49 protein-coding genes and 5 tRNA genes (2 of these 54 running past the window's edge) are annotated in these 57671 nt (G+C 53.5%); 38 read left to right on the top strand and 16 right to left on the bottom strand.

What is annotated here, in order from left to right; all coding sequences use genetic code 11:
- A protein-coding gene (locus P8N76_02485; GenBank protein MDG2380518.1) for a hypothetical protein crosses the window boundary here: on the top strand, positions 1–460 show its final stretch. The gene continues 761 nt to the left of window position 1, outside the view; 460 of the gene's 1221 nt are visible here — the last part of the coding sequence; the start codon falls outside the window, past its left edge; it ends in the stop codon at positions 458–460.
- Between the two features lie 21 nt (positions 461–481).
- On the opposite strand, the gene P8N76_02490 is transcribed toward P8N76_02485, so the two are convergent.
- Positions 482–1252 (bottom strand): hypothetical protein, encoded by a 771-nt coding sequence (locus tag P8N76_02490; GenBank protein ID MDG2380519.1) that lies wholly within the window; start codon positions 1250–1252, stop codon positions 482–484.
- A gap of 785 nt (positions 1253–2037) precedes the next feature.
- Here P8N76_02490 and P8N76_02495 point away from each other — a divergent pair.
- The 4 genes from P8N76_02495 (at position 2038) to P8N76_02510 (ending at position 8444) form a co-directional block, all read left to right on the top strand.
- Positions 2038–4659 carry a sodium-translocating pyrophosphatase gene (locus P8N76_02495; protein ID MDG2380520.1) on the top strand — a complete coding sequence of 874 codons (2622 nt, stop codon included), beginning with the start codon at positions 2038–2040 and terminating at the stop codon, positions 4657–4659.
- Positions 4660–4900: 241 nt separating this feature from the next.
- Positions 4901–5314, top strand: coding sequence for a ribosome silencing factor (rsfS, locus tag P8N76_02500; GenBank protein ID MDG2380521.1), 414 nt, complete (start codon positions 4901–4903; stop codon positions 5312–5314).
- Between the two features lie 225 nt (positions 5315–5539).
- Positions 5540–7510, top strand: coding sequence for an arginine--tRNA ligase (argS, locus tag P8N76_02505; GenBank protein ID MDG2380522.1), 1971 nt, complete (start codon positions 5540–5542; stop codon positions 7508–7510).
- Positions 7511–7553: 43 nt separating this feature from the next.
- Positions 7554–8444 (top strand): site-specific DNA-methyltransferase, encoded by an 891-nt coding sequence (locus tag P8N76_02510; protein MDG2380523.1) that lies wholly within the window; start codon positions 7554–7556, stop codon positions 8442–8444.
- 12 nt (positions 8445–8456) lie between these two features.
- Here the strand turns inward: P8N76_02510 and P8N76_02515 are convergent, their stop codons facing one another.
- The 6 genes from P8N76_02515 to P8N76_02540 form a co-directional block, all read right to left on the bottom strand.
- Positions 8457–9044: a hypothetical protein gene (locus P8N76_02515; GenBank protein MDG2380524.1), complete on the bottom strand. Its 588-nt coding sequence runs from the start codon at positions 9042–9044 to the stop codon at positions 8457–8459.
- A gap of 83 nt (positions 9045–9127) precedes the next feature.
- Positions 9128–9940, bottom strand: coding sequence for a TylF/MycF/NovP-related O-methyltransferase (locus tag P8N76_02520; protein ID MDG2380525.1), 813 nt, complete (start codon positions 9938–9940; stop codon positions 9128–9130).
- Between the two features lie 37 nt (positions 9941–9977).
- A complete protein-coding gene (locus P8N76_02525) occupies positions 9978–11216 on the bottom strand; it encodes an acylneuraminate cytidylyltransferase (GenBank protein ID MDG2380526.1) in 1239 nt (412 codons plus the stop codon).
- Positions 11217–11365: 149 nt separating this feature from the next.
- Positions 11366–12823 carry a hypothetical protein gene (locus P8N76_02530; protein ID MDG2380527.1) on the bottom strand — a complete coding sequence of 486 codons (1458 nt, stop codon included), beginning with the start codon at positions 12821–12823 and terminating at the stop codon, positions 11366–11368.
- 20 nt (positions 12824–12843) lie between these two features.
- Positions 12844–13824: a glycosyltransferase family 2 protein gene (locus P8N76_02535; GenBank protein ID MDG2380528.1), complete on the bottom strand. Its 981-nt coding sequence runs from the start codon at positions 13822–13824 to the stop codon at positions 12844–12846.
- An 18-nt stretch (positions 13825–13842) separates the two neighbouring features.
- Positions 13843–15306 (bottom strand): hypothetical protein, encoded by a 1464-nt coding sequence (locus tag P8N76_02540; protein ID MDG2380529.1) that lies wholly within the window; start codon positions 15304–15306, stop codon positions 13843–13845.
- Positions 15307–15560: 254 nt separating this feature from the next.
- On the opposite strand from P8N76_02540, the gene P8N76_02545 reads away from it, so the two are divergent.
- Positions 15561–17552: an ABC transporter ATP-binding protein gene (locus P8N76_02545; protein ID MDG2380530.1), complete on the top strand. Its 1992-nt coding sequence runs from the start codon at positions 15561–15563 to the stop codon at positions 17550–17552.
- 39 nt (positions 17553–17591) lie between these two features.
- Here the strand turns inward: P8N76_02545 and P8N76_02550 are convergent, their stop codons facing one another.
- Positions 17592–18857, bottom strand: a complete 1266-nt coding sequence (locus P8N76_02550) for a PQQ-like beta-propeller repeat protein (GenBank protein MDG2380531.1) — start codon at positions 18855–18857, stop codon at positions 17592–17594.
- Between the two features lie 653 nt (positions 18858–19510).
- Here P8N76_02550 and P8N76_02555 point away from each other — a divergent pair.
- Positions 19511–20257, top strand: coding sequence for an ABC transporter ATP-binding protein (locus P8N76_02555; GenBank protein MDG2380532.1), 747 nt, complete (start codon positions 19511–19513; stop codon positions 20255–20257).
- A 29-nt stretch (positions 20258–20286) separates the two neighbouring features.
- Positions 20287–21972, top strand: coding sequence for a hypothetical protein (locus P8N76_02560; protein ID MDG2380533.1), 1686 nt, complete (start codon positions 20287–20289; stop codon positions 21970–21972).
- Between the two features lie 238 nt (positions 21973–22210).
- Here the strand turns inward: P8N76_02560 and P8N76_02565 are convergent, their stop codons facing one another.
- From P8N76_02565 to P8N76_02600, 8 genes are all read right to left on the bottom strand, one after another.
- Complete coding sequence (locus P8N76_02565) at positions 22211–24454, bottom strand: hypothetical protein (GenBank protein ID MDG2380534.1); 2244 nt, start codon at positions 24452–24454, stop codon at positions 22211–22213.
- 329 nt (positions 24455–24783) lie between these two features.
- Positions 24784–25932 (bottom strand): GTP-binding protein, encoded by a 1149-nt coding sequence (locus tag P8N76_02570; GenBank protein MDG2380535.1) that lies wholly within the window; start codon positions 25930–25932, stop codon positions 24784–24786.
- Positions 25929–26723: a type III pantothenate kinase gene (locus P8N76_02575; GenBank protein ID MDG2380536.1), complete on the bottom strand. Its 795-nt coding sequence runs from the start codon at positions 26721–26723 to the stop codon at positions 25929–25931. Before P8N76_02575 ends, P8N76_02570 begins: the two co-directional genes overlap by 4 nt.
- Before the next feature lie 33 nt (positions 26724–26756).
- Positions 26757–27770 (bottom strand): GTPase ObgE, encoded by a 1014-nt coding sequence (gene obgE, locus P8N76_02580; protein ID MDG2380537.1) that lies wholly within the window; start codon positions 27768–27770, stop codon positions 26757–26759.
- Between the two features lie 125 nt (positions 27771–27895).
- The gene (rpmA, locus tag P8N76_02585; GenBank protein MDG2380538.1) at positions 27896–28144 is read right to left on the bottom strand and encodes a 50S ribosomal protein L27; all 249 of its coding nucleotides are present in this window, start codon (positions 28142–28144) and stop codon (positions 27896–27898) included.
- A 41-nt stretch (positions 28145–28185) separates the two neighbouring features.
- The gene (locus P8N76_02590; protein MDG2380539.1) at positions 28186–29196 is read right to left on the bottom strand and encodes a hypothetical protein; all 1011 of its coding nucleotides are present in this window, start codon (positions 29194–29196) and stop codon (positions 28186–28188) included.
- 132 nt (positions 29197–29328) lie between these two features.
- On the bottom strand, positions 29329–30084 hold the full coding sequence (locus P8N76_02595) for a DUF3891 family protein (protein MDG2380540.1): 756 nt from the start codon (positions 30082–30084) through the stop codon (positions 29329–29331).
- Positions 30085–30195: 111 nt separating this feature from the next.
- Complete coding sequence (locus P8N76_02600; protein ID MDG2380541.1) at positions 30196–31446, bottom strand: hypothetical protein; 1251 nt, start codon at positions 31444–31446, stop codon at positions 30196–30198.
- Between the two features lie 676 nt (positions 31447–32122).
- On the opposite strand from P8N76_02600, the gene P8N76_02605 reads away from it, so the two are divergent.
- From P8N76_02605 to rplN, 30 genes are all read left to right on the top strand, one after another.
- Complete coding sequence (locus tag P8N76_02605) at positions 32123–33787, top strand: sigma-70 family RNA polymerase sigma factor (GenBank protein ID MDG2380542.1); 1665 nt, start codon at positions 32123–32125, stop codon at positions 33785–33787.
- Positions 33788–34101: 314 nt separating this feature from the next.
- A tRNA-Thr gene (locus tag P8N76_02610) sits at positions 34102–34174 on the top strand.
- 95 nt (positions 34175–34269) lie between these two features.
- A tRNA-Tyr gene (locus P8N76_02615) sits at positions 34270–34351 on the top strand.
- An 82-nt stretch (positions 34352–34433) separates the two neighbouring features.
- Positions 34434–34504 (top strand) — tRNA-Gly (locus P8N76_02620).
- Between the two features lie 161 nt (positions 34505–34665).
- Positions 34666–34738: transfer RNA gene (locus tag P8N76_02625), tRNA-Thr, on the top strand.
- An 81-nt stretch (positions 34739–34819) separates the two neighbouring features.
- Positions 34820–36016 (top strand): elongation factor Tu, encoded by a 1197-nt coding sequence (gene tuf, locus P8N76_02630; GenBank protein MDG2380543.1) that lies wholly within the window; start codon positions 34820–34822, stop codon positions 36014–36016.
- A 15-nt stretch (positions 36017–36031) separates the two neighbouring features.
- Positions 36032–36107 (top strand) — tRNA-Trp (locus P8N76_02635).
- A gap of 187 nt (positions 36108–36294) precedes the next feature.
- Entirely contained in the window at positions 36295–36747 is a 453-nt protein-coding gene (gene secE, locus P8N76_02640) for a preprotein translocase subunit SecE (GenBank protein ID MDG2380544.1), read from the top strand.
- A gap of 71 nt (positions 36748–36818) precedes the next feature.
- Entirely contained in the window at positions 36819–37598 is a 780-nt protein-coding gene (gene nusG, locus P8N76_02645) for a transcription termination/antitermination protein NusG (GenBank protein MDG2380545.1), read from the top strand.
- Between the two features lie 55 nt (positions 37599–37653).
- A complete protein-coding gene (gene rplK, locus P8N76_02650; GenBank protein MDG2380546.1) occupies positions 37654–38082 on the top strand; it encodes a 50S ribosomal protein L11 in 429 nt (142 codons plus the stop codon).
- A 21-nt stretch (positions 38083–38103) separates the two neighbouring features.
- Complete coding sequence (rplA, locus tag P8N76_02655) at positions 38104–38784, top strand: 50S ribosomal protein L1 (GenBank protein MDG2380547.1); 681 nt, start codon at positions 38104–38106, stop codon at positions 38782–38784.
- Positions 38785–38804: 20 nt separating this feature from the next.
- A complete protein-coding gene (gene rplJ, locus P8N76_02660) occupies positions 38805–39329 on the top strand; it encodes a 50S ribosomal protein L10 (GenBank protein ID MDG2380548.1) in 525 nt (174 codons plus the stop codon).
- A 137-nt stretch (positions 39330–39466) separates the two neighbouring features.
- On the top strand, positions 39467–39880 hold the full coding sequence (gene rplL, locus P8N76_02665) for a 50S ribosomal protein L7/L12 (GenBank protein MDG2380549.1): 414 nt from the start codon (positions 39467–39469) through the stop codon (positions 39878–39880).
- Positions 39881–40170: 290 nt separating this feature from the next.
- Positions 40171–43890 carry a DNA-directed RNA polymerase subunit beta gene (rpoB, locus tag P8N76_02670; protein ID MDG2380550.1) on the top strand — a complete coding sequence of 1240 codons (3720 nt, stop codon included), beginning with the start codon at positions 40171–40173 and terminating at the stop codon, positions 43888–43890.
- Between the two features lie 109 nt (positions 43891–43999).
- Positions 44000–48493 (top strand): DNA-directed RNA polymerase subunit beta', encoded by a 4494-nt coding sequence (gene rpoC, locus P8N76_02675; protein ID MDG2380551.1) that lies wholly within the window; start codon positions 44000–44002, stop codon positions 48491–48493.
- 142 nt (positions 48494–48635) lie between these two features.
- Positions 48636–49004, top strand: a complete 369-nt coding sequence (gene rpsL / locus P8N76_02680) for a 30S ribosomal protein S12 (GenBank protein MDG2380552.1) — start codon at positions 48636–48638, stop codon at positions 49002–49004.
- A gap of 24 nt (positions 49005–49028) precedes the next feature.
- Positions 49029–49499 (top strand): 30S ribosomal protein S7, encoded by a 471-nt coding sequence (gene rpsG, locus P8N76_02685; protein ID MDG2380553.1) that lies wholly within the window; start codon positions 49029–49031, stop codon positions 49497–49499.
- A 91-nt stretch (positions 49500–49590) separates the two neighbouring features.
- Positions 49591–51669: an elongation factor G gene (fusA, locus tag P8N76_02690; GenBank protein MDG2380554.1), complete on the top strand. Its 2079-nt coding sequence runs from the start codon at positions 49591–49593 to the stop codon at positions 51667–51669.
- 325 nt (positions 51670–51994) lie between these two features.
- Entirely contained in the window at positions 51995–52321 is a 327-nt protein-coding gene (rpsJ, locus tag P8N76_02695; GenBank protein ID MDG2380555.1) for a 30S ribosomal protein S10, read from the top strand.
- A gap of 146 nt (positions 52322–52467) precedes the next feature.
- Positions 52468–53124: a 50S ribosomal protein L3 gene (gene rplC / locus P8N76_02700; GenBank protein ID MDG2380556.1), complete on the top strand. Its 657-nt coding sequence runs from the start codon at positions 52468–52470 to the stop codon at positions 53122–53124.
- A gap of 34 nt (positions 53125–53158) precedes the next feature.
- Positions 53159–53809 carry a 50S ribosomal protein L4 gene (gene rplD, locus P8N76_02705; protein MDG2380557.1) on the top strand — a complete coding sequence of 217 codons (651 nt, stop codon included), beginning with the start codon at positions 53159–53161 and terminating at the stop codon, positions 53807–53809.
- A 48-nt stretch (positions 53810–53857) separates the two neighbouring features.
- On the top strand, positions 53858–54181 hold the full coding sequence (gene rplW, locus P8N76_02710; protein MDG2380558.1) for a 50S ribosomal protein L23: 324 nt from the start codon (positions 53858–53860) through the stop codon (positions 54179–54181).
- 38 nt (positions 54182–54219) lie between these two features.
- Positions 54220–55074 carry a 50S ribosomal protein L2 gene (gene rplB / locus P8N76_02715; GenBank protein ID MDG2380559.1) on the top strand — a complete coding sequence of 285 codons (855 nt, stop codon included), beginning with the start codon at positions 54220–54222 and terminating at the stop codon, positions 55072–55074.
- 19 nt (positions 55075–55093) lie between these two features.
- Complete coding sequence (gene rpsS, locus P8N76_02720; GenBank protein ID MDG2380560.1) at positions 55094–55363, top strand: 30S ribosomal protein S19; 270 nt, start codon at positions 55094–55096, stop codon at positions 55361–55363.
- A gap of 48 nt (positions 55364–55411) precedes the next feature.
- A complete protein-coding gene (gene rplV / locus P8N76_02725) occupies positions 55412–55765 on the top strand; it encodes a 50S ribosomal protein L22 (GenBank protein ID MDG2380561.1) in 354 nt (117 codons plus the stop codon).
- A 54-nt stretch (positions 55766–55819) separates the two neighbouring features.
- Positions 55820–56533, top strand: a complete 714-nt coding sequence (gene rpsC / locus P8N76_02730) for a 30S ribosomal protein S3 (protein ID MDG2380562.1) — start codon at positions 55820–55822, stop codon at positions 56531–56533.
- On the top strand, positions 56478–56888 hold the full coding sequence (rplP, locus tag P8N76_02735) for a 50S ribosomal protein L16 (protein ID MDG2380563.1): 411 nt from the start codon (positions 56478–56480) through the stop codon (positions 56886–56888). The genes rpsC and rplP overlap by 56 nt, the downstream gene beginning before the upstream one ends.
- A gap of 68 nt (positions 56889–56956) precedes the next feature.
- The gene (rpmC, locus tag P8N76_02740) at positions 56957–57169 is read left to right on the top strand and encodes a 50S ribosomal protein L29 (protein ID MDG2380564.1); all 213 of its coding nucleotides are present in this window, start codon (positions 56957–56959) and stop codon (positions 57167–57169) included.
- A gap of 90 nt (positions 57170–57259) precedes the next feature.
- Positions 57260–57553 carry a 30S ribosomal protein S17 gene (rpsQ, locus tag P8N76_02745; GenBank protein ID MDG2380565.1) on the top strand — a complete coding sequence of 98 codons (294 nt, stop codon included), beginning with the start codon at positions 57260–57262 and terminating at the stop codon, positions 57551–57553.
- Positions 57554–57602: 49 nt separating this feature from the next.
- Positions 57603–57671, top strand: the start of a protein-coding gene (gene rplN / locus P8N76_02750; protein MDG2380566.1) for a 50S ribosomal protein L14. It continues 300 nt past the right edge of the window; 69 of the gene's 369 nt are visible here — the first part of the coding sequence; it begins with the start codon at positions 57603–57605; its stop codon lies off the right edge, out of view.

Genomic DNA, 57671 nt, shown 5'->3' on the forward strand with positions numbered 1-57671 from the left:
ACTCTACGAACAAGTAACCCAGTTACACCGCGAAGCCTTAGAACTGCAGCTATCGACCGAGTCCCTTTGGACGGAACTCCATGCAGATCACCCGGGTGCAGAAGACCTCTCTCAACAACTGGCTGAGACTCGAGCGCGTTTGACCGACCACTATCGCTTGACCAATGAAACGTTAGCCGAGCGAAAGGACGAGCTTCATTCGCTGCGAGAAGACTTGAATTCCCAAGAAACTCGCCTGCGGCAGCAACGCCGCGAGCTACAGATGTGGGCAGATCGGCGGTATGACGAGATCGAAACTCGTACAGCTCACCTCATCCGACGCGAACGAGAACTCGATCAGATGGAAGCTGAATTCGCCAGACAATCGCTCCAGTGGCAGCAACAGCGCGAAGATTACCGGCAAGAAATCGAACGGCTCTCATGGGAATTGCGAAGCGGCTCCGCCGTGGCCACCTCCTGAGAAGTGGCCAGTCAGCACGAGCTATCGCTGGCTGATCGTTAGCTCACCGGGGCTTGTTGGCTCCGACTCCTCGGAGACTCGAGCACGACGATTCGCTTCCTGCACAGCCTGCACCGCCAAGTTCAGATTGGCCGCATTGAAATAAAGCTGCTGGTAGCCGCTGAGATGCTTGATCTTGACCTTACCCGCCAGTTCCTGCCAACTCAAACCATCACTCAGGTGCCATGCAGCTGCCTGGGCGGAAGCTTGATCAAGCTGGTTGTATCCAAGCATCTTACAAACCTCGATCAGGGGAGCTTTGTCAGTGAAGCTTTCAATCGGTTTGAGTTCATAAGCCATCCGAGGATTGGGATCTTTCTTTCCATGCTCGAGGCAAACGGTAACGACCTTTATTTTGCCGACGCGCCCGGGGCCGATGTTAAACATGCCACCGCCCATGCCACCCATGCCCATGCCGCCCATGCCGCCACCCATGCCTTGACCGCCGCCCATGCCGCCACCACCCATGCCGCCCATGCCACCCATGCCACCCATTTGAGCGAGGACCGGTAGGCCGACAAAAGCTTCAGGCATTTTGATCGAAAGAGGCCGATTCGTCTTGTTCTTCACAATGACGGTTGCCTGCTCAGAGTTTTTTGGAATCAATTTCACGTCGACCTGTTCGGCCTTCATAGCAGCAAAGAGTTCGACTTGATCGCCAGTATTTCGGGCTACACGATCAGCCGCGCAGACATTGGACGCAACGGCCGAAAGGCAGATGAGCCCCAGTACGGCGAGACAGCGACACGACATGGTTTAATCTCCGTTCCCGTGGAATAAAAAAGGAGGCAGGATCGCGTAGGGGTACCAGATCGGCCGCCTGCGAGGTTTGCCTAGACTACAGAATAATCGCCCCAATGCGGATTTCCAAGTGTTTTTCAATTTGAACACGGAGCTAAGCGTCGGCAGAATCCGCACAATCTGAGCGGTTCGACCCGATTAAACCAGCACCCCATCTTCGTTCTGTCGATCAACCGGCCCGAACGAAGAGCTTCCCGCGATCCCTCTCCAAATCCAAAATTCTGTTTCCCACCAGAACAAAAGTGCGTTTTTTCACCGATTATCGGGCTAAATCGGAACGCTCGAGGATCTGGCGATGATCACCCCACTTGGTTGAATCTCGCCTCAAACGGCCAGCGATCCGCATATCCTGCCAGTTCAACCCGTTTAGCGCATGCTATGTTATTGACAGATTTCCTGCGGATTAATTACACTCCGAAGCCTCACCTATTACCTGCCCATGAAACTGGATTTTCAATGCCTTCCGAGCCTGAAAAGGTTGGGCGGCGCAAGTTCCCCCGGCAGGGGTGACCAAGGACTTCTCACAGAAGATCGGTAAAAGGAGTGCCTTCGGGACGAACCGAAGTGACCGACTTGAATCATTTGCCTCCGATGTTTTTGACTGTTCATCCCATTGCGCGTGGATGGCGAAGGGAATCGACACACGGCCCAGGAACAAGCTCGAGCGAAAGTCATACCTTTGACAACCTCATTTGCTCGCCCAACAAAATCCAGTCGAAGAAGTAAAAAGGAAACTAATGTTTAGGCTCATGTCACGAAGCTGGAAAGCCCTACAGAGCGCGTCGGCGGCAACCGCCGTCGTGCTGATTACTGCCTCAACTCTTTGGGGACAAGCCCCCGAAACAACGGGAGAAACGCCCGAGGCGGCCGCGAGCAGTTTTAACGCCACGGAAGCTACGATTTGGACCATCGCCTTTGTCGGCTCGATCGTTGCCCTTGTCTTTGCCTATCGTTTCTTTAAACAAATGATGGCTGCCGACGAAGGAAACGATCGGATGATTGAAATCGCGGGTCACGTCCGCGAGGGTGCCAACGCTTATCTGCGTCAGCAATACTTTGTGGTCTCGATCTTTTTTGTGCTGATCGTGATCGTGTTGGCCATCTTTGCTTTTGTGCTCGATGTTCAAAGCAAATGGGTTCCCTTCGCGTTCTTAACGGGTGGTTTCTTTTCTGGACTCGCCGGTTGGTGCGGCATGAAGACGGCCACTTGGGCCAGCAGCCGAACGGCGGCCGGAGCTCAAAAATCACTCAATCAGGGGTTACAGGTCGCGTTTCGATCGGGGGCCGTGATGGGTCTGACCGTAGTCGGTCTGGGCTTATTAGACATCACTATTTGGTTCGCGCTGCTCAAATGGATCGTGGGAATGCCGCTGGCAGAAATCACGGTGACCATGTTGTGCTTTGGTATGGGAGCAAGTGCTCAAGCGTTGTTCGCCCGAGTCGGCGGTGGAATTTTCACAAAAGCCGCGGACGTTGGTGCCGACCTGGTGGGCAAAGTTGAACAAGGCATTCCGGAAGATGACCCGCGGAATCCTGCCACCATTGCCGACAACGTCGGTGACAATGTGGGTGACGTCGCGGGCATGGGCGCTGACCTTTACGAATCCTACTGCGGATCGATTCTTGCCACCGCAGCCTTAGGCGTAGCCGCTTTCTCGGGTTCCGGTATTCAGGCAATCGGGTTGACGCCCGATCAGGCTCAATTACAAGCTTTGCTGCTGCCGATGGCGATCGCGGCCGTTGGTATCTTCCTCTCCATCCTGGGCATCTTTTTGGTGCGTACGGGTGAAGACGCTACACAGAAGAATTTGCTCAAGGCTCTGGGTCGCGGAATCAACGCATCGACGGTCTTGGTTGCGATTGCTGCCGTGCTGCTCGCTTGGTGGCTGATGCCACACAACGAGGAGACTTTGATTTCGTCCGGCATCCCAATCCCTGGCGTAGCTGTCAGTATTGTTGTCGGTCTATTAGCCGGCTGGTTAATCGGAAAATGGACGGAATATTCCACGAGTGATGAATACAGTCCCACGAAAAAACTCGCCGAACAAGCTGAGACTGGCCCAGCCACGCTCATCATCGGCGGTGTGGCCGACGGGATGATGAGCGTTTGGTTCCCTGTGATCGTTATCTGCGTCGCTACCCTGACCGCCTTTGGCTTTGCCAGCGGGTGGAACTTCGCCGACATCAGCTACTTTTCAATTGGCCTGTATGGAGTAGGCATTGCAGCAGTCGGCATGCTCAGCACACTGGGTATCACATTGGCGACCGACGCCTACGGCCCAATCGCTGACAACGCAGGCGGTAATGCCGAGATGGCAGGTTTGGAGCCGATTGTTCGCGAACGCACCGATGCACTGGATAGTCTCGGAAACACAACCGCTGCGACAGGCAAAGGATTCGCAATCGGCTCGGCAGCTCTCACCGCTCTCGCGCTACTGGCAGCCTACGTCGAGGAAGTCCGAATTGGTTTTGACCGTTGGGGCGAGGCCGCCGTGGAACAAATCGAAGCTGAAACGGGCTACTTCAAGCTGTCCAACGGCTTCATTCTGCACAAACATGGCGATCACGCACATCATTTTTTGGCACTTCCGGCTGAATTGCGCAAGCCTGAAATCACCGATAAATGGGGCGACTTGGATTTCCGATCCGGCCCGGTGCAAATCCCGGACGAGATGTTCAAAAGCATGGAACACGGCGAGCTTGCTTTCGCTGATACGGGAGGCAAACTGATCGCCGTCGACAAGGCCACCCTGGTCGATTTTGCCACCTACTATGACGCCTCACTCATGAATCCCAAAGTACTGGTTGGAGTCTTTCTCGGAGCCATGGCGACATTCGTCTTCTGTGCCATGACCATGAAAGCGGTGGGTCGAGCTGCCAAGGGAATGGTCGAGGAAGTTCGACGTCAGTTCCGCGAAAAACCGGGAATCATGGAAGGCTCGGAACAACCGGATTACGCTGCCCCGGTGGCGATCAGTACCAAGGCAGCCCAAGTCGAAATGGTGCTGCCTTCGCTACTCGGTCTTGCCACGCCCGTTGTGGTCGGCATTTTGCTCGGCGTAGGTGGCGTGCTGGGATTGCTCGTCGGTACCCTCACGACCGGCTTCTGTCTGGCGATCTTCATGGCCAATGCGGGTGGTGCCTGGGACAATGCCAAGAAATATATCGAAGCCGGCCACCATGGAGGCAAGGGATCGGAAGCTCACAAAGCGGGAGTCGTCGGCGACACGGTCGGCGATCCGTTTAAAGACACGAGCGGTCCGAGCCTCAATATCTTGATCAAGCTGATGAGCATGGTCAGTGTGGTGGTCGCCGGTTTCGTCGTCCGCTACAGCCTCATGGCACTTGGAATCTTTTAGCAAATCAGTCTAGGTGTCATGCTCGCTACAGCTTGACACCCAGGTTAAGCTTTTTAACAAAGGGCATACCAAACGGTGATTGGTATGCCCTTTCGCTTTGATTTCAGCCACTTTTCTTGACGCTGTGCCATAAATGGCCAGTTTTGACTTGAAAACGTAACAGGGCTGAACCTTTTCGACAGCTGCCGGTCTGGTTACCATACAAGCAGACAAGAGCAACCCAGTTCGAAAAGGAGACTACGTGCCTGAATCCAAAATGGTCCAGCCAGCCAACAACTCAGTCGACAAAGCGGCACGTGCTCTACAACTTGCCGTGGCCGCTGCTCAAACCGCGGATGAGAACCGGGGGCAAAACATTGCGGTCCTCGACGTGCGACAACTGACCTGCATGTTTGATTACTTCGTGATCGCAACCGGCGCAAGCCGTCGTCAATTGCACGCAATGAGCGAGGAGATCGACCACAAGCTGGAAGATGATCTTAACGATCAACGAATGGGGATCGAGGGTTACTCAGAAAGTCGATGGATTCTGCTCGACTACGGCAGCGTGGTGATTCACTTGTTCGATCAAGAGACGCGAGATTTTTTTGCGATCGAAGAGATGTGGGCGGAAGCACCCCGCATCGCGTGGGAGCGAGAAAGCTCGCAGTCCTAACGGCGAAGCCTATTTCACCGCAAGGGTCGATCGCTTTTCCCTCCGATCGACCCCGCGGCCAACTCTGCTCAGAGGCGGCAATTTCTCAGCTTGGCCCTCTTGCCTCCGATAAACTGCCGCGCGACCGCTGTCGATCTCTTCTCGCTTTCGTCTTTGCGGGTTAAAGTGTGCCATCTGAATTCAGACTGGTCATCTTCACTCCGCCTGGCCCGCAACCAACAAACCATGAACATATTGCACGAATTACGGGACCGCTTCCGAACAACTCTCGAGCGTCTCATCACCGATCCATCCGCCGAATTGGACATGATTCGGCCTGCTCAGGATGCTCGCTTTGGTGACTACCAGGCAAATTGCGCGATGCCGCTGGGAAAGAAGCTCGGCAAGCCTCCACGGGAAGTAGCCCAACAAATCACAGCTTCCCTTCAAATCGATGACTTTTGCCACCCGGCTGAAATCGCTGGCCCGGGTTTCATTAATTTGCAAGTGCAAGATACTTGGATTGCGGAGCAGCTCCATGTGGCCACCGAAGACGAAAGACTTGGCATCAAGGCGATCCCCCAACCCAAAACATATGTCATTGATTTTTCATCGCCGAATGTCGCCAAGCCGATGCACGTTGGACACATTCGATCAACCGTCATCGGTGATTCGCTCTGTCGAATCCTGCGGTTCCTGGGTAACACGGTGGTTTCGGATAATCATCTGGGCGATTGGGGCACCCAATTCGGAATGATCATCTACGGTTACCGCAACTTTGCAAATCCGACTGCCTATCAGCAAGCACCGGTGCAAGAGCTAGGTCGGGTTTATCGTGTTGTCCGTCGACTGGTGGATTACCACGAGGCAGTTGCACAACAACCTGTCGTCGCGGATCGGATCACAGAACTGGAAACGGAGCTAGAAACGGCGGAACAACAGTCGGCCGATGACAAAGCGGCGCAGAAAAAACAAAAAAAGATCATCAAGAAACTGAAGTCTCAACTCTCCGATACGCGAGCGAGCCTTGCGAGCCTTGCGGAAAAGCTATCCGCTGCTCAAAACGACACGGCCTTCGCGGCACGGATCGCTGAACATGCGACAATCGGTCAAGACGTTTTACAAGAAACCGCAAAACTGCACGCGGGGGATCCTGACAACGCCAAGTTGTGGGAGGATTTTCTTCCCAAGTGTCGCGCTGAAATCGAACGTGTTTACGGTCGCCTCGGCGTCACGTTTGACGAAGAACTGGGTGAAAGTTTCTACCACGATCGTTTGGGTACCGTCGTCGATGACTTGGTGCAACGTGGTTTAGCGAGCGAAAGCGAAGGGGCAACTTGTGTCTTTCTAGATGGCTTTGAAGCACCCATGATCATCCGCAAGAAGGATGGTGCTTTCCTGTACGCGACAACCGACTTGGCCACGATCCAGTATCGCAGGGAGCGTTGGTCGCCGGATGCCATTCTATATGTTGTCGATTTTCGACAGGCAGACCATTTCGATAAACTATTCGCCGCTGCGAAAAAGTGGGGCATCCAAGACGTCGAACTTAAACACATCGAATTTGGCACGGTACTCGGCGATGATGGCAAGCCCTTTAAAACACGCTCGGGAGACACCGTCGGCTTAGAGTCATTACTGGACGCAGCCGTTGAACACGCAGCGGCGGTCGTGAATGCAAACGACGACGGCAAACCGAACGGCCCGGAACTTTCGTCCGAACAACGCACCCAAATCGCCAACATCGTTGGGCATGCAGCGATCAAATACGCGGACTTGTCGCAAAACAGGGCCAGCGATTACGTTTACAATGAAGACAAAATGGTGGCGCTTCGAGGCAATACGGCCACCTATCTGCAGTACTCCTACGCTCGTGTGAAAAGCATCTTCGCTCGCGGTGGAATTGACATCGAAAGCTTGCGACAATCCGGCATGAGGATTTCGCTCGAACACGAAAAGGAACGAGCCCTGGGCTTGCAGATCCTGAGATTTTCAGAAGCGTTGGAGGAAGTAAGCACCGATTACCGCCCCAATCACTTAACCAATTATTTGTACGAGCTGGCCACTTCCTTTTCGGGATTCTTTGAAGCGTGCCCCGTCATCAAGGCGGAATCCACGGAGTTGCGTGACAGCCGAGCTCTGCTATGTGATTTGACAGCTCGCACCTTGCAAACCGGCTTGTCGTTACTTGGGATCCAGGTTGTGGAGAAAATGTAACGATCTCCTAGCAGCCGCGCGGTGCAGCATTTGAGGTAACAGGATGGCCAAACTCATACCGCCAAAACTTAACACGATCTATTGCGGGGATGCCAAAGTCCAACTTGGCCGTCTCGAACCTGGCTTTGCGGATACGATCGTCACAAGTCCGCCTTATTTCCGGCAAAGAAATTACGCGAATGCGAATCAGGTCGGACAGGAGCGGACCCCCGAAGAATACATCGAGCGACTAGTCGCTCTCTTTCGGGCTGCCAGGCAATCATTGCACGACCACGGCACATTGTGGCTTGTGTTGGGCGACAAATACCAGGCCAAACGACTGTTAGGCATGCCCTGGCGTGTCGCGTTGGCATTACAAGAAGACGGCTGGTACCTTCGCAGCGATATCATCTGGCAAAAGCCCAACGCCATGCCGTCAGCCGTCAAGAACCGTCCCACGACCGACCACGAATATGTCTTTCTGTTGAGCAAGGGCGAGTCGTATTACTACGATATCGACGCGATCCGCGAACCTCACGTCACCTTCTCTGAAAACAGTCGTATGAAAGGCGGACGGAATCACTTTTTCAAACGAGACAGCACGCCCGAAAACGGCAAGAACGGGGGCCATCCCAATCTGCACAATGGTCGTTGGGACCAAGCCTTTCATCCCAAAGGACGAAACAAACGCACCGTTTGGTCAATTCCCCTCTCAAAAGTTCGAGAAGCTCATTTTGCGGTGTTCCCGGAATCACTCGTCGAAACGTGCGTTTTAGCCGGTTGTCCCGATCAGGGAGTTGTTCTTGATCCGTTCATGGGGAGTGGCACCACCGCGATTGTTTCCCAACGTTTGAATCGAAACTTCGTCGGCATCGAATGCGTGCAGGACTATTGCAAGATGGCACGAAAACGCATCAAAAGAGCGAAGCAAGACGAATCGTCGAAGCCAAACTAAAGCGATGAAAGGTCAGCCTTCTTGGACCGGTGGATCGACGGGAGGCACCTGATCCAACAAACTGGCTTTCTCTCGCTCCAGTGAAGCAATCGTCGCTTCGTGTTCACCTAACAGAAGGCGAAGCTGCTCCAGATCCAGCGTGGATCTCGCACGCACCGCCTCTAGTTCAGTCGAAAGCTCTCGCACTTGAATTTGGTGTTCATCCAAGCTGATCTGCATCGCGACTTGCTCACGATGCAATTGAGCCAATTGCCATTGCTCCGTCCCGCCTACGATCGGCTCTTCTGAGACCGCTTCGCTCACCGGGACGGAAACTTGCCTCGCCTCGACTAATTCCTGTTCGAGCGCTGCACAACGTTCGCAGGCCTCCGCGGGCGTCTCCCGACTCACGGGAGCGATTCCCACGGGACTGGCCGCTTCAGAAGTTGCGGCCGCGGAGAATGGAATCGTGGCAACTTCGCCGCGGTAGTTTTCGCCTCGTAAGTTTGCCAACTGCCGTTGAACAATCTCATATTGTGCCTTGTATCGATACGTCACCAAGTAGCCAATTGCAACACCGATACCAAGTCCGATCAGCGCGGCCACAATCGGGGCAATCATAGTTTCACCTTACAACAGCTACAGTCTTCGTGAATACAGCTACAGTCTTCGTGAATTGTGCGGAGGTGTCCCAGTCGCTGGTTTTACACCTGGATCCCCATTCGTTGAATGGCGGGTAACCAAACGGGAATCAGTCCAGACGGACGACAGAGTTCATCAACGGCTTTTCCCACTCCTGGCCAGCGTTCGGTTTCGTGCAACTCGTCGAATACGATCCACGATCCACTTTCCATCCTGGGTAGGCATGCTTGCAAACAGTCTCGTGTCGATTCATAGAGATCTGCATCAAGATGCAAAAAGCAAATACGATCCGGCAAATTTGCTTCCAAAGTCCGATCGAAATAGCCGGGAATGAGTTGCAACCGGTCCAGATCGTTCGGGGTGCAGAACGCCGCCCCACGTGCGAGCGTCTCGATGGTGTCACGTACCGTTTGCAACGTCGAATCGGCCCAACCGTCAATCTCTCCAACCTTCTCAACCCGATCACCAATGTCGTGCTCACTCGCGGGCGGAAAGCCCGTAAACGAGTCAAATCCAATCACCTTTCGATTCAGCGAATAATAGGCGTTTGCGAAGAGAAAGACACTCAGAAATTGTCCCCGCCCCACACCGCACTCGACAATCTCGCCAGGCACCTCTTTGAGCTGTGAAAATAAATCGAAAAAGCCGTGGACCCGCAGATCAAATTCGGCCGTCGCAGTCGGCATTTTCTTGAGAAATCGATACCAAATTCGCTTTCGTAAACGGTAGGCCTCTTCACACGGAGCATCGCTGACTTCATGCTCTAGTTGGTTCAATAGAAAATTACGCCTGGTACCGGCACTCCGCGTCGAGAGTAACGCCTGCAACAGTTTGGTATAGATAAAACTCGATGGCTCTCGCTGGGTCGATTTCATCGATCTCTCTTCTTCAAGACATCGCCTGGGACAACGATCAACGGCACTTATCGATGCGACTGCCAGAACGGGAAACGGAATGATCCTCTGTGAATCGATGGAGAAGTAATTCACAAATTTCGCGAACCGCACCCTGCCCTGCTGAAGCGGTAAGCACCACGCTGGCTGCCGCCTTGGCATCCGGTAAAGCGTCCGCCGCGGCCAAACCACAACCGACTCGAGTCAAGCTGTCCAGATCGTCCTGGCCATTTCCAAAATAGGCCGCTTGTTCGGGCAAAATGTCGTTCTGCGACAACCATTCCAACAATGTGGGCGAGTTAACTTTCGATTTATCAATGACGTCTAACCCAAGATCCCTGCACCATGCCGAGACGACCGGGTTCATCTCCGGCAACAATACCAGCAATTCCAGACCGAGCGAGCGAAGTTGCTTCACATCAAGCCCGTTCAATAGATCAGTATTCACGGTCTCATGCGAAAGACTCGAGAGACTATCATTCGTCAATAGTCGATCACCATCAAAAGCGATCGCTTTCAAATTTTCGGGAATTAGTTCGCGCTTGTGCTCATGCGGTTGCTCATGCGGTTGCTCATGCGGTTGCAGTTGCTTGGCCAACATGACTTGCGCTACTTCCAAATCAACCAACTCGTTGACGTCCAAATGACGATTTCGCGGAACGACAAACATGGACGTGCGACCAAAAAAACGATGGCGATGGGTTCGAAACCCATCTGTCTTCATAACGTAGACCGATCCACATTCAACATAAGTCGGATCCAACTGCTGTCTCATGAGTCGTTTCGACTTATCGTGGTTGACACCAACCCCGTCGCCATTTTGTTGCTTCCAGACAAATTCATGAAAATGGGTCACGGCCAGCGCGCTATCAGATTCTTCTAACAGCAGCGAATGGACCACATCGTCGATGTCCCCACCTGTCGTCAACGGAGCCGTGCATTGCAAGAACACTGTCAAATCAGGCTGATAGTTCTCGGACGCGTCCAGCGTCTCCAGCACGTGCAACAAGGCCAACTCTGACGAATCAAAATCGCCGCTTAATGCGGCCGGTCGCCAAACCACCTCTGCTCCATGCTCCTCGGCAACTTGACCGATGTCGGCGTCGTCCGTACTGACCACCACACGATCGATATGACAACTGGATTTGGCCGCTTCAATCATCCAAACGATCAGCGGTCTGCCACATAAGGGCGCAAGATTCTTGCGTGGAATGGCCTTCGAACCACCGCGTGCAGGAATGATGGCAAGCACTTCCATGTGTTACCTCCGGGTTGTTTGGCATCGGACCTTCGCCGACGCAAGCGTCCATGGTGATAATCCATGGTCTGATTTGCGGTCAACAGCGATTGGTGCTAGCGTCGCGGAATTTACGAACAATTGCCGGGGTCAAATGGCATCTCAGATCGCTAAGCAGAGATTTTCCGCGACCACGCGGGCGACTTGGGCAGCATTTGGGAAGGCCAGACCTTGGCAAGACGAGACCGCATCCAGGTCTTCAGACCCGGCTGAAGACCGCCCCCATTGAACCGTCCCTGATAGTCGGCGGCTGGCTGGTAGTAGCGATAGGGCTCTCCGAAGGTGGCCTGATAGTAGCCATATTGGAGTGCCGGCAGGATATCTTGAGGCGCCAAACGGCGCGACAGCAAGGCGATCAATTGATCATGACTGCCGGGATTGAAGGTCGCATTTAACTCTCGGTAGAGTGCAATCCCAGCCAAGACCGACGGTTTCCGCCAATAGGCCGCTTCGATACCGACAGTCGATCCGAAAGTCAGCACCGTATCCGATGCACGTATCAACGCGTAAGTGCTCACCGAATCTTCTGCTGGAATCACGGTCAGATTATTTCCGACCAAATGGTGAACGGCGCGGGTTTGTGGATTATTCACCCCTTTCAAATTGGGATGCACGCGGATGTAGAGATGCGTTTGTTCGCATGCCTTCATCGCATGGACGATTTGCTGCAACCCATCCAGTTGACTTTTGTAGAGGGGATTTTTCCAGCTTTCGCCAATCGCTGCGAATTCATCTTCCGAGGAGGTAAAGATGGCGACGTTGCGTTTCGTCGGCGACCATTGTCCTGGAAGTTGTCCATTGTTCTGGGAATCAACGAAGCAGCGTCCCGATCGCACCCTTCCGCTTGCCCGCTCGTCGAACCAGCGTTCGGCCTGCAACTCTCGATCGGCTTCACCCTGCTCCCAGGTTTGCTGGACCGTCTTTGCACAGGCCAAGTGATCATGCGGCAAACGATTTTCATAGATTGAGTAGTAAGAATGGTCCTGGCCGACGTCATGAATCCGACAGTCGATCCCCTCAGCTTGGCAGGCGCGAAAGGCGGCTCGCAACGGTGCATAGCGACCATTGAAGACATAAACGCGATCCACGGTTTGTTCACGAAGTCGTGCTCGAAGCGAATAATAGACGCTCCAAGCCGCTCGCATCAGACCCGCCAATTCAAATGCATGGGCTCGTAAATCCACTTCGGAATCCCGATGTCGCGTAATCAATGACGACAAGACCGCCCAGCCAATATCAAAATTCTCTACGTGAAACGACTGCATGTGCTCGCGATCCAAAAACTCGGTCGGTAGTTCCTGGAGTTGCTGTTCCTGCTGGTCCGTCAAACGATAGTAGGTTGCAACCTGAAAGGGACCACGGATCCGCCGCAACCCAAGTTGACTGCGGCCAATACAGCGAACACATCGGGAAGCTTGTTGACGCGGATTATTGTCACAGGCCTGCATCTCACCGCGGCAGGTCAGCACCGTAACGTCGTCACCTGCATCAACGTGTTTCTGGATCAACTCAAGATCGGTGACATGCAATTTCCAGTGTGCATAAGGTGCAAAGACAACGACGCGCATGATTCCGATCCTGAAGGCAATTATGACACAGAAACGCCAACTGTCGGTTGCCTGCTTTGAGCAGCCGCAACCGACACGTGCGGTTTCCGAGGGGCGGGGATTCGACGCTGATCGATGGCATGACCTGTCAGGGCAAAGGATTGGCGAATACGCATCGAGAACGGGGTTCTTTGTCGCCAGACCAAACCGAAATAATCAGCCCATTCGCGGAATGATGGACGTTCGATGGTTCGAAACTCACGATGCAGTAACGGCGGTAAACGATTGGTATCGAAGCCCATAAACCGAGCATACCAAGCGATGAGCTGATTCACGGCCAACGAATAGTGCATTTGCTGAACGGCCGTGAAATGCTGTCCAGCAAAATAATTACGACCGTGCAAGCGATACTCGATGAGCGGTTCACCTAAATAGTACTTGTGTGCACCCAAAATTGACGATCCAAACACCAGCACATCGTCAGCCCGAGTGCGCCATTCTGATTCCAAAGCACAAGGAAGAATTCGCTTCGCCAACGCCGTACGCATGGACAGACTGGAAGTAACGCCACCGATCCATTTTCGGTCGAGTAGAGTTGCGAGCGTCGATAGCCCCAAGTCTCGCGTGGGTAACGAGGAAGGTGGAGATGCTGTTGGACCGGTCTGTTGATCGGCAACCGTGAGAAAATCAACCGTGGGATGTCGCTCAAAAACAGACATAGCACGCATCACATAGTCCGGACGGTATCGATCATCCGCATCCAAAAAGAACACCACATCTCCCGAAATTTCTCGCATTCCGCGATTAAAACAAGACAATTGGCCCGCATTACTTTTTCGAATCAGAAGCACGCGGTCCAGACTGCCAAACTCAGCCTCAATCCGCGCACAGGATCGGTCCGTCGAGCCATCATCGACAACAACAATTTGGTCAACCAACTGGGTTTGGTCCAAGACGCTCTGAATCGCGTCACAAACGTAGTCGGCATAATTGAAGTTATTGATTAAGCAGGAGGTCTTCATCGTTGGATCCTCCACCGTTCAGGCAGCTTTCCGAGGTTTCAGACGTTTAATGCGCTTTTGAGCACTGCCGTAGAGTTTGACAAAGCGGGACTTCACCCAGGAACTACGAGTTGGTTTCACCCATTCACCGCGAAACCGACCTTCGTAGCGAGTTTCCGGTAAATAGTGCTCGTATTCGATTCCAAAGGTCGCCATGTAGTGGCCATATTTGATGGCGGGCAGTTGGGGCCTCGGTTCAAGTTGTTGATGCAGCAAATCCATCAACTGCTGATGACTTGTCGGATTATAAGTCGCACCCATTTCACGGTAGAATGACATTCCGGCCAGAATCGAAGGGCGCTGCCAATAAGCCGCCTCAATTCCCATGGTCGAACCAAACGTCAATACTTTCTCACAACCCAACAGTAACGAATAACTACAAATCGGGTCATCGGCTGGGATCACCGTGACGCGCGGTGACTTGAGTTCAGCCAGACCGCGTGTCTGCTGATTGTGCACAAAACACAGGTTCGGATGAACGCGAATGTAAAGATGCAAATCAGTATCAATTGACTCCAACGAATCAATCATCTTCTGCAGGCCATCCAGTTGACTTTCGTAGAGCGGGTTTTTCCAACTGTCGCCAATCGCTACGAATTCGTTTTCCGAAGAGACAAATACTGCGACGTTACGCCGCTGAGCATCCCAATTCTCGGGCAACTGTCCCTGCTGTTGCCCTTGAATGAAAGAAACACCCACCTGCTCCACGCCCTGCGAGCGATCCTGAAACCAACCAGCCCCCAAGCCCTCGGCTTCCTCCTGGACGGTGGACGCTTCCCATGCCGCCTCCGCTTGCTCAACAAAGTAATCACAATCGTGGGGCATCGCGTTACGGTAGAGTTCGTAATGACGAAAATCATTTCCCCGTTCATGGAGCAGACATTCGACGCCCTCAGCTTGACACGCACGAAATGCGGCACGCATGGGAGCATGCCGACCATTAAAAACGTACATTCGATCCACGGACTGCTCCCGTAAACGACGTCGAACCGAGTGGTAGACTGACCACGCCGACCGCAGCAGCCCGTCAAGTTGATCTGCATTGGCTCGCAAATCCACATACGGATCGCGGTGAATGCTCACAATCGAAGACAGTGCGGCCCAACCAATGTCAAAGTTATCAACCCGAAGCTGTGACAAGGATTCGTGATCGAAGATATCGGTCTTCAATTCTCGCAGCTGCTGCTCTTCGTGATCGCTCAAATGATAAAATGGTTCACAAGTTACATCACCTTCAAGCAAGCTTAAACCGTGAGCACTCCGGCCCATGCAACGCACACAGACATACTGCCTCTGCTGCTTCATGTCGCACTCAGGCATCTTGGCTTGGCAGGTCAACACGGTGACTTCGTCACCCGCATCGAGATGCTTTTGTGCCAATTCCAATTCCGTTTCGAAGTAACGCAACTTGTAGGCATAAGGTGCGTATACGATGATTCGCATGCTACCGGACTCCATTCGCGGCAGATTCCCAATCCGTCAGTAAGTATCCCCTGCGTCGCGGCGGGCAGGGATGCAGCGGGCGGGGATTTTCTCGGGCAGACAGTATCAGCCGTTCTAGCATGCTGTCAACGTCACTCCCTGCCAGCAAGCCCTGAAATGCGCCTTGATCTTGGAGAGCGCCGAACAATCTGTTACAAGCGTCGCCCGGATCGATCCACTCTGTTTCGCTTTGGCACCCCCGCAACGTCGCCATTATGAAAAACTTCCTGCGAGCCGCTCGTCATGCTCTGCGCTATCGGCTCACGCTTGCTAGCGTCGTCGCGACAGCAATCTTGGTCGGACTCCTGTGGGGCATCAATATCGGGGCAGTTTATCCGTTTGTAGAAGTCATTTTCCGTGGGCAATCGTTACATGGTTGGGTCGACGAAGAAATCCAGTCGGTCGACACCCGCGTCGACGAACTGGAAGCAAAGCTGTTCTCACTCGAAGATCAAAGCAAAGCTCAACCGCATGATCCGGTGATTACCTCCGAAATTCGTTTGCAGCAGACTCGACTGGAAGCCGAACGGCAAGCGAAACACCGCTACGAGCAACTCGCGCCCTGGATTCGTCGATACGCACCCGACGACCCATTTCAAACATTGGTCTGGATCGTCGCCGCCCTCGGACTCGGCACGGTACTGAAAAATGTCGCAGTATCGATCAACTCGATTCTCGTCGCCAGACTCTCGCACCTAACCGTATTCGGCCTGCGAAATCAACTTTATCGACGCACGTTAGCGAGCGATCTTTCCACGTTTAGCAAACGTCATAATAGCGTTGTGGTCAGCCATTTCACAAACGACGTCAACAAACTGAATGCAGGTTTAAGCAGCATTTTCGGCAAGGCCATGCTGGAACCATTCAAGATGTTCTTTTGCCTCGTTGGTGCCTGTTTGATCAGCTGGCAATTGGTGCTATTGTCGCTGATCATCACCCCACCAGCCTTGGTCCTGATGCGTTCTCTCGCGAAATCGATCAAACGAGCCAACCATCGCGCTATGGAAGAAATGTCTCAGATCTATCGAGTCATCAGTGAGACCTTGAACGGCATCCACACGGTGAAGGCGTTCACCACTGAAAGGTGGGAGCGGCTTCGTTTCCACAAAGCGTTGAAACGCTATCTTCGAACAGTGATGAAAATCGTGATCTACAACGCGTTCGCGCGTCCCATGACGGAACTCTTGGGCATCGGAGTTATTTCGCTGTCGCTTGTGGCGGGTGCCTACTTGGTCATTGAGCAGCAAACGCACTTGTGGGGCATTCGGATGTCGAGCCGTCCGCTGGGGCTGGCGTCGTTGCTGCTGTTTTACGGATTTTTGGCGGGAGCCAGTGGACCCGCACGCAAGTTGTCAGGACTTTTAGTATCTCTGCAAGGCGGCTTTGCCGCCGCCGACCGCGTCTACGAATTGATGGATCGCGAAACGACAATCACAAACAAGAAAACCGCAGTCACGATGCAAGAGCCGATCCATCGACTAGAACTAAACAACGTGAGCTTCGCGTATCAAGAGTCCGACTTGGTCCTGGAACAGGTCAATCTCCAAATCAAAGCAGGCGAAACGTTGGCGATCGTTGGCTCCAATGGTAGCGGAAAAAGCACACTCATCAATCTATTGCTGCGATTTTACGATCCGACCGAAGGATCAGTCTCGATGAACGGCATCGATCTGCGAGAACTTCGCGTCCGCGCCTTGCGGCAGCGAATCAGCCTTGTCACCCAGCAACCCCACTTGTTTGATGACACAGTGATTAACAATATCCGTTATGGTTCGCCCACTGCGACCGATGCCGAAGTCGTAGATGCCTCTCAACGAGCTCACGCACACGACTTCATCGTCAATGACTTGACGAATGGCTACGAATCATCGGTTGGTCAGCGCGGCAGTTGCCTCTCGGGTGGACAGCGTCAAAGAATCGCCCTGGCCCGCGCAATTCTCCGCAATCCAGACTTACTGATTCTCGATGAAGCGACCAGCCAGATTGACATTGAGAGCGAACAATCGATCCATCGCGCACTTGAATCATTCGTTCAAGGTCGAACAGCGATCATGGTTACGCATCGCTTATCGACGCTCCGGTTAGCGAGTCGCGTGGTCGTGATGGATGCCGGCCGCATCAATGATGTCGGTAGCCACGAAGAGTTAATCCGTCGCTGCGAAATCTATCAGCGGCTGCACGAAATCCATTTCCGCCGAGCGGCCTGACCCACTTCGCTGCTCCGCTGGAAAGTTCGCGAGAGCCGTTCATTCTTTCGGCGAAAGTCGCCACTTGGTCAGCGTTTGATCATCCTTGATCAAGATACTGTCTTGCCAAAGCACGGGCGGTGCCCAGGTGGAAGTCTGCGACACTTGATAGCTTGCCACAGTATCAAGCTGGTCATCTTTGGCGGCTATTACCTGCAATTGACCATCGTTGATCAAAGCTACCACATATCCCGGAACAGATAAGAACATCACATTGTCGCCTGTGCGACCAGGCCCTTGCCATTTGATTTGTCCGGTCTTGGTATCGAGACAGAAAAACCGACCACTCCCATAATGCGAAAAACCAAACAGCAGATCGCCGTTGATCACAGCCGAACTCATGTCGAGTGCCACACCCTCTTGATACCAGGCCTCCTTGACCGTCCATTGATCGCCGTCGCGAGTCGGTCGCAGGCTCAGTAAGCCGCGATTTTCGCCACCAAGCAAAATATGTCCCCGATGAAATACAGGTGTCGGCATGTTTTGGTTGTGACCTTCGTGCGGAAATTCATATTCCCAGAGCAAGCGACCGGTTGCACTCTCGACACCCAACAGGGCACGGTGGTTCCATTCCACGATCTGCCGCACACCATCAATTTCAACCACAAGCGGAGAGGAATAGGAAGCGCCATCTTGGCCCTGAGTCCAAATTTCCTTCCCGCTCGTGGCGTCCAAAGCCACCAACTGCCCGTCTTCATCATTGCCAAAGTGAACGATCACATGGTTGCCATCGACCAACGGCGATGTCGCTACGCCCCAGTAGGGATGAGTCTTCTCAAACCGCGAACTGTAATCGCGTCGCCACAATAACTCACCACTCGTTGCATCCCAGGCAGAAAGAACTCCCGTGATGCTGAGCGTAAATATTTTCCCATCCACCAGCGTCGGAGATGCCTTGGGCCCCTTGCCATGCTTCTCACCACCGCCACCCATTTGGAAAGGAGCCGGGTAACTCTTTCGCCAAATCACAGCGCCAGTCTTCAGATCCAAACACCACACCACTTCTTGTTCGCCTTGTCGCGCGTGTTGGTAAACTCGATCACCCGACACGAGCGGAGAACCATAGCCACTCCCTACCTCGACCTGCCAGCTTTTCTCGAGTTTCTTGGGCCAAACAGTCGGCGGCTGGAACCCACTCACCCAGCCATCACGCTGGGGACCCAGCCAACCTGACCAATCAAGCTGGTCTGCACAGGCCTGCTGCCAAGCGCTCGAGTCGAACAGACAAGTCAACAGAATCAGCGGGATGGCAATCAAACGCAACATTGGATTTGACTCCTTTTTTCTGCGGTGAATAGGTTTCAGTCGATGTTAGCCAATCAACCAGATACAAAAGACGAACCTGGCATTTGCCAATCTGACTCTTGGGACCGTCTGGGCAAATATCCCTCTGCACCGTACTGGCAATCCAGACACAAGTGGTGCGTTGATTGCTCACGATTCGGCACCAAGCAACAGTCTGAATGGTACGACAAAACGACTTGTCAAAGCAAATAAAAAGAATACCACGAATGTCTGGACAAAAGCAGACAACGCCATCAGGGATGCTGCGCCACAATGGGTAATCCGACAAGCATCACCGATGAGGATTCACCCTCATGCGTGATCGAGGGGGAGCGGCAAAAAAGCGGCGGCGTTCGAGAAAAACACTCGATCAGCCTCGCCGCAAGCGGGTCGCATGTCGACCCTCATCGGCAGTTCGGAAAAGAGCCGAAAATTTGTCCACGTAATCCTCCAAGACTGGCACCAACTCACAGCGACCCGCGAGGTGACAGCGACCATGCTGAACAGTGTTTCAGCGATTATCCACGACAATTCGTGAGCTAAAGTTAAAGAGGCCATAAGTGACTCGAAGCGGATTCTCTTCCTACCAACTGATCTCTGCGTGGTGATTTCACCACGCCCCAGGAGCGTGTTAGGTGATTTGCGTCAAAGAATTTCATAAAGCCTACAATCAAACTATCGCCGTCGCCGGAATATCGTTCCAGGTCGAGCCGGGTCAAATCCTAGGCCTGATTGGCCCAAACGGCGCTGGTAAGACAACGACTCTTCGAGCGTTGTGTGGCATCATCCCGATCAGTCAAGGGAAAATGGCGGTGGGCGGCTTCGATCTTAGAGACGAACCGTTGGAAGCAAAACGGCGCCTCGCCTACATCCCGGATGAACCTCAACTTTTCGAAGATCTTTCGGTGTCGCAACATCTGGCTTTCACGGCTGCTTCATATCAAGTCGAAGATGCGTCTCTTCGAATCGGAGCCTTATTAGATGCTTTCGAATTAGCATCCAAAGCGAACACACCCGTCGGTGATCTGTCGCGCGGCATGAAGCAGAAACTTGCCGTGTGCTGTGGCTATCTTCATGAACCCACGGCGATCCTCTTTGACGAACCCCTCACAGGTCTTGATCCTCGCGGAATCCGTGCGTTGAAAGAATCAATCATCCAACGTGCGAATGATGGAGCAGCGATCATCATTAGCTCCCACCTACTGGCGATGGTCGAAGACATTTGCAGTTACACACTAATTTTGGATCATGGAAGCCAGCGTTACTTCGGTCCGCTTTCCGAGGTCAAAACGGAATTTGCCAGCCATCTGACCGCCGCGTCACTCGAAGAGATCTTTTTCCATGCCACCACAAGCGGTCCCACAGTGGCCAACGGTCATTAAATGATGCATTTGATCTTGCTGAGGACAACTTGATAAATTCATCCCCCCTCAATCCGGGCATTGGGCGACTCATACAATTTCAGGCCAGCGCAAAATGTCGACGTATGCTACGAGGCTTCACCAATCCTCGACGCGTGATCTGGTCCATTATCGGCTTGATGCTCGCGATCCTGTGGTTTAGCAATGCGTTGACGATCGTGTTTCGCCAATCTGCCGACATCGAACAATTTCGAAAATGGGTTCCTTTAGGATTACTGGCCTACGCATTATGGCACGTTATCAAAGTAGCATTCCAACGTCCCGAGGAAGCGATTGAATGGACGCCGGCTGAACGTGAACTGCTATCTGGCGGACCCTTTCAACGCTGGGAGTTGATCATCTATCGACTGGCGGGCGTCGCGAGTGCGGGTCTCGTTAAATCGCTGCTGTTCACCGTGCTCATGCTACCGGAACTGAGTCTCTTTTTAGCCGCATTTGCGGGGACATTTCTGGCACTAATGTTTCTGGATTTGATCCGATTGGGTGTGGAGGTGACGACGCATGGAATGTCGAAAATCGCCTACCTGACCTTCCGGTGGACGACGACCTTGATCATTTTGGTGATCGGCGTTTTTTCACTGGTCATCGCTGCCAACACCCCCGTTTCATTGGCAACCAACACGGTGGGCTTGTCCTTGGGATTGATTGGTCACGTCTTCAAATCAAGCGCCAGTTTAGTCGAGACGCCGTTTGGAGAGACGTTGATCGCGCCATTCCAAGTCTTTAGCCAACTGATTACCGCCACTTCGTATTCGGCAACGACTTTTGGCTGGCTAACCATTGCAGTCGCAATGGTGGGCGGATCATTGGTGATTTTGATTCGCCTGGATCGATATTTTTCAGAGGCGATTCAGCAGCGCGAAGAAGACGCCTATCCTCCCCAACAGCCGATGAAGCAGAATTATCCCCAAAAAACAGCAACTACCCCACGCCTCGCGCGCATCCCTCAATGGCACGGTGGCGGCCCTATCGCCTGGAGACAGATCGTTGGTGCTTTCAAACAACGCAGCAGTTTGACCTTCGCGTTGGCCTTGCCGGGCGGACTTGCCTGCCTCCCCCTCTACGTCTACGCGGATGGGACACAAGCAGTCCTTAGTGTGGCAGCGGCGCTTGTGTTTTACACATTCTTGCTGCTTCCCTCCGCGCTGAAATTTGACTTCCGGCGAGACATACGCCGAATGATCGTACTCAAGACGCTTCCGATCCGCCCTATCTTTCTCGTGATCGGACAAATCACCGCACCCGTCGCACTCGCCTTTCTGTTTCAACTTAGCGTGTTAATCATCACCATGGCCGTGCGGCCCTATCCCATCTGGATCATGACAACTATCCTCGCGCTGCTGATCCCCCTCAATATTCTGATTTTCGCGTTGGACAATCTTGTCTACTTGCTCTACCCGTACCGACTTAACCAGGAAGGAATCGAGATCCTGTTACGGACAACGTTGACGTTCACAGCAAAAGGACTTTTGTTCGCGATGGCATTGGGGATAACCTTTGCCTGGGGTTTCATTGCCAACTTTCTCTCACGATCACTCCTGAGCACTTCCTCACACTCAGCAACGATCTTTGTCATCGGAATGGGGCTGATGTTGTGCGGAGCTTCGGGCCTGCTATTGCACGGATTGAGTCTCGCCTTTCTGCGTTTCGATCCCAGTCAAGACACGCCTGCTTAGCCTTTGATTGAAGTCGTTGTTCAAACGAAGATGTTACACTCCGCTCGAACCCGCGACGAAGGACAACCCATCTTCGGACACTTCAGGTCGCAAAAGCGGCGGTCGCTTGCATTCGCAAACCACAACTCGAATGCCATCGCAAAAGAGCGGGGAGAACCATTAGCGCGCAAAAAAGCCGGAGCAAAGGCTAGCCCGCACATTGCTCCGACTCACAAATTCCGATCGACCAATGAAGCGATTATCGAGTTGTTGTTTCCTTCTCAACTCGTGCCATCATCTCAGCAAAGTGGGTGGCTCGGTTACCATTCCCCAAATGCTTGTGCATGGAGGCCAGGTTCCCGTAAGGCACGGTTAAGGCGGCCAAATCAAGCGTTCCGACTTGAACAGCCTGCTGCATCAAATCGGCACCGGCCTGAGTCAATTCAACCGCTTTCTCTCGTTCACCCACGGTCCAGTAGGATACGCCCATGCTGACAAACAGATCGCCAAAACTGCTACTATCGACCAGGTTCGATAGCGACTCATCAGAGAACATTGGCTTCGCACGCTCATACCAACTCACGGCTTCCCGATGGTCGTCACGCGTCGTTGCATACAACGAGCCAACCAAGAAGTACAGCTGACCCTCCATCATTTCATCAAACAACGAAGGCTGACGCTCTGCCTGTTGACTGTTCAGCAAAGCGACTGCGTTGCTCGCGTAATTCATTGCTTCCTCAGCACGACCACGTCGCTGCTCAACGACCGCCGCATACAACAAGGCTTCTGAGAGTTCTCGCTCGATACGTGCCTGATAAAGTTTGTCGTCGGCAGAAGCGATCAATCGCTTGCCTTCCCTCAATGCCTCTTCCGTCGCGACCGAAGCATTAAAACTTCCATCCAACACCGAGTAGATAGCCAAAGTCGTTCGATAGATTTCCATCCGAATCGTCTCATCACCCCCATCTTGAGAGATATAGTCCTCACCAATCTGGGCAGCACGAGTCAACCATTTGGGTACAACTTCGGACTGACGCTGAAAATTACCAAGAGCCACGTCTTGAGCGACCGCAAGGTGGGCATCAACCAACACATCCTTCGCCATTCGACGCATGGACTCTGTGTCATCATTCACATGCTTCACTGCCAGATCGATCGCTTTAAGATGATGCGCCATCGCATCCTCAAAGGTTGGATCAGGCCCGGAGGTAAGCAAATTACCAATTTGGTATTCGGCTCTTGCTCGCACAATTGTGCTCACATCAGGATCGTCAATGACTGCCTGTGTGTCGCTCACACCCGACTCCAACTGTCCGTCAGCCGCGTTCAGTCGAGCCAATGTCAATCGATAAAGAGGATTCGTCGGATCCAATCGCAATGCGGATTGGCAATTTTCGATCGCATCCTTGCTTCGTCCAACGCGTGAAAGTAACTCAGCTCTCAACCAAAATGCGTGATCATCCTGATCATCCAACTCGGTCGCTGCCTCAAGATCCGCCAAACTGTCAGCGATCTGATGTTTTTCGTCGCTCTCGGCTCGCATGCGAAACATCTCGCCCTGAATCGGGCCGAGTGAAATCTGAGCCACGAGACGGCTCTCCGCTGAATCGGCCAAAGTCAGCAATACGCCTCGCTCTGGAAAACCATGCGCGAGTGGCGTGCCTGCATCGTCAGATATTTCAACGGGCTGGAGATCCACCAAATCCAACTGTTCGTGAATCTCGTCACTTTCCGTCGGCTTCGCAAGATGGACCAAAATCGACTGGACCAACAGTCCGTCGGCATCGGCATACACGTCAATCTGCCGGAAGCCGGGAAAGGCGTAAACCAGCACGTCACCTTCTTCCGAATCAATGTATTTCCCCGGCTCACCCCAGCTGTCCCGTAGCACCTCCACGGTGGTTGTGCCCGGCTCGATTTGGTTGAAACGGAGAGGCTCGTAGCCATGACTATTCGATGGAGAAGGTGCACTTAACGGCTCAGCCTTCGCAGTTCGAAATGAAAGAAACGGATCGATCGACTCAAGCTCTGATCCTTGGAGCTCATCGGATTCCAGCTCCTTCGATACGACAGCATCAGCGTTGGCCGCAGCTTCCTCGCTCTCGATCGTTCTTGCTACCCCATCAGCTGTATCTTCCTCAACGACCGTTTTCGGACCGTCCGTCGAAGGAACTACTGGCTCCTTTGCCTTGACGTGGCTCTCTGTCTTCTTAACGATTTCTTCTTTGGCCGGAGACTCTTCCTTGGCCGGAGACTCTTCCTTGGCCGGAGACTCTTCTTTGGCCGGAGACTCTTCTTTGGCCGGAGATTCTTCCTTGGCCGGAGATTCTACGTTCGGTGGCACAAATGGCTCTGTCGTCGGCACCAGTTCGGCCGCCGCGGAACCATCCGAATGGCCAGGCGAAATCTCGCGGAACTGCGCAGATGCCGTTGGCACCCACGAAACTACAAGAGTCAAGGACAGGACCTGAATGATCGTTCGCGAATGACTGGGACAACGCATAACACCTCTCCTTCGATTCAACGCGATCCAGACGACGGTGTATCAAGAACACCGGCGGACCCTCCGCGTCGCAAAATCCGTTATGTCAACTCAGATCGGAAAATCCGCACCGTGAGTACAGTTTGTTAGGTCAGATTCTTTGTATCGGCACCGCATCAGCCATTTGCTAGCGAGGTCCGGCGAAGCTAGGCAAAGTAGCAAGACCTCTCCTTGCGTTGGTTCAATGGTTGGATGAATCGATTGCGAGTCGCAAAAGTTGGCAGCAGAAAATGACAAAACAGAGAACGCCGAATCTGTTCGGACGATCGACCCACTCGCCTTTTCGCCCACTAAGAATCGAAGATTGGCGCGACATCCACAAGACGTGCGAGAGACTGATTGGCCGCCTCGAATTCACCATCTTCCATGGCTAAGGAGATCCGATCCAGTTCGGCATATTGCCGTTCGGTAAAGGGCACGGCAGCTCCTGACGGGGGGGATTGAGGCACAAGCCGAGAGCCGATTTCGCCAAGTAAATGCTCCACTCCCTCACCGGTCAAAGCACTGGTCAGAATTGAATCGGCCGGAATCGGTAGGGCCATAGACGGCTGTTGATCAATCTTATTGAAGACGGAGAGCACCTTGGTTAGGTCACCCAGCTGTTCGCGGGGTAGTTGCGGCGATGCCGCATCGAGTACCTGCACGATTAGATCGGCATCCCTCAAGCAGTCAACCGACTGCTGCACTCCTGCGGCTTCGACTGGCTCATCCGTTTGACGTATTCCGGCCGTATCGGCAAACTCGACGAGCCAACCGTCGATGACGGTCTGAGCGGTCACCACATCGCGAGTGGTGCCTGGCTGGTCGTAGACGATAGCTCGTTGAAATCCAACAAGCGAGTTAATCAGACTGCTTTTTCCGACATTCGGCGCGCCGGCCAGAACCACTCGCCATGGTTTTGTAAGATGTAACCCGAGCGAACGAAATCCTCCCAAAATAGTCACCTGCCTCCGCGCCTCGGCAACATTTCCATCTGCAAGCGATTGTTGGATCTCCTGAAACGCACGGTGCAATGCGCCACGATGCTGATCGAGTAAAATTGTGGCGACGGTTGCTGTGCGTGCATCCGCAAGCGCTACAACGCACTCCCGCTGGATTGAATCGGCTCCTGCGAGCAACGCCCATTCCACCAGCTGACAACCCGCCGATTGCAAGCCGCTTACGATCGAATCAGCAGCAGCCTGACCTCCATGACAATTCAATTCGACCGCATCATCGGAAGTTCGACAGAGGACCACTCCCTCTTTTGAATTTTCACGGGCAGACCAAGCCCCATAGACGATACGATTCAGGGGCAAATCACGCAGTTGCTTAGATCCGCACGGTTCAAAATGCCTTTCGAGGCTTGTAATCGCAATCGGACCGCGAACAAGAATCGTGGCAATTGCCGCTCGTCCCGCAGGGGTCAAACGAGTCACAAAGGTGGGTGCACCACTCATGCGAAACTCGTTTGAGAGCGAGCCGCGAGAGCAATGCCCGACAGAACAAGATGCGGCATGTATTGAGCATTAGGGGCCAGATGAGGCGCGAGTCGACGCATGTCGCCACCGGTCAAAAAGATCTCGCTAGCGGAACCGACGTGTACCTGCATGCGTTCAACAATTTCACGAATGCTACCGACCGCACCCCAGAAGACACCACTGCGAATGGCAGAATCGGTAGCCGCTCCCACTACCTCGGGTGGGTCATCCATCCGGTAGGTACTGATCACTGGCAACAAGTCGGTGCCTGATGACAAGGCGAGGGCTGAAGCCTGTTGACCCGCGAGAATCGCTCCACCCAAGAAGCAACCTGCCGCAGAAATCAAATCCACCGTGATAGCGGAACCGGCGTCGACAACAATTGCCGAACTTTCTGACGACTTGGCCCATCGTGCTGCCACCGCGTTCGCTAATCGATCCTGACCAACGCGATCAGGATGATCCACCTGAATAGGGATTTGAAAATCGCTGTGCTGCAGTTGATGCACTCGACGAATCGACGGAATAGTACGCATCCAGTCGACAATCTCTTCGGCCGCCTGCCGATAAACGCTCGCCATGCAGCAAGTGAACGGATCAGCGGGCAACCAAGCACGCAGTTCATCAAAATTAGGAGACCTCGCATCCAGTCGAATCACATCGATCGGGAACGGAGAGGACGGATGATCCGCACCGTGAAAACGTCCCACCTTGATGGCAGTATTACCGACATCAATGGCCAGCAACGAAGATTCAGACGAACAGTTCATGAATTACCCGCGAGGTATCATGTGACTCGAATTTCAACCTTCTTTATCATCACTTTCTGATAGCTCATCCAGATGAGCTGTAATCGTGTGAATCAGTTGATGCAGATTTTGTCCGGTAACCGCCGAAATGAGAAGTACCGGTACGTCGAGTTCGGACTTGAATTGAGCGTGGATTTCCGTGGCCTCCGGCAACTCGGCCTTCGTCAACGCCACCACCTCAGCACGATTTGCTAACTGGGAATCATAGGCTGCCAATTCAGCACGAATCGCATGATAGTTTTCCATCGGGTCAGTCCCATCCATCGGTGTGGGCTCAACCAAGTGCACAAGCACACGGGTGCGTTCCACATGACGTAGGAACTCATGCCCCAGACCAACACCTTGATGGGCCCCATCTATCAGCCCAGGAATATCCGCCATAATGAACGATCGATCGAGGTCGATCTTCACCCGACCTAGGTTTGGCGTTTTGGTCGTGAACGGATAATCTGCAATCTCCGGTCTGGCATGAGACAATCGGCTAAGAAGAGTGCTCTTGCCTGCGTTCGGGCGCCCGATCAGGCCGACGTCCGCAATGGTCTTAAGCTCCAAAAGCAATCGGCGAGATTCACCCGATTCCCCCGAAGTATGCATTCTGGGAGCGCGATTGGTGGAACTCTTAAAGTGCGTGTTCCCCTTGCCACCACGACCCCCTTGGGCGGCAGTCACCCGATCACCCTCCTTGGCCAGATCCTTGATCACAAATCCATTCTTGGCATCGACCACAACCGTACCCGGGGGGACAGGAACAAGCAGATCCTCACCACTCCTCCCCTGACGATTGCTGCCCTCGCCGTGGCGACCTCGCTTAGCTTTCCAGAGCTTGCGGTGCGCCACAGATGATAATTGATTGACACCGGTCTGTGCTTCCAGAATCACGCTGCCGCCATCGCCGCCATCACCCCCGTCCGGACCTCCTCGCGGGACAAATCGCTCGCGTCGGAAACTGCAGCATCCGCTACCACCATCACCCGCCTGCACGTCGATTTGAACGCGATCAACAAACACGACTCGATCCCCTACGCTCGACCGCTCGCTTCTATCCGCGAGTGCCCTATGAAAATCTGTGTACAAACAAAAAACGCGACCCTGAAGGCGGGGTCGCGATGATGATGGACTCTTTGGACCAGAGGTCAGGCCGCGGGAACAACGTTAATGCGGCGCCCTTTGCGGTCAAAATTAACAACCCCATCCACCAAAGCGAACAGCGTGTAATCCTTCCCTTGGCCAACGTTTGAGCCTGGGTGAAAGCGGTTGCCTACTTGCCGGACCAGAATATTTCCAGCTCGTACGCTCTCACCGCCATATTTTTTAACTCCGCGTCGTTGCGCGTTGGAGTCACGTCCATTACGACTGGATCCTTGACCCTTCTTATGTGCCATGGCAATCGCTCCTTAGAAACCGGATCGGCGAATCCCTATTTCTACCGGTAGACCCACTGGTAATCAACCCGTTCTTTCAGGCCATAGAGCTTAAGAATATCGTCTTCGGTCTTGCCAGCGGGTACTTGAGACTGATTCGGCACCCCAAAACGGAACTCGCTCTCCGTCGGATTGATCGCGTCGCCCGGTCGCCAAAAGTTGAGCTGCAGCGTCTTAAACAGGAATCTACGGCCCGTTCCAGGCGAATCTCCGGCCTTGAAGCCATCGGCCGGATCCTGCCATTGATAGGCATTGGTCAGCCCTCGTACGTAAATCGAAAAGAAATCGCTGCGAGGATCGACATTCACCCACGTCGCGACTCCCCAAACGCTTTTATCCTCAAGCTCGCTGCTAATCGGAATGTTCACATCGCTGATCGATACTGAGTTGTAGAGCTTTCTATTCGGATCTTCCCGCTGGCGAATCGCAGCCACCGCAGTTGGCATCACTTTATCCAAATAAACCCGATCGACGTCGTGACACTGCAGCAAGAAATTGGGGAAAAATCGGATCGTGTGATCCACCGGCTCGACCGCATAGGTGTTCCGACCCGACTCATCCGGCACGGGTGACGGACTCAGATGCTTCCCATTGTTCCGGACGTTGTAGACCAAATACCAAACCGTCTGCGGCTTCACCGTGCCATCTGGCTGTTCGAGATCGACCTGAATCATACTGAGCGGTTTGAAGCTGAACTCAAGTGCCCAAATATTACGACGAAAAATGGTCGTTTTGACGCGGGCCAGCAATGTTTCACTCTCGGCAGAGAGGTTCGGTTGCCAACTGAGTTGCGGAGCACCTACCGACAGCTCTACGATTTCTCGTGGCCCGCTGAAAGTTTCGTCATCCTGGACCTCGGAAGGGATCGTGGTCATCACGCCCGGCGCCAACTTGCGCGTCCCTGTCTTTGCCGCTCGCCGTTGGGCAGGAGCAAAGTCGACATCCACCACGAAAACCATCACGGCAGGAAGGAAGAGAGCGATAAAGAATCGAGTGTTAAGCATTGCAAGCATGAGTAAAAAAACGTCGAGCAAGGAGGAACTAAAGAGGGAATAGCGACTGCTAGACGCATATCGACGGATCCAACTAACAGTATAGCTGGCCTGCGCAAACTGGGTCAAATTCCAATTCAGCCGGAATCCAATTTATTCGCACGCACGAAACTTCCAAACGAGCTCATGATCAACCGCTGCTTGTTTCATTTGCTTAGCCGAACTGTATTTTGTTGCGGGTATTCGAAGCGCAGGAACCGCAAGGGTGATTTCCACCACCGTCAGAGGCCAGGGAACAATGGAGTAAACCGACTCATCTGTTTGTACGAGCTCCAGGTCGGGTCCTGAGGGTTGCGACAATTGAACTGCCATCCGATTCAAACAAAGCAGTAAGCTCAGCTTGTCGAAGAATTGCAGATAATCCACCGCCAAATCAGCCAGCGCTCGATCCGGTTCAGCCTTGCCCCGCTCGAATGTCCATCGCCGCAGCCAACGCTCGGATTCGGCTTCAAACCGCTCCACAAACTTGCAGGTCGAATCACTGGTGTCTTCCGGAGTAAAGAGTTGCCTCATCCGCAAGAAATGCTGAGCCACAATGTAAGCCGTCAGCGGCCCCATCGCGGCTGCTGACAGAATGGATTCCGTCCAGATGGCATTGCTTTCTGCGATCGCCATTTCATTGAACGCTCGCGGTGCCCCCGATTCGGGGTCTCCGTTCGACTGCAGATCGCATTCGCGCCAACCATCGTCGTGATGCAGGATTGCCGCGAGCAAGGCCTCCCGATCCTGCCAGCTTCCAAAATCGACCATGGCCTGCCAGCATGCGGCGAACCCGGCTGACAAACGTGCGTGATCCACTTGGTGGATCAAAAGCCAGTCAGAGCCGTCAGCGGTCGAACGGCGAATCATGGTTCAGCCCGGTTCGCAGAAGGTTTATCACAAAAATTCGAACACGAAGTCGGGAGGATCAAGCTTGACCGCTTCGGCTTCAGTTCACCACGACCGATGACCCTCTGGCGATCACCGAACCGTTTCGTCTAAGGCTGCCGTCGCATCATGGTCAAATTCTTCTTGGGGAAGATCCAGGAATCGAATGCTACTGGTCAAGGCAAGATCTTCGCCGCCAAATTGCTCGACATCCGTCGCACCCATCGTAAAAACGCAAGAAACTCGACGACCATCCGTGTGAGTCACATGATAGTAAATCCACAAGATGGGTGCCTGATCGACAGTCCCCGCCGCAACCACCCGGAGTATCTTCTGCCCTTTTTTGTTCGTCGATTTTTTGGCATCAACAATCTGTGTCACTGAATCACCCAAAACCATGCTGATATCTTGCTGAAACTTATGCATCGTCAGCGGCTTTTTCTTGCTGACCGGTGGCAAGGCGCTGATGTTACATTGGGCCAGCATGCGGCCATCGTCCACACATCGAAACACCGTAATCGTCGGACTCTCGGAAAAAACGTGCCAGCGGCGGTTATGAAGGACCGCATAACCAGCCTCATCGTTGACATGCTCAAGCAAGCCGCCTTGAACGCCATGCCGCAGATCGAAAGCTGCGATGGCCTGATCATGGAGATGTTTCGGCTGCTTAACAGGTCCGCGCACCATTCGCAGACGGGCCTTAACGTTGAGACCTGGCGTTGAGGCACCAATTTCGCGCTGTTCCTCAATCGTGATCGCAACCCAGTTGATCAAAGCAGATTGAACATCGAAGTTGTACTTGCCCGTGAGTTTGACCTCGGTGACAACTCCTTTGACGGTGCCGATTATACTCCCCTCAAGGGTCATATAAGCGGTGCCATCCTCAAGCTTTACCAGCTCGCTTTGTACAGCGTTGACGGTCACCGCATCCAGATTGAAAAGTAGAGCCAACAGGGTGTCGTCATGCTTCCACGTGTCGTTCAGCTCCTGTTCGGATTGAGGCAGCAGCCGTTCGATCAAACTACTCAAACCCGGAAATTCAATCAGTTCCAGTTCCTGTCGGCTGAGTGCGCCCGTTGGACAAACAAACATATCTTCGAGTTCGTTCGGATCGACCACGATCCATCGTGACGCGTCCCGCAGCTGCGAAGAATTGCCGCGACCATCCACCTGGAAATCGGATTTGGCCTCCTCGAAGTAGCGAACACTCCGGCCCGTCTGTTGATCGAGCACTCGTTCCTCGTAGAGAAAATTACCAATCGCCTTCAACGGATGTTCTTTTGGCTTGTTCTTCCCGCCACGCTGGGAAAAAAGCCGGCCAGACACTTCGTAAGCAACTTTCACCTGTCGAGTTCCCCTCGCCGCTGACGGCGTAAGGTCAACGCTATCTGGCGCTGCCTGAAGGGAAACGCTCGAAAGGAGTACCAACCCGCCAATAACTCGGGAAAGATACGAACACAAAGTTCTGGAAAATCTATGAAACATCAGTCCACCTCCGGGCCGTCTGGGCGTTTTCGTTCCTCATAGAGATAGATCGACTGACCCGTGGGGCGAACTTTGGCGTCAAGTGTCCAATACATGCGCGTCAGTTATCTTCGTCGACATCCGCGAAACGAGGGTTGGGTTGACTCTGGGGATCCGCTTGCTACGGAATAATCCGACCACCCAAAAAAGAACCTAAGTCATTACTAAAAAATGACTTAACGAGTGCTGTCCCAAATCGATTCGGGCAAAACCGCGAACATTCCCCGATCATTTGCGACTGTTTGCACGTAAACCGCTATAAAGAAGTTGTTATCGGAAATCACTTGGCTCTTGACCATTTGTTTTGCAAGATTCGCAGGCTTTTCGGCAACTTGGATACACTCGACTGCAACATTCGGCCTCATTGGACGAATAGCTGGTCGGGACGAGCGGCTTGGGGAACAACCGCCAGTCCATTTTTCGGATTATTTGTCGGGCGATGGGAATCGCATGGAACACCGACTCGAATCCGCAAACGGAGAGAACGAGGTGGGTGATGCATTCGGAATATCGAAATCAAATCCTGAAGCAATTGCGCGATCAACAGGTCCGGTACGCACCGCGCGATAAGAAGCTGGAGCAGGTCAGCAATGCTGAGGCCCTTCTCCACGAGGTTTCTGGGGACAAAACCTATCCCTACGAATTCCTCTGCTATCGTATCACGGGCTATCGTCCCGAATCGTCCCCACATTTGACCGTGGCAGGCGAAGAGCTCGGACACGACTTGAGACTCTTCATCGAAGATGTCTCGGACGCTGCGGATGTGAACGTTCAAGAAGCGGGACAACCCGTCTATACGGTCGAAGATTTGAGCAAGCTGTTCAACGTTTCCACCAAGACAATCTCGCGATGGCGTCAACAAGGGTTGGTCAGTCGTCGCTTTTTGTTCAACGGTCGTAAACGAGTCGGTTTTTTGCAGCAGAGCGTTGATCGGTTCGTCACCAACAATCGCGAGCGAGTGAAACGGGGAGAACGCTTCAGTCAATTGACGAGTCAGGAGCGTGGCGAGATTGTTCAGCGGGCACGACGACTCGCCAGAGCCGGTGGAACACCTTCCGAAGTCACCCGTCGCATCGCGAAACAGATGAATCGGAGTATCGAAACAATTCGCTACACGCTGAAACATTTCGACAGCAAGCACCCTGAACTGGCAATTTTCCCCGATCGCACGGGGCCACTCACGGTGGAAGCAAAGGAAGCGATTTATCGTCAGTACCGTCGCGGCACCACCGTTGACGAGCTGGCCAAACGCCACTGCCGTACCAAGACCAGCATTTACCGAGTGGTCAACGAGATGCGGGCCGAGCGGATCATGGAGCTCCCACTCGATTTCATCGGTAACGAATGCTTTGAACAACGTCATGCGGAAAAAGTCATCCTGACACCGATGCCTGAGAGTGACAAAAAGGCACGAGCGGCTCGCTCGCCAAGTGGTTTACCTCCTTACCTGGCGTCCCTGTATGACGTCCCGCTGCTGAATCGAGAGCAAGAAGGACATCTATTCAGAAAACTTAACTTCCTCAAGTTCAAGGCAGCTCAACTGCGAGAATCGATTGACTTGGTCAACGCAAAGAGCACGGTCATGGACGAAATCGAAAAGCTGTATGACCAGGCGGTCGACGTGAAAAACCAGATCGTGCAAGCGAACCTGCGGCTGGTCGTTTCGATTGCCAAGCGACACGTAACCCAATCCGAGGAGTTTTTCGGGCTGGTCAGTGATGGAAACATGTCCCTGATTCGTGCCGCGGAAAAGTTCGACTACGCTCGAGGCAACAAGTTCAGCACCTACGCCAGTTGGGCCATTATGAAGAACTTTGCTCGCACAATCCCGCAGGAATTCAAGCAGCGTGATCGATTCCGCACCAGTAGCGAAGAAATGTTCGTTTCCACGGAAGATTTCCGAAAGGGCCTCTACGAGCAAGAGAGTGCTCAACAGTTACGTGAGTCCCAAGTGGACCAAATCCTGTCGAGTCTTGATGATCGTGAACAAAAGATCATCATCAGCCGATTTGGCTTGGACCACAAAAATGAGCCTCAAACCCTCAAAGAGGTCGGAGCTCAAATGGGTGTCACAAAGGAGCGAATTCGTCAGATCGAAGCCAGAGCCCTCACCAAGCTCCGCTTGGCGGCTCAGGAGGAAAAGATCGAAATTCCCGAGTAACTGACACAAGGGCCGACAACAACCGGTCGATGATGAGAGGCGTTCGTGGATTCACGGACGCCTTTTTTTGCCCATGCGAGCCGTCGACGAGCCACCGCAAACCCACCGCAAACCCACCGCAAACCACGATCCGCACAATCCACCAAGCCTCGCCATTCCCAAAGAACACACCCAGCCACCAAGGGGCTCCAAAAATCATTTTGCGAACTTCCACAGTTGGGCTAGCGGAACACGCCATGATTTTCTACTATTCCGTATTGCACCGTGCGCCAAGGTCAGTATAGTGACTGGTTTTCATGGAACTTGAACTCAGCGCTAGCGTAGCTCAATTGGCAGAGCAGCTGATTTGTAATCAGCAGGTTGTGGGTTCAAGTCCCTCCGCTAGCTCTCGGGATAAACTCCGAAGCGATCGGAAAGAAAGGGTAACGGGCCTTCGTTCCGTTGAGATAAAAGGATTGCGAGCACATCCGGCGGCGGCCAACGGGGGGTTTCCCGAGCGGTCAAAGGGGTCAGACTGTAAATCTGATGGCAATGCCTTCGCAGGTTCGAATCCTGCACCCCCCATTAACCAAGAAATGGGGCGGCCAAAGTCGATAAATGGGTTCGAACTGGAGGGTCTATTTAATTCCGGATATTTTTGCTTGCTGCGGGTGTAGCTCAACGGTAGAGCCATAGCCTTCCAAGCTAAAGACGAGGGTTCGACTCCCTTCACCCGCTTTTTGCGGCACTCAGTTTTGAATAGTCGGTAAATCGTGGTAAATGCGAGAATCAGACAGGTTTTCAAAACCGCAGAGCCACTAGAGAGAAACGAGAGCTGCAAGCATGACGGATAATTTTGGAGCCGGTCCAACGGCAGTCCTGAGGAACCAAAAACCTTCGCTGCTGTAGCTCAGTTGGTAGAGCGCGTCCTTGGTAAGGACGAGGTCACGGGTCCGAGTCCCGTCAGCAGCTCTGAATTTTTTTATACGGTAATCGTGGTGTGTGGCCCCGATTCGTAGTCAGCTTTGCACTGGTAATTGTTAGGTAGAGAGCATGGCCAAGGAGACATTTGAACGCACAAAACCGCATGTAAACGTAGGCACCATCGGCCACATTGACCACGGTAAGACGACGCTGACCGGTGCTATTCTTGCGGTTCAAGCAGCGAAGGGATTGGCTGAACACAAGTCGTACGCGGAGATCGCCAAAGGCGGTACGGTTCGTGACGAGACGAAGACAGTAACGATTGCTGTCGCCCACGTTGAATACGAGACGGCGGAGCGCCATTACGCGCATATCGACTGTCCCGGCCATGCCGACTTTATCAAGAACATGATCACCGGTGCCGCCCAAATGGACGGTGCCATCCTGGTCGTGTCGGCTGCCGACGGTCCAATGCCGCAAACGAAAGAGCATGTCCTACTGGCTCGTCAGGTTGACGTGCCTGCAATCGTGGTTTTCCTCAACAAAATCGACTTGGTCGACGACGAAGAGTTGCTCGATCTGGTTGAATTGGAAGTTCGCGAATTGCTGTCCAAGTACGACTTCCCCGGCGACGACATTCCGGTGGTTCGTGGATCCGCTCTGCCTGCTTACCAAGAACCGGCGGACGACACAAAGAACGCCTGCATCGGCGCTTTGATGGACGCTATCGACGCCTATATCCCACAGCCCGCGCGAGAAGAAGATCGTCCATTCCTCATGGCGATCGAAGACGTCTTCTCGATCGAAGGTCGCGGAACGGTTGCCACCGGTCGTATTGAACGGGGCGTAATCAAAGTCGGCGAAGAAGTAGAAATCGTCGGCCTGTCGAGCGAACCGACAAAAACCACCTGCACAGGCGTGGAAATGTTCCGCAAACTACTGGACGAAGGTCGCGCTGGCGACAACGTCGGTTGCCTGCTGCGTGGCGTGAAACGTGACGATATCGAGCGTGGCCAAGTTTTGGCAAAGCCCGGTTCAATCACGCCTCACACCAAGTTCGAGGCCGAAGTGTACTGCCTGTCGAAAGATGAAGGCGGCCGTCATACGCCGTTTTTCAGCGGTTATCGACCGCAGTTCTACTTCCGAACGACGGATGTTACCGGCACGGCAGACTTGGTAGGTGCAGAAATGTGCATGCCAGGCGACAACGTCCGTGTCACAGTCGAATTGCACAAGGCGATCGCCATGGATGACGGCGTCCGCTTTGCCATCCGCGAGGGTGGTCGAACCGTGGGTTCCGGAGTTGTTACCAAGATTATTGAGTAGATCGAACCGAGATATAGGGGCGTAGCTCAATTGGCAGAGCACCGGTCTCCAAAACCGGGGGTTGCGAGTTCGACTCCCGCCGCCCCTGCCACACAGGATCATCGTACCGAGAGGCGACCAAAAAACGCCTCTCGGTACGACTGTTTTCGGACGCAGAGAAAAATGTTACGCTAGGTGGAATCGCGACACTCGAATAAGGCGTCCCGTCGAGTTGTCCCACCTGTTATTTAGTTTGTCAGCGTGTTGCATCGCATTCCTCCTGCCGTCGGTTGGATCGCATGGCTAAAGAAAAAAATGTCGCCGCAGTATCCTTTTTGCGGGATCTGTTCACTTTTGGTGTCTATAAGCGCAGTCAGGGCCGTGTCGTTCGGCAAGTAACACTTGCTGCAATGGGCATCACGTTCCTGGTAGGGGCCTGGCAGCTCCATCGCTTCATGGTAAATCCATCGCAGGAGTCTTGGTATGTGCATACTGGGCTGGATTACATCCTGCCAGGGTTGATCGCGATGGGCGGCTTATGGATCAGCTACCGAAGCGTGAATTACCCGAAATTTGCAGATTTCTTGATCGCAGTCGAAGCAGAAATGAGCAAAGTGTCGTGGCCAAGCAAACAGGAACTCATTCGCAGCTCCATTGTGGTCATTATCTTGATGTTCTTTCTCGCCGGCAGCCTGTTCTTCTTCGATGTAATCTGGCGTGAATTATTTAAGCTAATTGGAATTGGAATTTAGTCTTTCACCCAGCAGCACTTGGACTCCATCACGACGAGCACGTGGGCAAGACCGCGGTTTATAAGAAGACGATGAACACAAACGACCAACCCACTCAACCTGTTCCCGCCGAAGGCGACTCGAATCAAGATGATGCGGTTCGAGAAGCTGGGCCCGAGGTGTCGGACGAGATGACGGCCGCCGAAACGCTCACGCCAAGTGATAGCGATACGGACGATACGACCGCAGCCGAACAAGTCGAGGTAGAACCGGTTAAGAAAGATCGCGATCCGGACGCCCCCCTGGAAGAGTCCTCAGGAATTGATCCCGACGCCATGAAGATGGATTGGTACATCCTGAAGGTGCAAAGCAATCGGGAGAGCTCGATTTGCGATGGCCTCAAACGCAGGGTAGCTGTTGCCGGTCTGGATGATTTCTTTGGTGACATTTTGGTGCCAACCGAAGACGTCGCAGAATTCAAAAATGGCAAACGTCGTATCGTGAAGCGGAAACTGTACCCGGGCTACATTGTTGTCCATATGGCGATCAACGATGACACCTGGTTTTTAGTACGTGAAACACCCGGCATTGGCGACTTCACCGGAGCAGCCGGTAAGCCAACGCCAATGTTGAAGCACGAGGTAGAAAGGATTGTCAAATCAGTTCGGCCCACGGATGAAGCCGAACCGATCAAGACGGCAATCCCATTCAAGGTTGGCGATCGCGTGCGAATCAAGGAAGGTACCTTCGAAAACTTTGAGGGTGACGTCGACGTGATTGATGAGGCTAATGGCCGAGTCACCGTCATGATCAACATTTTTGGACGCTCGACGCCTGTCGAACTCGAACATTGGCAGATCGAGGCGGTCTAAATCCTTTCGTTAAATCCCAGCCCGTTACTCTAGTCTCGAAATATCCAGACCTGTTATGGCTAAACAACTCGTAGGCTCCGCCAAATTCCAAGTTCCGGGCGGTCAAGCAACCCCAGCACCGCCAGTCGGTACTTCCCTGGGTAAGTTTGGAATCAACCTGGGCCAATTCGTCCAACAATTCAATGATCGCACCAAGGAATATGGTGGCACACCGATTCCTGTGGTCGTCAGCGTCTACAACGATCGAAGTTTCGATTTCATTACCAAGAGCCCACCCGCGGCCGCGCTTCTCAAAAAGGCTGCAGGTATCGCCAAGGGTTCAGGGGTCCCTAACAAGGAAAAGGTAGGACAGGTCAGCCGGCCGCAGATCGACGAGATCTGTAACCAGAAGATGGCTGATCTGAACGCCAGGGATCTCGAACATGCTCGTGCGTTGATCGAGGGAACGGCCCGAAGTATGGGCATTGAAGTCATCGACGGGTAAATAGTTTCAAGGACAACGCGCATGGCAAAGCAATCCAAACGATTTCGGTCCCTGGCCGAAAAGACCAATTCCGATGAGGCACTATCGATGGACAAAGCCGTCGAAACCCTCAAAGGATTCGATAACACCAAATTTGACCAGACGGTTGAAGTTGCCATCCGCTTGGGGATCGACTCCAAGCAGGCGGATCAGCTTGTGCGTGGATCAATCGTGCTCCCGCACGGAATTGGCAAGACACAGCGTGTCGTCGTCTTTGCAAAGGGCGACCTGGCAGAAGCGGCCAAAGCCGCCGGCGCCGATGAGGTCGGTCAAGACGATTTAGCAAAACGAATCAAGGATGGTTGGCTCGAGTTCGACGCCTGCATCGCTTCGCCCGACATGATGGGGCTTGTCGGACCACTCGGTCGTGTACTCGGGCCACGCGGCCTGATGCCGTCACCACGAGCCGGTACCGTTACTGCTGACGTCGCGACGGTAGTGCAGGAATACAAGGCCGGTAAGGTCGAATTCCGTAATGACGCTTCTGGCATCGTCCACGCCGTCGTCGGAAAACTGAGCTTCGATCAGCAAAAGTTGCTGGAAAATGTCGAAGCCTTCGTCAATCACATTCAAAACCTTAAACCCGCAGCCGTCAAAGGCACTTACATGAAGGGGCTTAGCATTAGCGCAACCATGAGCCCTAGCGTGCGAATCGCGGCCTAGTTGAGCGGAGTTCGACCCCAATGAGTAAACGCATTAAAAACCTTTTAGCCGATCAATTCTCTCAGCGACTAGCGGGCGTTGACGATGCTCTGTTGGTCAATGTCGTCGGACTCGATGCCAACCAAAGTGTCGGCCTAAGACGTCAACTGCGAGAGAAGAAGATCGAGTTAATGGTCGTCAAAAACGGCCTCGCAAGACGAGCAACCGAAGGCACCTCCCTGGCACCAGCCATGGAAGGCGCACAAGGCAGCTTGGCGTTCGTCTGGGGAGCCGAAGACTTCGTGTCCTTGGTCAAGGAAGTCAACAAGCTAGACGAAGACGATGATTTCGAAGCATTTAAGACGCGTGGCGGCGTCATGGACGGCGAACAGCTCACGCCAGAGCGAGTCAAGGAAATTAGCAAATGGCCGAACCGGGCCGAACAGCTAAGCATCTTGTCGGGCCAAGTCTGCGGACCTGGCAGCGAACTCGCCGGTGCGATCGTAGGACCTGGCGGTAACATTGCCAGTCAGATTAAGCAAAAATCCGAAGAGGAAGCCGAATAGCCTGGTCACTCCGCAAACTCCGGTGACATTTTCAATAACCGTCCAATTGACCCAATCAAGCAATTTGGATGATGACAATTCAGTGGCGACCCAACGGCCACGTTTTGCACATCCGTTAAGAAAGGATCCTGTCCACTATGTCCGAAGAAACCGCAACCCTAGAAGTCTCAGCCGAAATCAAAACGATTGGCGATCAGATTGCTGACTTGACGCTTAAGCAAGCCAAAGAGTTGAGCGATTACCTAGAAAACGAGTATGACATCAAGCCCGCCGCTGGTGGAGCTATTGTCGCCATGGCACCAGGCGGTGCCGGCGGAGACGCAGGTGCTGCTGCCGAGCAGACCGAATTCGATGTCGTGCTCACTAGCTTTGGTGAAAAGAAAATCGGCGTGATCAAGGAAGTTCGTAGCATCACAGGCCTCGGCCTGAAGGAAGCTAAGGAAGTCGTCGAAAGCGTACCCAGCAAGGTCAAAGAAGGCGTCTCCAAAGAAGATGCCGAAGAGGCCAAGAAGAAGCTGGAAGAGGCCGGAGCCTCCGTCGAAATCAAATAGTTCGCGTTGTCCCATCAACCTCAAGCCGATCGTTTCCCAAAAGATGCGGTCGGCAGGTAGGATCGGCTTGATTCTCGCGTACTCGTCGCTTCGCTTGCTGTCGAAGCTGGCTTTCGCTTGTGCGGAAGCTAGCGTAGGGGAAGGTGTGCGCCGAATTCGGGCGTTTCTGCCTCACCCAGGGCTCTCTCGGATGACAGGCGGATTCGTAAAGCAACTGTTGGGTAGATCTAGATCCTTTTCAACTTGTGGAAGCAGCTGAATCTCTCAGTTCCTAAGGAGTATCTGCACGTATGGCCATTTCAGCTCAACGACGTCTCAATCACACGCAAGTTCGTCGTTTCGGTAGCGGTCGCGATCAGTACTACACATCTGATTTAACGGAAATTCAAACTCTCAGCTACGGCGATTTCTTACAGACCGAAGCCGATTCCGAAAAACGCAAGGATCAAGGAATCGAAAGCGTCTTGCGAGAAATCTTTCCAATTGAAAGTTACGACAAGCAACTGTCATTGGAATATCTCAAATATGAGCTGGGCAAACCGCGATATACTCCTGAGGAATGTCGACAACTGCGGCTGACTTATGGGCGTCCCTTTCGCGTTTGGCTTCGTCTCAACAAAGACGAACCCATTGAAGAAGAAGTCTATCTGGGTGACATGCCGATCATGCTGGGCGGTGGTGAGTTCATCATCAACGGAGCCGAGCGCGTTGTCGTTAGCCAGTTGCACCGCAGCCCTGGCGTCGACTTCGTAATGGAAGCCGATACGACCTCCGATCGTAAATTGCCAAGCTGCCGAATCATTCCGGAACGGGGCAGTTGGATCGAAGTCAACGTCACCAAGAAAGACAGCCTAACGGTTCGCATCGACCAGAGCGGCAAGTTTTCGGCCATGACGTTATTGCGAGCGATGGACCCGCGTTACGGAAACGACTCGGATCTCATTCGCGCCTTCTACGATACGAGCAGCGAAAAGATCGTTGATGGCCGAAGTGTCACCAAGATTGAAGGCAAGATTGCCGTCGATGATGTAGTTTATCCGAGCGGCAGTGACCGAGCGGGTGAGATCATCGTCGAAGCCGGTCACAAAGTGACAAAGAACGCGGCCGAGATCATCTGCACCGCCGGCGTCAAGTCGATGGAAGTGATGACACCTCCCAAAGTGCCACTGGTCTTCAGTGCCCTTGCCGATGACACGACTTCCAGTCACGAAGAGGCACTGTTGCGAATCTATCAACGGCTGCGTCCGGGCAATCCGCCTCAATTGGAAAAGGCACGGCAGCTGTTCCAAGAAAAGTTCTACGATGTCAACCGCTACCGCCTCGGCCGTGTTGGACGCTTCCGCATCAATCGCAAATTGGATTTGGGCGTCTCTGAAAAGGAAATGACACTGCGACCGGATGACATGATCGCAGCAATCGCTTACCTGCTCGATCTCGCATCGGTCGGTGGCGAATCGCAAATCGACGATATTGATCACCTCGGTAACCGTCGTTTACGCACCATCTGTGAGCTGGCCTGCGATGAACTTCGCAAAGGATTCCTGAAACTCCGCCGCACGGTGCAGGAACGGATGAGCCTGAAGGATGTCGAGGACATGACGCCTCGCAGCCTGATTAACCCGAAGAGCATCTCCGCCGCCATCGAGTACTTCTTCGGACGGGGCGAGTTATCTCAAGTCGTCGACCAGACCAATCCGCTCTCCATGCTGACCCATGAACGTCGTCTGTCAGCGTTGGGGCCAGGTGGTCTTAACCGGAAACGAGCGGGCTTCGAAGTTCGAGATGTGCATATTTCTCACTATGGACGTATTTGTCCGATTGAGACTCCGGAAGGTACGAACATCGGCTTGATCTCCAGTTTGGCGATTTACGCGGGTGTCGACGACTACGGTTTTCTCGTGACGCCTTATCGAGTCGTCAAGAAAGGAAAACTGACGGACGAAGTGATTTGGCTGCGAGCCGATGAAGAGTCCGACGCATTCGTGGCTCCCGCCGATGCGGCCGTGACTGACGGCAACCTCACGGGGACGAACATCGTTGCCCGCTACCGTTCGGACTTCCATTTGGTCAATCCAGAAGAAATCAATTACATTGACATCTCCCCCAGCCAGATGGTCGGTGTCTCCGCCGGATTGATCCCGTTCCTGGAGCACGATGACGCCAACCGCGCGTTGATGGGCTCCAACATGCAACGCCAAGCGGTCCCATTGTTGATCACCGAACCGCCGGTGGTGGCGACTGGCATGGAATTGGATGTGGCCCGCAACTCAAGCATGGTCGTGCGAGCCAAACGGGCTGGCAAGATCTCGTACGTCGATGCCAACCGCATCGAGATCGGCGGCGACAAGTACCCTCTCAAAAAGTTCCAAGGTCTGAATGAGCGGACTTCCTTGAACCAAAAACCGGTAGTCGTTCCAGAACAGAAAGTGGAAAAGGGCGAAGTGATCGCCGATGGGGCCGCCACCTTCCAAGGCGAGTTGGCCCTCGGGCGGAATGTACTCGTCGGCTTTATGTCATTCGATGGCTTCAATTTTGAAGACGCGATCATCATTAGCGAAGAACTTGTCCAACGCGATGTTTATACCTCGATTCACATCGAGGAATTCGACATCGAAATCCGCGAAACGAAGTTGGGGCGTGAAGAGTTCACCCGTGACATTCCAAATGTCAGTGAGAAAGCTCTACGCAACTTGGATGAAAGCGGGATTGTCCAAATCGGAACCTATGTTCGCCCGGGAGACATCCTAGTTGGGAAAGTCTCGCCAAAGTCAAAAACCGAACTCACGCCGGAAGAAAAACTGCTCCATGCGATCTTCGGACGGGCCGGTGAAGACGTTAAGAACGATTCGCTGGAAGTTTCATCGGGAATCGAAGGCATCGTCATCAACACGCAAAAGTTCTCGCGTCGCATGAGTCTCACCGAAGACGAACGAAAGACGTTTGAAAAAGAGCTAAAGCAGGTTGAGACGGAAGGCAACGAGGAAATCTCGAAGAGCTTTGGCGACATGGTGTCGCAAATCGAAGCGGTGATCGGACGCGCTCTGAATGATGAGGATGGTACACCGCTCATCGCCGATCAGGATGCGAAATATGTTTCCGAGCGAGCCCAACAGTTCCGCTTAAATTCCGTGACAGGTGGCCTTCGAAGTGCGGAAAAAATTTCGCAGATTGAAGCGATTTACAAAACTTGCTGGCCGAACGTGGAACAAGCACTCGATGATCGAGATCGACGCTTGAACAGCATGAAACGAGGTGACGAACTACGCAGCGGCGTACTCCAAATGGTCAAAGTGTACATCGCCACGAAACGAGTCATCTCGGTCGGGGACAAGATGGCCGGACGACATGGTAACAAGGGTGTGATCGCCAAGATCCTGCCCGTGGAAGACATGCCGTTCCTGCCGGATGGTACGCCGATCCAAATCATGCTGAACCCGCTTGGTGTCCCCAGTCGTATGAACGTCGGTCAGATCCTCGAAACCCACCTGGGCTGGGCGGGAGCGAAACTTGGCTTTCAAGCCGTGACTCCCGTTTTTGACGGAGCAACCGAAGAGGACATCAATGACGCCCTCGAAGAAGCCGGCTTGCCCCGTCATGGTAAAGCGACGCTGATCGATGGACGGACCGGTGAGCCAATGCGACAAGAAACGACCGTCGGTTACATCTATATGTTGAAACTGCATCACCTTGTCGATGAGAAGGTTCACGCTCGCAGCACGGGCCCGTATTCACTCATTACGCAACAACCACTCGGCGGAAAAGCCCGCTTCGGTGGTCAACGGTTCGGAGAGATGGAAGTCTGGGCGTTGGAAGCTTACGGAGCAGCCTACATCTTGCAGGAATTGCTCACCGTCAAGAGTGACGATGTGGAAGGCCGAACCAAGATTTATGAATCCATGGTGAAGGGCGAAAATACGCTAGAGGCTGGAACGCCCGCCAGTTTCGACGTGCTGACCAACGAAATTCGTGGTCTCGCACTGAACATGCAGTTGGAAAAACGACGCGTCTAACTCGACGTCCCATGATGACCGACCACCCGCCGTGGCCGGTCACACCAGATGCCAAAACTACATACCAACGACACCGAATTTGGTGAACCCGATACAGGAGCACAGGCAGATGACGATCGGCGAAAGTTCCTACGACCGAATCAACGATTACGCTTCCGTCAAAATCAGCCTGGCCCGACCGCACGACATTCGCAGTTGGTCGTTCGGAGAGGTCAAGAAACCCGAAACCATTAATTACCGAACCTACCGTCCCGAAAAAGATGGTTTGTTCTGTGAGCGAATTTTTGGTCCGGAAAAAGACTGGGAGTGTGCCTGCGGTAAATACCGCGGAATGAAGTACAAGGGCATGATCTGTGATCGCTGTGGTGTAAAGGTCACCCACAGTCGTGTACGACGTAAACGTATGGGACATATCGAGCTGGCCGCACCCGTCGTGCATATCTGGTTTTTTAAAGCCATGCCCAGCCGACTCGGCAACCTACTGAACATGAAGACCACCAGCCTGGAAAAGGTGATTTACTTTCAGGATTACGTCGTCATCGATCCGGGCGGAACCGATCTCGAACGACAACAATTGCTCACCGAAGAAGAGTATCGAGCGGCGCGTGAACAGTGGGGTGACGGAAGCTTCGATGCCGACATGGGCGCCGAAGCCGTTCGTAAGTTGCTCGGCAATCTCGATCTGGTCACTCTTTCTGAACGACTGCGAACCGAATTGGCTGAGACCAATTCCAAGCAGAAGAAAAAAGACTTAATCAATCGCTTGAAAATCGTCGAAGCGATTCGCGACAGCGACAATAAGCCCGAGTGGATGGTGCTGGACGTCATTCCGGTAATTCCACCCGACCTGCGTCCACTCGTGCTACTTGACTCCGGAAACTTCGCCACCAGCGATCTGAACGACCTGTACCGACGTATCATCAATCGGAACAATCGCCTACGAAAGCTGGTCGATCTAAACGCGCCGGAAGTGATCATTCGTAACGAAAAACGAATGTTGCAACAGTCCGTCGACGCCCTCTTCGACAACAATCGTTGCAAGCGCCCCGTGCTGGGCAGCAGCAACCGCCCCCTGAAATCCCTCACCGACATGATCAAGGGAAAGCAAGGTCGGTTCCGCGAAAACTTGCTGGGTAAACGAGTTGATTATTCCGCTCGAAGTGTGATTGTCGTTGGACCGAAACTGCGACTTCACCAATGTGGTCTTCCCAAGAAGATCGCCCTGGAGCTCTACCAGCCCTTTATCATCCGCAAGCTCAAAGAGATGGGCCATGCCGATACGATCAAGAGCGCTAAGAAGATGCTCGAGCGGAAAGACGAAGAGGTCTGGGACATCTTGGAAGCGGTGATTCAGAACCACCCCGTCATGTTGAATCGTGCTCCCACTTTGCACCGCATGGGAATCATGGCCTTCGAACCTGTGCTTGTCGAAGGCAACGCCATTCACTTGCATCCGTTAGCCTGCAAAGGTTTCAACGCTGACTTCGATGGCGACCAGATGGCAGTTCACCTGCCGCTCTCGATCGAAGCTCAAGTCGAAGCTCATACCTTGATGATGTCGACCAATAACATCTTCGGACCTGCCAATGGTCGGCCGACGATGAGTCCGTCGCAAGACATCGTGATGGGTTGCTATTTCATCTCAATGTTGCTCCCGGGCATCCAGGGTGAAGGGATGGTCTTCGCCGGCGAAGAGGAAGCCGATCTGGCTTACTCACTCAACGTGGTCGGACTCCACGCCAAAATTAAAATCAAGTTGCCCGCGGGTCGAATCGTTCGAACCGAGAACGACACACGCGAGCAAATGGACATGGTCGAGACAACTTGCGGTCGCATTATGTTCAACATGATGCTGCCCGACGGCATGGATTTTTACAACATCCCCCTGCGGTCCAGCGAATTGTCGATGGTCATCTCCGATTGCTACCAAGTGCTTGGACGGCGAGCAACCATTCAACTGCTCGACGATATGAATCAGCTCGGTTTCCGCGAAAGCACAAGCAGTGGCCTCTCGTTCGCCACCGACGACTTGGTTACTCCGGATACGAAAACCAAGATCATCGGTGAAGCCGAAAAAACAGTATTGAAATACAAGAAGCTCTACGATCGGGGTATCATCACCGACGTCGAACGTTACAACCAGGTTCTCGATGCTTGGACACATGCTCGAGAACGCATTACGGCCGAGATGATGTCGGCCATGGAATCCGATATCCGCGGTGACACCGGATATATCAACCCGGTTTTCCTCATGGCACACTCCGGTGCTCGTGGTGGTGTCGAACAGATTCGACAGCTGGCCGGCATGCGAGGCCTCATGGCCAAGCCGTCCGGTGAAATCATCGAAACACCCATTAAAGCCAACTTCCGCGAAGGCTTGTCGGTATTGGAATACTTCAGTTCCACACACGGTGCTCGAAAAGGCTTGGCCGATACGGCTCTCAAAACGGCCGACTCCGGTTACCTGACTCGTAAGTTGGCCGATGTAGCTCAAAACGTCGTGGTCACCATGGATGACTGCGGAACCACCCAGGGTGTGACCAAAGGAGTTATCTACCGAGGTGAAAAGGTGGAAGTTCGTTTGGCGGATGCGGTCAATGGTCGTGTTAGCCGTCAAAACATCGTCAATCCGGTTACGGATGAAGTGATCGTTGCCGAAAACGAAATGATCAGCAATGAAATCGCTCGCCGGATCGAAGAAATGGGGCTCGAAAGAATCCAAGTTCGTAGCCCGATGACCTGCGAAGCTCCACTGGGAGTCTGTCGAACCTGCTACGGAATGGACATGTCCAGCGGTTCACAAGTCGAAGAAGGCATGGCGGTTGGTATTATCGCAGCCCAAAGTATTGGTGAGCCGGGCACCCAGTTGACCATGCGGACCTTCCACATCGGTGGTGTGGCTGGTACCGATGTCGAAGAAAGCGAAACCAAGGCGAAAAAAGGTGGTATTGTCAAATTCGTTCGCATGCGTTCCGTGACCAGTGAAGAAGGTCAAACGATCGTCTTGACCCGCAATGGCGAGATCTCCATCTTGGACCCCAAGGGCCGAGAACTGGAGAAATTCGAGGTACCCACTGGTGCCGTCCTCATGGTTGAAGAAAACCAAGAAGTCAAAGCCGGCACCGTGCTGTGCCAATGGGATCCGCACAGTATTCCCATTCTTGGTGAAGTCGGCGGGCGCGTTCGCTTCGAGGATGTTGTCGAAGGCGACACGATGAGAATTGAAAAAGATCCAAGTGGTCACGAACGGCGAATTATTGCTGACCACAAAGGCGATCTTCACCCGCAGATCGTGCTGGAAGACAACGACGGAAAGCCGCTGGATGTCTACTATCTACCCGAACGGGCTCACATTGAGGTCGATGAAGGAGCACAGGTCGCAGCCGGAACCATCGTCGCCAAGACACCCCGTGAAGCGTCTGGAATTAAGGACATCACCGGTGGTCTACCACGAGTCACCGAGATCTTTGAAGCTCGGAAACCGAAAGATCCTTCCGTCATCGCGGAAGTCGATGGTGTCGTCGAAATCCTTGGCGAAAAACGACGCGGCAAACGAACCATCGTCGTGAGAAGTGAAAGTGGCTTGGAACGAGAACATTTGGTTCCTCATGGTAAACGATTCCTGGTGCACTCGGGTGACCAAGTCCGCGCCGGCCAAGCGCTGGTCGACGGTCCCTTGGTTCCCCATGACATCCTCAGAATTTCTGGCGAAGAGGCTGTCCAGCAGTATCTGCTGCACGAAATCCAGGGCGTTTATCGCAGCCAACGTGTAGAAATCAACGATAAACACTGCGAAATCATCATCGCCCGCATGCTGCGAAAGGTGAAGATTGAGAATCCGGGTGACTCCAACTTGCTACCCGGCAGCGTGATGGACCGCTTTGATTTCCGCCAGGCAAACGAAAACCTGGTGAAATGCCTGAAGATCAGCCAAAAGGGCGATAGCGACTTTGAAGACGGGACAATCGTACCCCGCGATGCGTTGGATACGGTCAATGCCCAAATCGAGGCGCTCGGTGGAACGCCTGCTAAGGGGACGCGACCCAAGCCGTCAACCGCCAGCACGCAGTTGCTCGGCATCACCAAAGCAGCCGTTCAAAGCTCCAGCTTTATCTCGGCAGCCAGTTTCCAAGAAACGACCAAGGTGCTGACGGAAGCCGCTCTGGCAGGCAAAACGGACCGACTCGTTGGGCTGAAAGAAAACGTGATTCTGGGTCACTTGATTCCAGCGGGAACCGGCTTCCGGACCTTCCAAGAAGCCGAAGTGCGAATTCGGCCAGAAGCTTTGGCCTCGATGGCCGCAGAAAAAGACCGAGCCTTGGTCGACAGCTTCCCGCTGCTCGAAGCCGATTCAGCTTCCGCCGACGGCAACGGATCGTCAATCGAATCCCCCTCCCTCGAAAGCTCCGAACCGGCTGCCGTTTCACCCCCAGAGCTTACACCGTCCGAGTTTGCATCACTGGGAATCACACCCCCCGATGGCCTCACGCCTCCCGAAGCGCCGCCAGCCGAACCGGGAGCTGATGCACTGGATAAGCTGTTTGGTAGCGGCAGCGACAACGAAGAATCGCCCGAAGATTCACCTAACCCGCCGAGTCCGTAAAGTCGCGGTGGGTGGTGAGGGCATCAGCCCAAAAAGCCGAGGGAATCGCCCCTTGAACAGCGACCCCGGCTTGACGCAGTTTGACAAATTGGTACCTTGGTAGGCTTCCCCTTAGGTAATTATTCATCCAAAGGCGCTGTCGATGCCCACGATAAATCAACTCGTTCGCCGCAGACGAAAGTCGAAACGGAGCCAAAGCAAGGCACCGGTCTTGGATCAATGCCCGCAAAAGCGTGGTGTGTGCCTGCAGGTGCGAACGATGACGCCCAAGAAGCCGAATTCGGCGCTGCGGAAAATTACCCGCGTCCGGCTTTCGAACGGTAAAGAAGTGACCGTCTATATCCCGGGTGAAGGCCACAGCCTTCAGGAACACTCGATTGTGCTCGTCCGCGGCGGACGAGTTCGCGATCTGCCGGGAGTACGATACCAAGTTGTACGTGGTGCGTTGGATACGCTCGGCGTCGACGGACGCAAACGTTCTCGTAGCCGATATGGCGCTAAGAAATCCTAAGAGAGATTTGGATAAACTAGAAACATGGGAAAGATTACTGCCAGCCGAAGTCAACTCAAAGGTGACCCTCGCCATAACTCCCTGCTCGTCAGCAAATTCGTGAATTGCCTGATGTGGGACGGCAAAAAGTCAATCGCCTTGAATGTGTTCTATGACTCCCTGGAACTCATCAAAGAAAAGATGCCAAACGAAGAGCCGATTGATGTGTTTAATCAGGCACTCGATAACATCAAACCTCAGATCGAAGTCCGCAGCAAGCGAGTCGGTGGTGCCGCCTACCAGGTTCCCATGCAGGTTAACAAGAACCGTCAGCAATCGCTCGCCATTCGCTGGCTACTCCTAGCCGTCCGCGAGAAAAAGGGACGCCCAACCGCGAGCAAACTCGCCGAGGAACTGCTCGCAGCCTACAAGCGTGAAGGCGCTGCGATGACGCGACGCGATAACGTCCACCGAATGGCCGATGCGAACAAAGCATTCGCTCACTTCGCCTGGTAGACAGCCCGAATCAACGAAATGCCGTGGTCAGATGCCCAACATCGCACGGCGTTTCTTATGCGCGGACCAAACAAACAGGAACAAATCCACGATGCCGCGTCGCCTACAGGATCTTCGTAATATCGGGATCATCGCACATATTGATGCCGGAAAAACGACGGTCACCGAACGGATGCTGTTTTGCAGCGGAGCCACCCATCGAATTGGACAAGTCGACAAAGGAACGGCCGAAACAGATTTCGACGAGGAAGAGCAGCAGCGGGGGATCACAATCTACTCGGCCTGCGTCACCTTCGAGTGGAAGAATTCGCATATCAATCTGCTCGATACGCCCGGACACGTCGACTTCACTGCCGAGGTGGAACGCTGCCTACGAGTTCTCGATGGGGGCGTTGTCGTCTTCAGTGCCCGCGAGGGCGTCGAAGCACAAAGCGAAACAGTTTGGCGGCAAGCCAACAAATACAGCGTCCCACGAATCGCCTTCATCAATAAACTGGACCGAGAAGGCGCGAGCTTCCAGGGAACGCTCAATGAAATCCGGGATCGACTGGAAGCAAATCCGATTATCCTCCAACTGCCAATTGGCGAAGGTCCCCCACACCTGGACCATGCATTTCGTGGGATCATCGACCTGATCGAAATGAAAATGCTCACCTTCTCCGAAAAAGGAGATCAGGTCAGCACCGCGGAAATCCCGGCTGAACTGGCAGATGATGCCGAATTGTCACGCCAAGAACTGCTCGAAGAATTGTCGAAACATAGCGACGAACTGATCGAATTACTCCTGGAAGAAAATACGAACATTCCAACTCAACTGATTCGAAAAGTTATTCGCGAAGCCACCACCCAACAACTCATCCAACCCGTCCTTTGTGGCTCTGCCCTCGACGGCATCGGCATCCAACCGCTACTGGACGCAGTCGCCTGGTACCTGCCAAGCCCTGCCGATATGCCTCCCGTGCAAGGCACTGCCGTTCGCAAGAAACAAGAGACCCGGGAAAGCCGCCAACCCGAACCGTCAGAGCCATTCTGCGGCTTGGTTTTCAAGGTCCTGCCAGCCAAAACAGGCGATCTCTCCTGGGTCCGAGTCTATTCCGGACAGCTCAAAACCAACACGCGAGTCCTCAATCCGGGCCGCGAAAAAAAGGAAAACGTCGCACAATTGTGGCGAATGCAAGCTTCTCGGCGCGAACAGGTCGACCTGGTTGAGACGGGCGATATTGCCGGCATCATCGGCCTGCGACACTCGGTCACCGGCGACACACTCTGCGAACCCAAAGAACCTATCCTGCTCGAGAGCATCGAATTCCCGGAAACTGTCATGTCGATGGCCATCGAACCCGAGACCACTGCAGAACGCAAAAAATTGGGGGATACGCTCGATCTCATGCGACGTCAGGACCCCACGTTTCGCGCTATCGAAAACGAAGACACGGGCCAAACGCTGATCAGCGGGATGGGAGAATTGCACCTGGAGGTGATTCGTAATCGACTGCTACGCGACTTCAACCTGCAAGTAAAAGTCCACAAGCCCCGAGTAAGCTATCGCGAAACAATCCGACAGACCATCGAAGTCGAAGGCATTTGCCATCGCCAAATGGGCGGACAACAGCTGTTTGCCGAGCTGAAGCTTCGCCTAGAGCCAAATTCAAACAGCTCCTCGCCGGTCACAGTCACCAGCCGCTGCTCGCCAGAAGATCTGCCAGGCGAACTGCTGGGCGTCGCAATTGACGAATTGCGAGCCCGCGGCGAAGGAGGCGGGATCCTCGGAGGTTTTCCGCTGATGGGGCTCAAAGCGACCGTGTTGTCGGCAAAAAACAACGAGCAAACCAACGAAATTGCCGTCCGCATCGCTGCTGGCGATGCGTTCGAGACCGGACTACGAGCAGCAGGACCCGTCCTACTGGAACCGGTCATGAGGCTCGATATCACGACTCCCGACCAATATCTGGGCGATTTCGTCGGCGACCTGCAGCAACGACGAGCCGTCATTCACCGCACCGATAACCGCGGAAAACTGGCCGTTCTCGAGGCCCACGCCCCGCTGGCAGAACTCTTCGGTTATTCCAGTGCCATGCGCAGCCTCAGCAAAGGGCTGGCAGGATGCTCCATGGAACCCCTGGAATACCAGCCCGCACCGCCCGAAGTCGCTCAACAATTCGAAATGTGATTCCTCGGCAGGCACTCGATCAATCCAGCCCAAACCACCTGATCACTACGGCCAAACAGCGGCGTTCGCTCAAAACCCCAGTCTTACGTGGCACGAGCAAACCACAATTTCACCGGGGTCGCCGCAGGCCACACCACCCTCCTGGGCCGCCACTGAAATCCTCTGTCTTCTCGTTTCCTGACCGACTTAGGTGTTGACGGACGCTGTCGACATCTCTAAATTAGTGAGCTTCCCCATGAGCGAATTGGCTCAGCGGGGTTCGTTATCGCAACGGATCGATCATTGAAATTTAGTTGGCTGGATTAATTCAGCGGGAGTCGCGTTCGTGGTCACACCGACACACGAGGTCATTCGGATTCGAATGGAAGCCTACGATCACCTGATCTTGGATCAGAGTGCAAAAGAAATTGTCGAGACGGCAAAGCGAACTAACTCAGAGGTCCACGGACCGATACCGCTGCCTACTCGAATCGAACGCTATACGGTGCTATCGGGACCGCACGTCGACAAGAAGGCCAGACAACAGTTTGAAATCCGCACCCATAAGCGGGTGATCGATATCGTGCAAGCGACAGCAAAGACGATCGAGGCTTTAAATAAGCTCAGTCTTCCAGCTGGCGTCGACATCAAAATCAAGGCATCCACTAAGTAACGGAAAGTTCGACCTCCACTCGCAGGTCTTCTCTCTATGAATTGGAAGCCAGCTGGGTAATCGTGAGTTTGACTCACCGATCCCCGCCGGCAACAACCGCAGGGAATAAAACGATGGGCAAGGGAATTCTTGGCCGTAAGGTCGGTATGACCCAGATCTACGACGAAAAAGGGCAGATTGTCCCGGTGACCGTGATCCAAGCGGGCCCGTGCCACGTTTTGCAACTGCGGACTCTTGAAAGGGACGGCTACGAAGCCGTTCAGCTCGGCTTTGAAGATAAGCCGCGTCGTCTAGCCAGCCGCAGTGAGCGTGGGCGTGTCGGCAAGCTGACCAGCAAGCGAAGCAAAAAGCTGGCCGCCGCCGGGGTTGAGGTGACGACCAAGGCAGATTGCGAGCCACAGCGATTCGTTCGTGAATTACGTGGGTCAACGGACGGCTACGAAGTTGGGCAGGAGTTCAACATCGAAGCACTTGGGGAAGTGAAGTCCGTCGACGTGGTTGGCACGAGCAAGGGCCGTGGCTACGCGGGTGTGATGAAGCGACACAATTTTTCTGGGCAACGAGCGACTCACGGTGTCAAAAAAGTACATCGTCATGCGGGTGGTACCGGTTGCAGTGCATCCCCGAGTCGTGTGTTCAAAGGCCGTCGCATGTCCGGTCAGTATGGAGATGCTCAGGTAACCACACGCAACCTGAAGGTTGTCAATGTGGACGCCGATAATCACCTGTTGGTCATCAGGGGTGCGGTTCCAGGCCCAAATGGTGGCTTGGTGGTCGTCCGCGAGACCAATAAATTAGGCTAACCTTGGATCCAAAGAAACGCAGGCAAGAACGGCGATGGCAAGCTTAACCGTATTTGATCGACAGGGCAAAGAAGTCGGTACGTATGAGATCGAACCGACCGATTTGTCTCCGCGGATCAACAAGCAGTTACTGCACGATGTGGTCGTGATGTATCAGGCCAATCAGCGACTCGGATCCAGCAAGACAAAGTCGCGTGCTGAAGTTGCTGGCTCAACCAAAAAGATGTATCGCCAAAAAGGGACCGGTAACGCTCGTGCCGGCTCGCGGCGCAGTGGTGTTCGGCGTGGGGGTGGTCATATTTTTGCCAAAACACCTCGAGACTATTCGTACCGCCTACCGCGCAAGGCTGTCCAACTTGCGACACGCATGGCGATCGCCTCCAAAATTCGCGACAACGAAATAATTGTGCTCGATGATCTCAGCTTTGATGCTCCGGCCACCAAAGAGATGGCAAGCGTGCTCAAAGCACTTGGGCTCCAAGGCGTGAGCACTCTGATCACAACAGCCGAACATGACTCCAACGTATACAAGAGTGCCCGGAATATTGACCGGGTCGATACCTCACCTGTTTCTGACCTCAATGCACTCAATGTTTTGAAGCCTCATCGCCTGTTGATCACCCGACAGGCGTTGGATGCGATTAAAGAACGTGCATCGGCCTCAAGTAAGGAATCAGGCGAATAGCGTTGCTGCCAGGTTGCAAATGCACCCCTGCAAGACGGATGAACAAGCATGTCGAACATTAAACCCCCAACCACCACGCCTTCGAAGATTAAGCTGGAGCCGCACCAGATCGTGTTGCGTCCTCTGGTAACCGAAAAAGGGATGCATCGCTCGACACGCGACAATCAGTATGCGTTTGAAGTCAACCCGCTGGCGAACAAGGAGTTGATCAAATCCGCTGTTCAGGAATTGTTTGACGTCACGGTGACGAAGGTTCGCACGCAGAATCGTAAAGGAAAGCCGCGTCGTTATCGGTTTCGTTACGGTTCGACCAAGTCGTGGAAGAAAGCGATCGTCACCTTGGACTCCGAAGACCGAATAGAATTCTTCTAAACCAAGAAATGATCCCGCATTAGTCGAAAGACGTTTTTATGGGTATTCGCAAATATAAACCGACCTCAGCCGGGCGACGCAACGCCAGCGTGAGTGACTTTGCTGACCTAAGCAAAGACGCTCAGCCCGAAAAGAAATTGTTAAAGCCAATCCACAAAAAGGGTGGGCGTAACAATCAGGGTAAAATCACTTGTCGTCACCGAGGTGGCGGTCACAAGCGACGTTATCGTGTGATTGATTTCGCTCGCAAAAAAGATGGCGTTCCCGCCAATGTGGCGTCGATTCAGTACGATCCAAATCGCAGTGCCCGAGTCGCGTTGCTCCACTACGTCGATGGCGAAAAGCGATACATTCTCGCTCCCGATGGACTCAAGCCAGGCGACCGCGTCGAAAGTGGGGCGGAAGCACCGCCCTCGCTGGGAAATACGCTGCCGCTGAAACGAATTCCGCTCGGCACGACATTACACAATATAGAAATGCAGCCCGGCCGAGGCGGCGTACTTTGTCGCAGTGCCGGGTCAAGCGCCACACTGATGGCACGCGAAGCAGATTGGGCTCAGATTAACCTACCGAGCGGTGAAATCCGGCGTGTCCCCTCCACTTGCCGAGCAACGATCGGCAAAGTGGGTAATACCGATCATATGAATATCACCTTGGGTAAAGCCGGACGTAAACGCTGGCTCGGTCGCCGACCGCATGTCCGAGGTACTGCGATGAATCCGATCGATCATCCGCATGGTGGTGGTGAAGGCCGTACCAAAGGTGGTCGTCACCCTGTGAGTCCTTCGGGCGTTCCAGCAAAGGGCGGTTCCACTCGCAAAAAGAGGAAGCCGTCGAATGCCGCAATCGTACGAAGACGTCGATCGCGTCGTTATGGCCAATTGAAGAAATAGGATTGCGAGTACAAGTTAAATGGGTAGATCATTAAAAAAAGGTCCGTTTGTCGATCCGCGGCTGTATGGAAAAGTCCAGGGTCAGCAGGAATCAGGCAATTCAGAACCCATCAAGACTTGGGCCCGCGCCTGTACGATCGTCCCGGAATTCGTGGGCGTGACATTTATGGTGCACAATGGCAGACAGCACCTGAAGGTACTGGTGACTGAAGACATGGTCGGCCACAAGTTAGGTGAATTCGCACCAACGCGAACGTTTCGTGGCCACGGTGGTAAAGGCAAGCGTTAGGCAGCCGCAATCCAACTCGCAAAGGGCGAGTGGATGCAGGAGTGAACGATGGCATATAAATCAAGTATCCGCTACGCGAGAATTAGCGCGACAAAGGTACGCCCCTTGGCAAACCTCATTCGCGGAAAGTTCGCGGATGAAGCTCTGGAGATTTTGCGATTCCAGCCTCATCGCGGAGCACGCATGCTCGAAAAAGCACTCAAGAGTGCGCTAGGGAATGCACAGGATCCCGATAATCCACAGAACCGCGGTCGAAATGTCGACGTGGACTCGCTCGTCGTGAGTGATGCACATGTTGATGGAGGCCCCATGTTCAAACGGATTCGTCCGCGTGCCCGAGGTATGGCGTTTATGATTCGCAAACGTTTTTCGCACATCCATGTCACGCTCGAGGAACTGTAACCACACGTTACGACAGGTGGCTCGACCAAAAAGGTCGCAGGAGAAATAAAAGCGATGGGTCAAAAAGTTAATCCAATTGGGTTTCGAACCGGCGTCATGGTGACGTGGAAGAGCCGATGGTATGCGTCCAAGCAAGAATTCTCCTCGCTACTGTTGGAAGATTTCAAGATTCGTGACTTCATCAAGAACCATCCGCAAAAATCACAATACCGCCATGCGGGTATTGACCGCATCGAGATTGAGCGCACTCGGGATGAAGTGAAAGTTGTCCTACACGCCGCTCGACCCGGTTTGATTATCGGGAAAAAAGGGTCGGAAATCGAACTTCTCCAGGGCGAATTGCAGGACAAGATCGGTCGAAGAGTCAATTTAAAAATCGAAGAAGTGTCGCGACCAGAAATCCAGGCCCAGTTGGTGGCCGAGGACATTGGCGAACAGCTCCGAAAACGCTCCAGTTTCCGCCGCACGATTAAACGTGCCATGGAACAAACCATGGATGCCGGAGCCAAAGGAATCAAAATACAGCTCGCGGGACGACTCGGTGGTGCCGAAATGGCACGACGCGAAAAGCAGATCTCCGGATCAATTCCGCTTAGCACTTTGCGAGCCAAGATCGACTACGGATTTTTTGAAGCGAAGACCCCGCAGGGGCATATCGGAATACAAGTTTGGGTTAATCAAGGCTTTTACAGAGGGGATGAAGACGATGGCGATGATGCCGAAGCGGGTCAAGCATCGCAAAAGCCAAAGAGGACGTATAAAAGGTAACGCGACACGCGGTAACCGAGTCGTCTTTGGCGACTTTGGACTGCAAGCGTTAGAAGGCGGTTGGATTAAGGCCCAAACCATTGAAGCGGGCCGTATCGCCGCTCAACAATACGTACGTGGCGAAGGACGGCTGTATGTGCGGCTGTTTCCGCACAAGTCCGTCACCTCGACGCCTTTGGAAACGCGAATGGGTAAAGGTAAAGGTGAGCCAGATTTTTGGGCCGCCGTTGTGAAACCCGGCACGATACTTTACGAGTTAAGTGGTGTGACCGAAGAACAGGCTCGAATCTGCTTCGCACGGTTGGCCCACAAAATGCCAATCCAGGTTCGCTTAGTCAAACGGCGTGCTATTTAGTAAATCGACTGGCCCCGAAAATCGGCGCCGATTAGGTACGGTCCCGATGAGGACTGAGGAGACGATTGATGAGATCCGCGGAACTTCGAGAAATGAGCGATGAGCAGCTAGGGCTGACATTGACGGAAACGGCCGAAACCTATTTTCGGTTGCGAATTCAGGCTCAGACCGAACGTTTGGACGCTCCGAGCGAACTTCGTCGTCATCGCCGATTAATCGCCCGCGTCAAAACAATCCAACGACAGCGGGAAATTGAAAAAACTAAGCAGGACGCGTCATAGCGACAGCGAAACAACGGATTTTTACCGAAAACAGTGGTTCAGTTAGCATTCCGCACAGGTCCCGCCAACTGACGCGACAGGACGACAAAGATGCCAAAACGAGTAGTTGTTGGTGTAGTCACAAGTGACAAGATGACCAAGACTCGGCGAGTCGAAATCCCTCGCTTAGTCAAACATCCGAAATACGGAAAATACGTGCGACGTAAAACGGTCTGCTATGTCCATGACGAAGACGAGCAGTCCGGCGCAGGCGATACGGTCGAGATCATCGAGTCGCGACCGCTATCCAAACTGAAGCGATGGGATTTAGTGAAGGTCGTACGGAAGAGTACAGCAGTCGACGTCGTCGCGTTACGTGCGGCCGCGAAAGAAGAACAGCAGTAGGTTAGAGACTCCAACCGCTTCTGCCGAAGCGATGAGACGAGGACCGGTCATGATACAACAAGAAAGTCGCCTTTCCGTGGCAGACAATACGGGAGCGAAAGAGGTCAAGTGCATCAAA

Source organism: Pirellulaceae bacterium, assembly GCA_029243025.1.
Taxonomy (GTDB): domain Bacteria; phylum Planctomycetota; class Planctomycetia; order Pirellulales; family Pirellulaceae.

What these genes read in the sequence shown, in the direction of transcription:
- P8N76_02490 (MDG2380519.1), bottom strand. Translation starts at nt 1,252, where the DNA reads ATGTCGTGTCGCTGTCTCGCCGTACTGGGGCTCATCTGCCTTTCGGCC.
- P8N76_02495 (MDG2380520.1), top strand. Translation starts at nt 2,038, where the DNA reads ATGTTTAGGCTCATGTCACGAAGCTGGAAAGCCCTACAGAGCGCGTCG.
- argS (MDG2380522.1), top strand. Translation starts at nt 5,540, where the DNA reads ATGAACATATTGCACGAATTACGGGACCGCTTCCGAACAACTCTCGAG.
- P8N76_02510 (MDG2380523.1), top strand. Translation starts at nt 7,554, where the DNA reads ATGGCCAAACTCATACCGCCAAAACTTAACACGATCTATTGCGGGGAT.
- P8N76_02515 (MDG2380524.1), bottom strand. Translation starts at nt 9,044, where the DNA reads ATGATTGCCCCGATTGTGGCCGCGCTGATCGGACTTGGTATCGGTGTT.
- P8N76_02520 (MDG2380525.1), bottom strand. Translation starts at nt 9,940, where the DNA reads ATGAAATCGACCCAGCGAGAGCCATCGAGTTTTATCTATACCAAACTG.
- P8N76_02525 (MDG2380526.1), bottom strand. Translation starts at nt 11,216, where the DNA reads ATGGAAGTGCTTGCCATCATTCCTGCACGCGGTGGTTCGAAGGCCATT.
- P8N76_02530 (MDG2380527.1), bottom strand. Translation starts at nt 12,823, where the DNA reads ATGCGCGTCGTTGTCTTTGCACCTTATGCACACTGGAAATTGCATGTC.
- P8N76_02535 (MDG2380528.1), bottom strand. Translation starts at nt 13,824, where the DNA reads ATGAAGACCTCCTGCTTAATCAATAACTTCAATTATGCCGACTACGTT.
- P8N76_02540 (MDG2380529.1), bottom strand. Translation starts at nt 15,306, where the DNA reads ATGCGAATCATCGTATACGCACCTTATGCCTACAAGTTGCGTTACTTC.
- P8N76_02545 (MDG2380530.1), top strand. Translation starts at nt 15,561, where the DNA reads ATGAAAAACTTCCTGCGAGCCGCTCGTCATGCTCTGCGCTATCGGCTC.
- P8N76_02550 (MDG2380531.1), bottom strand. Translation starts at nt 18,857, where the DNA reads ATGTTGCGTTTGATTGCCATCCCGCTGATTCTGTTGACTTGTCTGTTC.
- P8N76_02565 (MDG2380534.1), bottom strand. Translation starts at nt 24,454, where the DNA reads ATGCGTTGTCCCAGTCATTCGCGAACGATCATTCAGGTCCTGTCCTTG.
- P8N76_02570 (MDG2380535.1), bottom strand. Translation starts at nt 25,932, where the DNA reads ATGAGTGGTGCACCCACCTTTGTGACTCGTTTGACCCCTGCGGGACGA.
- P8N76_02575 (MDG2380536.1), bottom strand. Translation starts at nt 26,723, where the DNA reads ATGAACTGTTCGTCTGAATCTTCGTTGCTGGCCATTGATGTCGGTAAT.
- rpmA (MDG2380538.1), bottom strand. Translation starts at nt 28,144, where the DNA reads ATGGCACATAAGAAGGGTCAAGGATCCAGTCGTAATGGACGTGACTCC.
- P8N76_02590 (MDG2380539.1), bottom strand. Translation starts at nt 29,196, where the DNA reads ATGCTTGCAATGCTTAACACTCGATTCTTTATCGCTCTCTTCCTTCCT.
- P8N76_02595 (MDG2380540.1), bottom strand. Translation starts at nt 30,084, where the DNA reads ATGATTCGCCGTTCGACCGCTGACGGCTCTGACTGGCTTTTGATCCAC.
- P8N76_02605 (MDG2380542.1), top strand. Translation starts at nt 32,123, where the DNA reads ATGCATTCGGAATATCGAAATCAAATCCTGAAGCAATTGCGCGATCAA.
- tuf (MDG2380543.1), top strand. Translation starts at nt 34,820, where the DNA reads ATGGCCAAGGAGACATTTGAACGCACAAAACCGCATGTAAACGTAGGC.
- secE (MDG2380544.1), top strand. Translation starts at nt 36,295, where the DNA reads ATGGCTAAAGAAAAAAATGTCGCCGCAGTATCCTTTTTGCGGGATCTG.
- nusG (MDG2380545.1), top strand. Translation starts at nt 36,819, where the DNA reads ATGAACACAAACGACCAACCCACTCAACCTGTTCCCGCCGAAGGCGAC.
- rplK (MDG2380546.1), top strand. Translation starts at nt 37,654, where the DNA reads ATGGCTAAACAACTCGTAGGCTCCGCCAAATTCCAAGTTCCGGGCGGT.
- rplA (MDG2380547.1), top strand. Translation starts at nt 38,104, where the DNA reads ATGGCAAAGCAATCCAAACGATTTCGGTCCCTGGCCGAAAAGACCAAT.
- rplJ (MDG2380548.1), top strand. Translation starts at nt 38,805, where the DNA reads ATGAGTAAACGCATTAAAAACCTTTTAGCCGATCAATTCTCTCAGCGA.
- rplL (MDG2380549.1), top strand. Translation starts at nt 39,467, where the DNA reads ATGTCCGAAGAAACCGCAACCCTAGAAGTCTCAGCCGAAATCAAAACG.
- rpoB (MDG2380550.1), top strand. Translation starts at nt 40,171, where the DNA reads ATGGCCATTTCAGCTCAACGACGTCTCAATCACACGCAAGTTCGTCGT.
- rpoC (MDG2380551.1), top strand. Translation starts at nt 44,000, where the DNA reads ATGACGATCGGCGAAAGTTCCTACGACCGAATCAACGATTACGCTTCC.
- rpsL (MDG2380552.1), top strand. Translation starts at nt 48,636, where the DNA reads ATGCCCACGATAAATCAACTCGTTCGCCGCAGACGAAAGTCGAAACGG.
- rpsG (MDG2380553.1), top strand. Translation starts at nt 49,029, where the DNA reads ATGGGAAAGATTACTGCCAGCCGAAGTCAACTCAAAGGTGACCCTCGC.
- fusA (MDG2380554.1), top strand. Translation starts at nt 49,591, where the DNA reads ATGCCGCGTCGCCTACAGGATCTTCGTAATATCGGGATCATCGCACAT.
- rplC (MDG2380556.1), top strand. Translation starts at nt 52,468, where the DNA reads ATGACCCAGATCTACGACGAAAAAGGGCAGATTGTCCCGGTGACCGTG.
- rplD (MDG2380557.1), top strand. Translation starts at nt 53,159, where the DNA reads ATGGCAAGCTTAACCGTATTTGATCGACAGGGCAAAGAAGTCGGTACG.
- rplW (MDG2380558.1), top strand. Translation starts at nt 53,858, where the DNA reads ATGTCGAACATTAAACCCCCAACCACCACGCCTTCGAAGATTAAGCTG.
- rplB (MDG2380559.1), top strand. Translation starts at nt 54,220, where the DNA reads ATGGGTATTCGCAAATATAAACCGACCTCAGCCGGGCGACGCAACGCC.
- rpsS (MDG2380560.1), top strand. Translation starts at nt 55,094, where the DNA reads ATGGGTAGATCATTAAAAAAAGGTCCGTTTGTCGATCCGCGGCTGTAT.
- rplV (MDG2380561.1), top strand. Translation starts at nt 55,412, where the DNA reads ATGGCATATAAATCAAGTATCCGCTACGCGAGAATTAGCGCGACAAAG.
- rpsC (MDG2380562.1), top strand. Translation starts at nt 55,820, where the DNA reads ATGGGTCAAAAAGTTAATCCAATTGGGTTTCGAACCGGCGTCATGGTG.
- rplP (MDG2380563.1), top strand. Translation starts at nt 56,478, where the DNA reads ATGATGCCGAAGCGGGTCAAGCATCGCAAAAGCCAAAGAGGACGTATA.
- rpmC (MDG2380564.1), top strand. Translation starts at nt 56,957, where the DNA reads ATGAGATCCGCGGAACTTCGAGAAATGAGCGATGAGCAGCTAGGGCTG.
- rpsQ (MDG2380565.1), top strand. Translation starts at nt 57,260, where the DNA reads ATGCCAAAACGAGTAGTTGTTGGTGTAGTCACAAGTGACAAGATGACC.